Here is a 56,490-nt window from a genome sequence, read left to right as displayed (position 1 = left end):
CTGAGCTGTCAGCAACCCGAACCGCGCGGGCATTTATGTTATTGGGCCGTGTAACTGGCACATTTGACTAGACATCAAAGCCCGAAACTACCGTAAGGCAAAAAGCGAACCAAATCGCCTGGACGGACGTGTTGTGCCTCATCGCTGAGCTCAACCAACCCATCCGCCCAAGTCAGCCCCGAAATGCGACCTGACCCTTCAGATGCGAACACTTCAACGGTGCCTTCATCGGTCATACGGGCACGAAGATACTCCCGACGGCCTGCCTTTTTACGCTTTTCAAAGGCTGCAGGCACTTGAAACCCCTGTGGTGTTTTCCAAGATTTTCCCGCCAGAATTCCACAGGCTGGTACCGCAAAAACCAATGCAGTAACGAAGGCAGCCACGGGGTTTCCCGGTAAACCGAAAACCGGAACACCCTGCCAAAGCCCAAGCGCCAATGGTCGGCCGGGTTTCAAAGCGATGCGCCACATCTGCATTGCACCAGCTTCATTCAATAGCGCAGACATATGATCTTCGTCCCCGGCAGATGCGCCGCCAGATGTCAGTAAAACATCTACCTGAGTTGCCATTTCATCCAACGCAGAGCGCAACACATCACGATCATCGCCAACATGCCCAAGATCAAGCGCTTCATACCCCAATCGCGCCACCATCGAGAGTAACATTGGTCGGTTCGCATCGTAGGTTTTGGCCGGATCAAGAGTGGCACCCGGCGCAACCAACTCATCCCCTGTTGAAATCACCCCAACACGAAGTTGGCGGAAAACCTGAACTTCAGACAAACCCAATGCTGATAGTAATGCTAAATCTACGGAGCGCAGTTTCGTGCCTTTTGAAAACGCGACAGAACCAGCTTCAACATCCTCACCCGCTTTGCGGGCGTTCGCTCCGGCCCTTTTAGGTTTTTCGAAGGCCACCTCGGTATCGGACGTATTGCAGTCCTCTTCCAAGACAACTGTGTCTACCCCTTCCGGTAATACTGCCCCCGTCAAAATCCTAATTGCAGCACCCTCCGGCACCCGCCCATCATAAGGCGCGCCCGCCGCAGCGCGCCCCACGACCAAGGGAACCGCGTTCCCCCCGGATGGGATCGCCGCAAATGCAAACCCATACCCATCGACGGCTGAATTTGCGGCTGGAGGATTTGAACGTACCGCTAAGTGATCTTTGGCCAAAATCCGGCCAATGGCATCTGCGACTGCAACAGTTTCAACTGCACAGACACACTCTAAAGCAGCGCGCAAATACGCGAGTGCCTCGTCCACAGGAGTCCAATTCACACCTAGTGGCAATGAGAAGCAATCATCTTTTAACGTCGGTGCTTTTAGCTCAGTCATACTTTTTCCAGTTCGGCGTGGTTCAGCACAAAATCAGCCAGCGCATTGGTGTCGTTTAGATCGATAACCGGTACATCAATGCCCTCTAGGGCAATGTCCGATGCCACCGCGACAATGCTATCATCGGAGCGCGCGATCAAATCTTTGCCAATTTCAGCGCGATGTGCTTCGATCTTTGGATGGCGATCAGCTTTGTAACCTTCAATCAAAACCAGATCGACCGGGTTAAGCTGTTTCAGCAGTTCTTCGAGCGATAGTTCCTCCGCTTCGCGCAGTTCGGTCATCAGAGCCCACCGGTTATTGGACGACAGCATCACCTGTTGCGCTCCAGCTGCACGGTGGCGAAAACTATCCCGACCTTCTTGGTCAACATCAAAACTGTGGTGGGCGTGTTTAACCGTAGAAACCGTAAATCCGCGCGCAATGATTTCAGAAACCAACCGTTCCATCAGCCCGGTTTTTCCGTTGTTCTTCCATCCGGTGACGCCAAAGATTTTCATGTGTTACCACCCATCATCGCCGCAGCCTTTTCCAAATCTTCTGGTGTGTTCACATTAAAAAACGGATCAATTCGAAATACTGGAAAAACCGCTTCTGAAGCGTTGTGCTTTTCCGTCCAAATCACAACTTTTCGCACACCATCGTTTAAGGCTGCCCTCAGGTCATCCCGCAATGCGACAGGCCACAAACCAAACGTCGGCTGGCGCAACACTCCTTTTTTCGGATGAGGCGAAGCAGCAAGCGCAACTTCAACGCCCTTTAGCTCTGCCGCCAATCGCAACTGAGGCACCAAATCCGCCGGAAAAAAAGGCGTATCAGCTGCAACACTAACAACGTGCGATGCCCCACGCGCCGCAGCCCAATCTAAACCGGATAAAACGCCAGCCAACGGGCCAGCGAACCCGTCAATGCTATCGGAGATCACAGGAAGGCCAAATCGATCAAAACGGGTCGCATCCCCGTTTGCATTCAAAGCCAGCCCCGCAACCTGAGGTTCAATCCGATCAATAACATGCGACAAGATCGAGCGCCCGCCCAACTGCAATAGGCTTTTGTCACCGCCACCCATACGGGTTGCCAGACCGCCAGCCAATATCACACCTAGAATATCCATCAGTTGCCCTTACGCCCATGTTTGCGATTTTCATCTGGGATCTGGTTAGGGTCCGCATCCCAAACCAGACGTTCTTCTCCCGCCAAACAAACAAACCGCTTGCCCTTCATACGTCCAATCAACGTCAATCCAACTTCGCGCGCAATTTCAACACCCCAAGCCGTAAACCCCGACCGGGACACAAGCGCCGGAATGCCCATCATCGCTGTCTTAATCACCATTTCAGAGGTCAATCGACCGGTTGTATAGAGAATTTTATCATCCGCTGACACACCTTCAGACAACATCCATCCGGCAATTTTATCGACCGCATTATGACGCCCAACATCTTCCATATAAACAAGAGGAACATCCCCTTTGCACAAGACAGTTCCGTGTATAGCACCCGCTTCTAAATACAGGCTCGGGGTGCGATTAATTTGTGCTGACAATCGATACAGCCACGAAGTTTGAAGCGCTGTTTGCGGCAATTCCAACCCTTCAAGCCCTTCCATCATGTCCCCAAAAACCGTGCCAACAGCACAGCCAGAGGTGCGCGTCTTTTTCTTTAACTTCTCTTCGTAGGTCGTTTGCCCATCAGTGCGCACCACTGCGGTTTCCAATTCAGCATCGTAGTCCACCCCCAAAACGGTTTCGCCAGGCTGTAGCATCCCTTGGTTACGCAAAAAACCAAGCGCAAGGTATTCAGGATAATCGCCTATCGTCATGGCCGTTACGATCTCTTGGCCATTTAAGAAAATCGTCAACGGGCGTTCCTCGACAACAGAAAGCGGGATTTCATCTCCGTTATGGTCCCGCCCGATCACGGCGCGCGTTAGATCACCCCGTTTGGGATCTGGAGCGATCAAAAAATGATCGAGGTCATCACGGGTTGTCATTTGCATCTTCCCAACTTTAGAGGCATGGATAGTCGAGTATAGTTTAGGGACACTTCATGGCTTCCTCCACCATCAAATCCGCCTACTTACGCGGTCTACGCGACGGGGCGCCTTTTTTGCTCGTTGCGATCCCATTTGCCACGCTGTTTGGCGTTGTTGCAACCGAAGCCGGCTTAAGTATTTTGGAGACTTTTAGTTTTAGTCTGCTCGCCGTCGCGGGTGCGGCGCAATTCGCGGCAATTCAGCAAATGGTCGACAACGCGCCCACCATTATTGTTCTCGCGACAGCGCTTGCGGTGAATTTGCGTATGGCCATGTATTCAGCGGCACTTGCCCCGTATCTAGGCCCTGCTCCTCTCTGGCAACGCGCACTGGCCAGTTTTTTCTTATTCGACCAAAACTACGCTTTGGCTGTTTCCGAATTCGAAAAGAAACCAGAAATGCCGACCAATCAAAAAGTGGCGTATTTTCTTGGTGCTGCGAGCTTAATTTCACCATTCTGGTTTGGAATGACCTTAGTCGGCGCATTGGTTGGCAACGCAATACCAGACGCATTCGCACTCGACTTCGCGCTACCGATTACATTTCTCTCTTTAATCGGCCCAGCCATTCGAACCCCAGCTCATATGATCGCGGTCATAGTGTCTGTCAGTGCGGCACTGGGCTTTGCATTCTTACCTTTGAACCTAGGATTACTCATCGCAGCCGTTCTTGCCATGATGGCCGGGGCGCAAACCGAGCTTTGGCTAGAAAGGCGCGGAAAATGGAACTAAGTACCTTTGAAATATGGACCAACATCGTATTGATCGGGATTGGCACGTTTTTCATCCGGTTTTCATTCGTCGGCATCATTGGTGATCGCGACATTCCCGACTGGATTCTTCGGCATTTACGCTACACACCCGTTGCCGTTCTGCCTGGTTTGGTTGCACCACTCATTTTATGGCCTGCCGCAACGCAAGGCGAGCCTGATCCGTCACGGCTACTGGCCGCTCTTGTTGCATTTGCGGTCGGGTATTTTAGCAAAAATGTACTTGCCTCAATCGCAAGCGGAATCATTACATTATTGGTGATGATCTATTTTCTGGCATAAAAAAAGCCCCGCAACCGCGGGGCTTTTTTCAAAATCGAAACTGATTTAGGCGCCTTGCCCTGCCAAAACAGAACTATTGTCGTCGGCATCGTCATCATAAACAGTTTCACTTCTCACACCCGGTAATTCACCGAAAGCGTTCATTGTACGCTTTGGGAACCAACTGACTGAAATGCTTTCAAAACCAGGAAGCTGCGACAGAACATCTGAAATGCTGCGCGAACACTGGGCTTTAGGAACAGCGCCATAGTTCTGAACGATGCGCAGCGCCAATTCCGCAACTTCAGGCGAAACTTCAACGGTTTGGACCACTGTGCGATAAGTTTCACGCGTGTGGAAATCCATATAGAAAGAAAGCACCTGCTCATTCACACCGAAATGAACATCATTTCTTTCTGGAATTTGCTGATGATACCATGTTCCCGCCGGATCGAACAAAACCCGCTGGCTGCCATTCACCATCAAACCAGAATGCGCGCCCGCGTTGGAGCGGTTACTGATCACAGTAAAAAGGGTCAAAGAGGTCGGCCCATCATGCCGATAAACCGCCTGGGCGACCTCATCGTCTGGCGCCCATTTTGGCTCAGCTGTGGAACCACAAGCAGCCAGAAGAGCCGGCAAGAACAAACACAACAGAAAACGACGCATTGAAAATCTATCCGTTTTGATGAGGCCTGAGCCCCAAAGATCATTAGCTATTAAAAACGGCCATGATGATCAGCACGGCGATAGCGGCGCATGACACATAGATGGACCCTTTGATGAAGCCATCATAGGCTTTTTCTTGGGCAGTAGTATCCATTTTACCGTGTTCAAATTTTTCGTCAGCCATCTGTATATCCTTAGAGTTCGCTTTTTCGTCCATTTAGACGATTTCAAAGGTTCTGTCACGCCCATGCGACCAAATGCGTTAAGAGTCTTCCAAATCTTTGGCCAACCGAAACCCAATTCGATTAGGTTCAACATGTTCAACAGCCTTGGGCAATGCCCGTAACATAACATTAAGCTGAGTCACATGTTGGACAAGCTGCGTTTTTGAACCGTTTTCGTCTGTGCCGTAAAATGTGATCAGGTCTGGATCAAAATACCCCATGCCTTCGATTCGCATAACGCCCACATCGCCACCCGCAAATCCCATCGCGGCTTCTTGTTCGTTATCCAACGTTTTTTCGAAGTTTTGGATATAGAGGATGATCCGCTCATAGGCCCATTGCGCCGCGCTTTTTTGCTGAACGGGTGTTTTAGCAACCGTTTCGGGGACCTCTTCGCTACCAGCCGTGATACTGCCGTCTGGATTACAACGTACCTTGCGCGATCTCGGGAGCGCATCTGCCTCTGCAGCCTCAGCGGAGGTTTGAATTTCGTCAGCCATCGTTAGTCCCTTGCCTGCCACAACCAAGCCCCGTCATCGCGGCGCATGCGTGTGGCTTTACCAATCTGATATAGGTGCGAAACGTGGGCCATTGCTTCGACCAGTGCAAGGCCATATTCACCCGCCCCTATCGCGCGCTTGAAAAGTGGCACAAAGCAATCGCCGGCAGTCTTAGGGGTTTTGATGTGAGCCATCAGTCGATCTAAGGCCCCATGATGATTTTCAATCAATTGACGCATACGCGATGGCAAACCCGTAAACGGCAGCTTATGCCCCGCTAAAACCAGGTGATCTTCACGCGCGAGCGGGGCTAAGCGTTCACAAGCCTCCAACCAATCCCCCAATGGGTCCGCTTCGGGCTCCGTCGCATAGACCCCTACATTTGGCGAAATAGACGCGATAATTTGATCGCCCGAAATCACAAGATTGTCATCGCGCGACCACAGCGTCAGGTGCTCAGGCGCATGTCCATTGCCCATGTGAATATCCCAATCGCGCCCGCCGATTCGAACAACATCCCCCTGCTTCATACGTTTAAAACCCAGCGGCATAGGGGCCACAACATCGGCAAAGTTAAACGGACGTTCCTGTTTGCGTTGTTCTAAAATCTCAGCATCCATCCCGCAGGATTGCCAAAACTCTATGGTTTCGGCTGGCGGCGTGTCCTGCTCATCCAACATCAACATACGTGAAAACAACCAAGCAGTGCGCGTAGTCCACAGCTCTGCCCCGTGTTCAGATTGGAACCATCCAGCCATTCCAACATGATCCGGGTGATGGTGCGTCACCACCACGCGCGAAACAGGTTTTCCTTGCATCGGCCCAGCCAACAGTTGTTCCCACACACGGCGGGTCCGCTTACTGTCAAATCCCGTGTCGATAATGGTCCAACTATCGCCTTCGTCTAACGCATATACGTTTACGTGGTCCAACTTCATTGGCAGGGGCAAACGCATCCACAGCACACCCGGCGCGACCTCTGTCGCTTCGCCCTCGACGGGCGCTTCGGGGAACGGGTATCTCAAGGGTTCAAATGTCATGTTCATTGCGCCGATAAATCATCTGCGCTTAGGGCATACAAGCCCGAAGCCCCTTCGCGTGCGTGTGACATGGCAGCCAGCCCCTCAGGCAACAGCCGCTTAATATAAAAGGCGGCCAGCGCAACCCGTGGCCCATCGCCCGCAGCGACAGCGGCCTTTAAATGCGCATGCGCCCCAAGCACCCGAGCAAACGCGCGTAAAAACGGAACCGCCCCTGCGAAACGTTCGTTCAAATCGGGTTGAGCAACAAAAAGCTCAACAGTTTCGCGCATGGTTTCGGCAGCGGACCACAAAGGTTCAGCCAAATCAGGATGATCCAGACGCGCGGCTTCGGCGGTTTCTTCAACCTCTTCAAGCAATCTGAACGCCGCTTCGCCCCCGTCCATCAATTTACGTGCCACCAAATCCATCGCCTGAATGCCATTGGTGCCCTCGTATATCGCAGTTACACGAACATCCCGACAATATTGGGCGGCTCCGGTTTCTTCAATGAAGCCCATACCCCCATGTACCTGCACGCCCATATAAGACACTTCGTTCCCAATATCGGTGCCATGCGCCTTTGCGATTGGTGTTAAAAACGCAGCGCGTGCAGCCCAGTCCGGCCCTCCAGAGGCACGCCCCATGTCGATCGCAACAGCACAGGACAATGCGATGGAGCGCGCAGCAAAGATTTCAGCCTTCATTGACGTTAACATGCGACGTACATCCGCATGGTCTATAATCGCACCAGTGCCACCTTCAATAGGGCTACGTCCCTGTTTACGATCAAGCGCATAGGACACAGCATGTTGATACGCACCTTCTGCGGCACCGATCCCTTCGCCCCCGACTCCAAGGCGTGCATTGTTCATCATCGTGAACATTGCCTTCATTCCATTGTGCGGTGCGCCAATCATCCACCCGGTTGCACCATCAAATTGCATAACCGCCGTCGGGGAACCGTGCAGGCCCATCTTATCTTCAAGCGAAACAACCTTTAAACTGTTTGCAACACCTGGATTCCCTTCAGCATCAGGCATGTATTTTGGCACGAGAAACAGACTGATCCCCTTGGTTCCGTTTGGCCCATCTGGCAGCCGCGCCAACACCAAGTGACAGACATTTCCCGAAAAATCGTTATCGCCCCAGCTGATAAAAATCTTCTGCCCGGTCACCGCAAAACTACCGTCACCGTTCTCAATCGCTTTGCTCGACAGCGCGCCAACATCAGACCCCGCCTGCGCCTCGGTTAAGTTCATGGTGCCGCACCATTCACCTGATACAAGCTTTGGCAGATAAACGTCTTTGATCTCATCTGACGCATGATGTTCCAACGCTTCGATTTGGCCCTGTGTCATCAACGGGTTGAGTTGTAAGGACAGACAGGCCCCCGCCATCATTTCATTCACACTTGAAGCAACGGTCATGGGCAAACCCATTCCACCAAAATCAGGTGTTGCAGCCATGCCGACCCAGCCTCCCTCTGCGATAGCTTGGTATCCGCCAGCAAACCCCTTTGACGTGCGCACTACACCGTTTTCCAACTGTGCCGGATCGAGATCACCGTTGCGCTGTAGCGGCGCCAATACTTCATCACAAAGCTTACCTGCTTCGCCTAAGATCGCATCGGTTAGATCCGCGCTTGCCTCACCGAATTGATCCGTCGCCCGCACTTGGTCAAAACCAACCACATGGTCATAGATGAACTTATATTCTTCAACCGGTGCACGATAAGCCATGTGTTCCCTTCCCAAATGCGCCAAAGTGTGTAGAAACAGCGCAAATTCCATTCTTCACCCCTAGGGTATCTTGCCCACACCACGGGGCAACAGAGACGCAACGTCACAGGCGCGCAAATGTCGATTGAACTAAAAACGGAAACCCTTGCAACTGATAAGGCAGGCCTCGAAAAAGCCTCTGCCATTTTGCATAATGGTGGCCTTGTCGCGCTCCCGACCGAGACCGTTTACGGTCTTGGCGGTGATGCCTGCAATGGACAGGCTGTAGCAAAAATATTCGAGGCAAAAGGACGCCCGAGTTTCAATCCCCTTATTGCGCATGTCGCTGACCTGGAGATGGCGCAAAAATTCGGCGCATTTAGCGAAGACGCCTTGCGTCTTGCCGCAACATTTTGGCCCGGGCCGCTGACATTGGTCGTGCCATTACAAAAAAATTCTGACCTATCACACCTCACCAGCGCCGGATTGAACACTATCGGCTTACGCGTACCCGCACACCCGATTGCCTCCAGCCTACTGCGCGTGTTTGGCAAACCCATCGCGGCCCCTTCCGCGAACTTATCAGGGCACATCAGCGCGACCTCTGCCGAACATGTTTTGGCCGACCTAAACGGACGCATTCACGCCATTGTCGATGCGGGCCCATGCGAAGTAGGCGTTGAATCAACCATCATCGGCTTTGATCCTGAACCAACATTATTGCGCCCCGGCGGCCTTCCTGTTGAAGTCATTGAGGCTTGCATCGGGCGCACTTTACTAACGCATATTCCGGGTGCGGCACCCACGGCACCCGGGCAACTTTCGTCGCACTATGCACCGAACGCAATAATGCGCCTGAATGCGAAATCTGTTCGCGAGGATGAAATTCTTCTCGGATTTGGACCTGTCGACGGCGCCACACTTAATCTTTCACCATCCGCCGATATGGTGGAGGCCGCAGCAAATCTGTTTGATTACATGCATCAGCTCGACGGGCAGGCAAACACGATCGCCGTGTCGCCCATTCCCAATACCGGCCTTGGTCTTGCGATCAATGATCGTTTAACCCGCGCCGCAGCTCCAAGGTAATGCGCAGGGCTTAACCTGCAACAGCCGCCCGGATCGCCCGAATGTTCTCACCATATGGTGCTGGGTTCAAAACAGATCCACCTTTGAACACCGCTGATCCTGCAACCAAAACATCTGCCCCTGCTTCAACAACCAATGGCGCAGTTTCTGGCGTAACACCACCATCGATCTCGATATGAATTGGCCGATCACCAATCATCGCGCGCAAAGCCCGCACTTTTTCCACTTGCGAGTGAATGAACTTCTGACCGCCGAATCCGGGGTTCACTGTCATGACACAAACCAAATCCACCATGTCCAATAGATAATCGACGCTTTCCACAGGCGTCCCCGGGTTCAACGCAATACCCGCTTTCGCCCCGGCGCCGCGGATCGCTTGCAAAGTGCGGTGAACATGCGCGCCGGCTTCGACATGGGCGGTAATCACATCGGCCCCTGAATCTGCGAAAGCCTCGATATAAGCATCGACAGGCGAAATCATCAGATGCACATCCATAACGCCCTTAATATGAGGACGGATTGCTTTGCAGGTGGCCGGGCCAAATGTGATATTTGGCACAAAATGCCCATCCATCACGTCAACATGCACCCAATCAGCGCCCTGCGCTTCCACGGCTTCGCATTCGGCACCAAAATTAGCAAAATCAGCAGATAGAATCGACGGGGCAATTTTCACAGAACGATCAAAGGACATTTTAGCTCTCCTCGGGGGCCAGTGACGGCAAAATTGGGGTTGCGCCCCTCCTAACGGCAAATTTAACGCTTGGAAACCATAGAAATATGAAGTTTGACCATATGATCAAACTTGCAAAACGGTTGCGCGCATGGCAATTTCCGCTTTCACCTCAGCAGGGAGCCTCGGCGTGCAAACCGAACACCAAACCCTTTCGACGACAGACATGACATCAACGCAGCTGCCGCAAGTGCATGAGCCCCGTAATCCCGGTATGGCACTGGATTTAGATTGGGTCAGCTCTGTGCAAGTCAATACATCGGCGGTCGAACGCCGCTGTGCGACACTGCCCGGACGTCGTTCAGTCAAAAAAGAATATCAGGCCGCTTGGATGTTGAAAGCGATCACCATGATCGACCTTACAACCCTGTCAGGTGACGATACCGAAGGACGCGTTCGTCGTCTTTGCGCCAAGGCACGTGCACCTGTTAATCCATCTCTGATGGATGATCTGGGAATGGCACCAATCACCACCGGCGCTGTCTGTGTCTATCACGACATGATCGAAACCGCCGTTGATGCGCTCAAAGGCACAGGTATTCCAGTGGCGGCCGTCTCAACGGGATTTCCCGCAGGCCTATCCCCACTGCATCTTCGTGTTCAGGAAATCACCGAAAGCGTTGCGGCTGGTGCAGCTGAAATTGACATCGTTATTTCGCGCCGCCATGTCCTGACCGGAAATTGGCAGGCACTTTACGATGAGATGCGCCTGTTCCGCCGCGCCTGTGGCGACGCCCATGTTAAGGCAATTTTGGCCACTGGTGAACTGGGATCCCTTCGCAATGTGGCGCGCGCCTCGCTGGTTTGTATGATGGCCGGGGCCGATTTCATCAAAACATCTACCGGCAAAGAAAGCGTGAATGCTACGCTCCCCGTGAGTTTGGTGATGATCCGCGCCATTCGTGATTATTATGAACGCACTGGTTTTCGCGTTGGTTACAAACCCGCTGGTGGCATTTCAAAAGCCAAAGACGCTGTGACCTATCTGAGCCTGATCAAAGACGAATTGGGCGATCATTGGTTGCAACCTCACCTCTTCCGCTTTGGCGCGTCATCGCTTTTGGGCGATATCGAACGCCAACTCGAACACTTCACCACTGGTCGCTATTCGGCCAATCATCGCCACGCAATGGGATAAGAACATGACCGTACAAGATATTTTTGACAGCATGGATTATGGCCCAGCACCAGAAAATGCATCTGAGGCTCTCGCATGGCTTGTTGATCGCGGTGATCACTTTGGTCATTTCATTAATGGCGCGTGGACTTCTCCAACTGAGGGGTGTGACAGTAAAAACCCAGCCACGGGTGAAATCTTGGCCACCCTATCACAGGCAACACAATCTGATGTTGATGCTGCGGTTTTGGCTGCAAGCAAAGCCCAACCAAAATGGGCAAAAACCTCAGGACATGAGCGGGCAAAGTTTCTGTATGCCATCGCACGGTTGGTTCAAAAACATTCCCGCTTGTTTGCTGTTTTAGAAACGCTGGATAACGGTAAACCGATCCGTGAAAGCCGCGATATTGATATCCCGCTTGTTGCGCGTCATTTCTATTACCACGCGGGGATGGCACAGCTGCAGCACAGCGAGTTACCAGACCGCGAAGCCCTAGGCGTTTGCGGCCAGATCATCCCGTGGAATTTCCCACTGTTGATGCTAGCATGGAAAATCGCACCCGCGATTGCGATGGGCAACACCGTTGTTCTAAAACCTGCCGAATACACATCACTGACCGCGCTATTGTTTGCCGAAATCTGCCAAGAGGCAGGCCTTCCAAAAGGTGTGGTCAACATTGTCACGGGGGATGGTGCGACAGGCGAAATGATCGTATCGCACCCCGACATCGACAAAATCGCGTTCACTGGTTCAACATCAGTTGGTCGCAAAATTCGCGAAGCAACAGCAGGGTCTGGCAAAGCACTAACGCTCGAATTGGGTGGAAAATCCCCCTATATCGTTTTTGAAGACGCCGATATTGATTCAGCAATCGAAGGTCTGGTTGACGCGATTTGGTTCAATCAGGGTCAGGTCTGCTGTGCCGGGTCACGCCTTTTGGTTCAAGAGGGTATCGCTGATCGTTTCTATACCAAACTACGTGCGCGTATGGATGGGCTACGTTTGGGCAATCCTATGGACAAATGCATCGACGTTGGGGCGATTGTTGACGAAACCCAACTGTCCACCATCACGCGTTTGGTCGATGCCCATGGCAGCGAAGGCGACGTTTACCACGCCAAATGTGATTTGCCCGACAGCGGTTTTTACTACCGCCCGACTCTGATCACCGGATTGCACCCGGCGGCCACTTTGATGCAGGAAGAAATCTTTGGCCCAGTATTGGTTGGCACAACCTTCCGCACCCCAGCTGAGGCAATCGAGGTTGCCAATAACACCCGCTATGGTCTCGCCGCGTCGGTCTGGAGCGAAAACCTGAACCTCGCGCTCGAAATTGCACCGAAACTGGTGGCTGGCGTTGTTTGGGTGAATGGCACCAATATGTTTGATGCCGCTGCCGGTTTTGGCGGCACACGCGAAAGCGGCTTTGGCCGTGAAGGTGGTTGGGAAGGCCTGACCGCCTACACCAAACCTATCGACCAGGGCAAAAAACTATCACAGCTTAGCCGCGTTGCTGCGCCCAAAGACCCTAGCCCCGCAGGCACATTGGATCGCACCGCCAAAATGTATATCGGTGGCAAACAATCGCGTCCGGATAGCGGTTATTCCGATGCGATCTGGTCCCCCAAAGGGAAACTGCTGGGTCACGTTGGCCAAGGCAGTCGCAAAGACATCCGCAACGCTGTCGAAGCCGCCCACAAAGCCAAAGCATGGGGCAAAACAACTGGGCACCTGCGCGCGCAAATCCTTTACTACATCGCAGAAAACCTATCTGCACGGGCAGATGAATTTGCGGACCGTATCGATGATATGCTCGGCAAACGCTCCGGCGATAAAGAAGTCGAAGCCGCCATTTCCCGGCTGTTCACCTATGGCGCATGGGCCGACAAATATGATGGGCAAGCACACGGCGTTCCCATTCGTGGCATCGCTTTGGCGATGAAACAACCCGTAGGTGTGATTGGCACACTCTGCGCGGACGAAGCGCCGCTGCTGGGCCTCATATCAGCGATGGCCCCTGCGATTGCGATGGGCAACACCTGCGTTCTTGCGACCTCACAAGCCTATCCCTTGTCCGCGACGGATTTCTATCAGGTGTTAGACACATCAGATGTGCCCGCCGGTGTAGTGAACATCGTGACGGGTGATCATGCTGATCTTGGTAAAACCATGGCGGATCACTTGGACATTGACGCCGTCTGGAGCTTCTCTTCCAGCGATGTTTCCGCAGATATTGAACGCCGTTCAGCAGGCAGCCTGAAACGCACTTGGGTCAACAACGGTATCGCCCGAGATTGGATCAAAGACGGCGAAGGCCGCACATTCCTTGAACACGCCACTGAGATCAAAAATATCTGGATCCCCTACGGCGAATAAAGCGACCCCCGGTATGTGGAATGCCACCTACCGGGGAAATATATTGAGCCAACTCAAGATAGGCACTGGAAAGAGCGGCGCATGACTGATTATTCAACCCTTTCAAATGCGTACATTGTCGTATTGAGTATGGGCTAAGAGCCAAGCGCAAAGGGAGTAACGCCATGAACCAACTTTTGGTATTGTCCAATACTTTCGAGACCTATTCCCTTCATCATAAAGATCATAAGTCTTGGCTTGAATTTGGCGAGCATGTCGAAACCACATTAGAACACTGGTATGGTAGAGCAGTGGATATTGAAGCTCTGCATGAAATCGCGATCACAGTTGCGAAAAATTATCACGACCAATCAATCAATTATGACACTGCCGATAGGATTATGAACTGCCTTTGGCCCATTTTCTTAGCCAAAACAACAGACCTCCCACCTCCTTTTTGGGACATTTTTCAGGCATTCGACGCCGGAGAGTTTCATCGGAATGCCGACAAATCTGACGATCCAGTAAAGGAATACACTGACCCAATGATTACCCAAATCATTGCACGCATGCCCGAATGAGAACATGACGAGAACTATGGATTTGTAATGGCAACTTCGCTCGCACAGCATACTCCTCCAAAAGAAGTACTCAACACACGCATCCGCCAGACCGATTGAGAAATTATACATCCCGCGTTAAAGATTGATTATGGCCACCAAACCCCCAAAAGAAACGGATCTGTACCAGCCCATCAAGACCTTGCTTGAAGGTCAAGGATATGAGGTCAAAGCAGAAATCGGGGCTGCGGATGTTGTCGCTGTTCGTGCTGACGAACCACCGGTTATTGTAGAACTTAAAACCGGGTTTTCTTTGTCTCTATTTCACCAGGGCATTGATCGCCAATCCATCACTGATACGGTTTACATCGCAGTGCCGCGGGGCAAAGGGCGTGTGTTTCAGGGTAATCTTAAAAACAACATTGCCCTGTGCAGACGGCTTGGGCTTGGGTTGATCACTGTGCGCCTCAAGGATCAATTTGTAGAAACGCACCTTGACCCCGCCCCCTACAAGCCGATGAAATCCAAACAGCGTGCAACCCGGCTTTTGCGGGAATTTTCGCGGCGCGTGGGCGATCCAAATACCGGGGGGTCAACCCGCACCTCCCTGATCACTGCTTACCGCCAAGACGCGCTGCGCTGCATTGCTTACCTGTCAGACAACGGCCCAACCAAAGCAAGCCTTGTTGCCGCCCAAACAAACGTCAGCCGCGCACGCACTGTGATGGCCGACAATCACTACGGCTGGTTTGATCGTGTTGAACGCGGCATCTACGATCTAAGCCCCAAAGGGCAACAGGCGCTATCCGACTACGCCGCAGAACTCAAATCAATCAAAGATCAACTGCCGCGATAGGTTGAATACCCAAACGGCGAGAGCAACAATGGCACATGATAATGTGCATCAGCATCATCCACGCCAAACCGGATCGGAATGTGGTCTAGGAATTTGTTTTCACCTTCGCTCAGATTATGCTGCGCGAGATAGTCACCGGTGAAAAAAATTAATTCATACTGACCGGATTTGAATTTGCCTTCGGGCAAAATCGGGCTGTCTGTACGCCCATCCGAATTGGTCTTCATTTCGACCAATTTCTTGTGGGAGTTGCCCGAAACTCGGTAAAGTGCAATCGTGATCCCCTCGGCTGGGCATCCCCGAGCGGTATCAAGTACATGTGTCGTGAGATAACCAGACATCTATATCTTCCTCTGTTTTCGCCATTGTCGCAGGTTTGAAAATCTGGAAAACCCCATTTTTCGGAAACTCTTTCTCAGTTTTCTTGAAAGTCTATGCTATTCTTCTGCCGTAGAGTAAAATCAAAACAAGGAACATGTTCGCGTGAAAAGATACGCTCGTGATATGCGTGGCTACGGCCAAACACCACCAGACCCACAGTGGCCAAATGGTGCTAAAATAGCTGTGCAATTCGTATTGAATTATGAAGAAGGCGGTGAAAACTGCATTTTGCATGAAGATGCCGCCTCAGAGGCGTTTCTATCCGAAATTGTCGGAGCCGCCGCATGGCCCGATCAGCGCCATTGGAACATGGAAACGATCTATGAATATGGCGCACGTGCTGGATTTTGGCGTCTGCATAAGCTGTTCACTTCCTTGAATGTTCCTTTAACGGTCTATGGGGTAGCGACCGCGCTCGCCCGATCCCCAGAACAAACGGCAGCTATGCAAGAGGCCAACTGGGAAATTGCCAGCCACGGTCTAAAATGGATCGAATACAAAGATTTTGCCCCTGATCAAGAACGCGATCACATCGAACGCGCGATCAAACTGCACACCCAAGTTACCGGACAACCACCGCGAGGATGGTACACTGGGCGGGCGTCGATCAATACGGTTCAACTTGCCACCGAAACCGGCGCGTTTGACTACATCTCAGACAGCTATGCCGATGATCTGCCATACTGGCAAAGTACGAATGAGCGCGATCAATTGATCATCCCCTATACGCTCGACGCCAACGACATGCGCTTTGCCACACCGCAGGGTTTTAATTCAGGCGACCAGTTCTTTGCCTACCTCAAAGACAGCTTTGATGCGCTCTATGCCGAGGGTGAAGAGGGCCAAGCCAAAATGATGTCAATCGGGCTACATTGCCGCCTAATCGGCCGTCCGGGCCGTGTGCAAGCCTTACGCAAGTTCATTGAATACGCGCAAAGTCACGCAGATGTTTGGTTTGCACGTCGCATCGAAATCGCCGAACATTGGCACCAAAATCACCCGCCTATTAAACAACCCCGCCCTTCGCAGATGGAACGCGATGAATTTGTGGCCAGCTATGGTGGCATATTCGAACATTCGCCTTGGATTGCCGAAGGTGCACATGCGTTGGAACTTGGCGCGGGGCACGACTCTGCGATTGGGTTACACAATGCGCTTTGCCGAGTGTTCCGCGCATCCAGTGACGCCGCCCGGCTGGGTGTACTTACAGCACACCCCGATCTTGCAGGAAAATTAGCACAAGCCAAGCGCCTGACTTCTGAATCCACCTCAGAACAAGCCAGCGCCGGATTAGATGCGTTGACCGACGGCGAACGCGATTTGTTTACGACCCTCAACACCCAATACACTGACCAGTTCGGATTTCCATTCATCATCGCGGTGCGCGATCATGACAAAGCGAGTATTCTAGCCGCGTTCAAAGCGCGCATTAAAAACACACGGGACGCGGAATTTGCGCAGGCCTGCTATCAGGTAGAACGCATTGCGCTACACCGTCTCATAGACGCATTGGGGGCCTAATGGAACTTAGCCCCCTCCCCTTAACGGCAACGGCATTCTCACCCTTTGGTGATATCATCGACACCTCTGGCGAACCCGACAAGATTATCAATCAAGGTCTGTGCGGGCGGTTTCACGACCGCGCACAGCTCGATTTCAGCAACGGCGCTGCGGGGATTAGCTTGTTCAAGGCAGAGCCACGTCAACTGCCAATGAAGCTGGATTTGGTGGAACGCCATCCGGAAGGATCGCAGTGCTTTATACCCATGTCGATGGACCCGTTTTTAGTGATCGTCGCGGAAGATAATGCAGGCACGCCCGGCACCATCCACGCATTTATCACGCAACCCGGGCAAGCGATCAACTTTCACCGCAATATCTGGCACGGCGTGCTGACACCATTGTTTGCACCCGGTCTTTTTGCTGTTGTCGATCGGATCGGCAACGGCACCAACTTAGAGGAATTTTGGCTTACTGAGGAGGTAACCATTTTACCTCTTCAATAATAAGAGCTGCAAAAATGTAGCCGACTAAGGGACAGTCTTAAGGGAGGGAAACCAATGGCTGACAATTCAATCGGAACCGCAGAACAACTGCGCGATCCAAACTACACACCCCCGTTATCAAAAGCGATACCGCTGGGCATCCAGCATGTATTGGCAATGTTTGTATCCAACGTAACACCCGCGATTATCATTGCAGGGGCGGCTGGGTTTGGGTTTGGGTCAAATTCTCCAGATTTTCCTGAACTGCTCTACCTCATTCAAATGTCCATGCTGTTTGCAGGCATCGCGACCTTGCTCCAAACCCTTACTATCGGGCCAGTCGGTGCGGCACTTCCTATTGTTCAGGGTACAAGCTTTGCCTTTTTGCCAATTATGATCCCACTTGTTGCTGGGAAAGGCGTTGACGGGTTGGCCGCACTGTTTGGCGGTGTATTGGTCGGCGGTCTTTTCCACGCAGCCCTTGGATCAGTCATCGGTAAAATCAGGTTTGCTCTTCCACCGCTCGTAACGGGGCTCGTCGTGATGATGATCGGCCTAGCCTTGGTAAAAGTTGGCATCCAATACGCTGCTGGCGGTGTTCCTACGATAGGCACACCTGAATATGGATCGCTCTTGAACTGGTCTGCAGCATTGGTGGTGATCTTTGTCACTTTGGGCCTTAAATTCTATACCCGCGGCATGCTTTCCATTTCAGCCGTGCTGTTAGGCCTGCTTGCTGGATATATCTATGCTCTCATGGTTGGCATGCTATCGTTTGATGCAATCTCAGGATCCTGGTCGCGTGCTGCATCATTCGCTTTACCGCAACCTTTCAAATATGGGTTTGAATTCTCTGCGGCCGCGATCATCGGCTTTTGTCTCATGGCGTTTATCTCAGCCATTGAAACCGTTGGCGATGTTTCTGGTATCACCAAAGGTGGTGCTGGTCGCGAAGCAACAGATGATGAAATTTCCGGCGCGACCTATGCGGATGGCTTTGGTTCTGCGGTTGCTGGTATCTTTGGTGGTTTACCAAATACATCATTCAGCCAAAACGTAGGCTTGATCGCCATGACCGGGGTCATGAGCCGTCATGTCGTCACCTGCGGCGCAATTTTCCTGATCATTTGTGGTCTTGTCCCCAAAGTTGGCGCCATCATCCGCACTGTCCCTATCGAAGTTCTGGGCGGTGGCGTCATCGTGATGTTTGGTATGGTTGTTGCAGCTGGTATTTCCATGTTGTCTGACGTTGATTGGAACCGCCGCAATATGGTGATCTTTGCAATTGCACTCTCTGTGGGTCTTGGATTGCAACTGGAACCAGGTGCCGTTCAATATCTGCCAACTACGCTAAAAATCCTGATGACATCAGGCCTATTACCCGCAGCTTTTATTGCCATCATTTTGAACTTAATCCTGCCAGAACACTTGGCGGATGAAGCGACTGAAGAAGTCTCAGGCGGAATGGCAGGCCACGGGTCTGGCAGCCTACCTAAATAAAATAATTGGGCCCCTTAGCACCGCTTAGGGGCCTATTTGACCATCAACCGCGCAACGTCCAACATGCGCGCCGAAAATCCCCATTCATTGTCATACCAACCAAACACCCGCAACATCCCGCCGCCGGTTACAGTTGTTTCTGGCCCGGCCATAATGATGGATTCAGGACGCGCTCGAAGATCAGACGACACCAAAGGCTGATCGGTATATCCAAACACAACGCTTTGCTCTGCCGCCTGTTTCAGAAGGGCATTTACGGCCTCAACACTCACCGTTTCACGGGTTTGGAGCGTCAGATCAACGGCAGAAACACTTGCCACTGGAACACGTACAGCGCAACCATCCAGCCGACCTTCGAGATGTGGCAAAACCCGCGTCACCAATTTTGACGCGCTGGTCGTTGTAGGCACCATAGACAATGCTGCTGCGCGAGATCGTGCAGGTGCGCCCCGTGGTTTATCAATGGTTGGCTGACTACCGGTGTAGCAATGAATAGTTGTCATGTGCCCGGTTTCCAACCCAAAGGCGTCGTCAAGCAACCGCGCCAAAGGCGCCAACGCATTTGTTGTGCAAGATGCATTTGACACGATTGTATGATCCGCAACTTGATCTTCATTTGCGCCCAAAACAACCGTCACATCAGCAGTTTCTGAAGGTCCTGAAATCAAAACCTTGCGCGCGCCAGCGGTCAATCCCCGCGTTGCAACCGCACGCGCTGTCCCAAGCCCCGTGCATTCCATCACCAGATCAACACCCGACAAATCAAGTGTGCTAAGATCTTCGGCCGCGTGAAAAGGAATACGCTGATCACCAATAATCAACACACCGGGTTCTGAGCGCACCTCTTTGGGGAACGGACCGAAAACGGAATCATATTGAAAAAGATAGGCACAGGTGTCCAATGGTTCGATGTCATTGACTGCGACAACCTCAAAATCACGACCCGCGTCCGTAGACAGCAAAATCCGCAAAATGGTCCGCCCAATGCGGCCAAACCCGTTAATGACAATCTTAGTCGCCATTGTGTGCCCTCCTGATCAGGGGGCGAGATTTGGCCCCTGATCAATGGCTAGGAGGGTTTTAAAGAAAGCTCAACCTATTTCCGCCGTTTGCTGCGCCAAGTGTCAAGCCAAGCGCTAAACCTCCCCCAAACACCACGCGCACGTTGGCCCGCCTCTTCGGCACGCACCTCTACATCATCCCAGGCGACGCTTGCCTCATCCAAGACTGGATCAATGCGGCGTTCCTTGAACCGACGCCAAACTTTCCACACCCAAAAAATGAAAAACACGATCAAACTCAGGATAATGATATTGCCCCAAGGGATGATCCGAACATTTGGATTTTCTACAGGATAAACAGATACCGCATTTGGGAAAATCGATAGAAATTCATTGCGCCAACCATAGTGTTTAATCACCACCCATTGCGGTTCCGCGCTGGTAGATTCCAGATCACCCGCCTCAGCCTGAAGGTTCGAGCTGTCCAGTTTTAGATAGGGTGGCCATCCCCAACCGGTATCTTCATTCCGATACACCATCGGGCTACCGTTTTCATAAAACGTCTCGATAAACCGTACATCACGGTTCACCACGCCTGTCGCCTGACCGGTATCGCTAGAGGCCCAGAAAATAGAGTTTTCCCCAAAATCAACGCGCCGGATGTCGGTGTTTACGATACGCACAACATCGTGTTGCGGCAGCGTGTAATGAAAAAACCCAAAGGTCGTTAAGATCAAAATGGCAATCAAAGCCCATTTTACGTAGCGCATATCGCCCTCACATAAAGTTCGTCACATAGATCATCATGATCGCCACGATAACCGGAATGACATAAATCAGCAGTAGCAACCGATAGCGCAAGGTCTGGGTGAAGTTTTTCACGCCCTCTTTGACAAATGCGTCACGGTCACCCGGCATATTTGCATCGTCAAATTCGCGTTCCAGATTACCGCGTCGGATAGATCGCGCATACCACGCAATCATCAGATACAGCACACTGAGCGCTATAAACCCGAAAAGCATCAATCGTGCCACAGCAAAGATCATCTGCGCCCCCGTCCTATACGCCCCCAAGGGCCGACCGCTTCGATCAGATCGCCGCGTTGATCGTAATCATCATCCATTGATGCTTCAGCACCAAACAAAGCTGCGCGCGCACCGGCTTTGTCCACTTGGTATTCGCGTTCCAAAAACTCCGCGACAAAGGTCTTTTTGGCGTCTGACCACGTGCGGTACGCCGCATAAAACCGTTCCTTGTGGCAGATAAACAATTGCCGCACATCTTTGGGTGCAAGTTCAGCCAGCAACATATTCACCAGATCCCGGTCTTCATGATCCCGCGACCGCAGGCTGTAGAAATAGGCCGGATGGTCAGAGTTCATCTTAGGCCACCGCCCGCCGCCTTCGGCCCAGCGATGTAGCGCGGCAAGCCCATGGAATTCCTCGGGCAAGTCCCGCGCATAGCGACTGGCGAATTTACGAATATCACGTCGCGTGGCGCCGGCCAAATCTTCGCCTTTGTCAGCCGCCAGATCGACGACAATGAAATCCATCTTTTGCTGCAAAATCGCCGCCCCATCCACGCCGCGCGCTTTGACGATGGGTTCAACCAGATCATTATAATCTAGGAATTTGGCGATCTGGTTTCGGTCCTGCAGATCAAAGGTGTATTTAATCGGCAGATCGCGGAAACGATTTTTATCAGCCGCCGTTATTGCCGCCGGATGATCCACACCGCGAAACAGATAAAGCCCGCCAAAATGCGCAGTCCAGAAATTTTCTTGCGGAATGCTTGGCTGGCTCAGTTGCAAAGGCTGGCGCGTCACATCGCCAGTTTTCTTTGCCAAACCAATCATGTCCGCGATCAGGACATCATCCCACCAGCCATCCTTTTCCGATTTAAACCGCGCGATTTTATCCGCTAGCTTATCCGCGTCGCGCAGGTGCGCCTCTGTGGTGTCAGCCTCAATCGTGATCTTGCGAATATCAAACAGGCGCTGCGGGTCAGACACGTCATAAACCGAATTAAACAGCTCCCCCGCGACCGCATCACGTGCGGTGAGCGCGAAAAGCTGGCTTTCGTTATCATCTATAAACTGCCGCAAAATCCCCCGCGACGTGGAAAACTGCGCGTTCAACAATGGTGCGGATTTTTGTTCGGTGGTAAGCAGAATAAACTGCCGATTGCAGCCATTGGCATTGAGATAACGCTGGTCCCCCAACTCATCCCCGATTTCAGGGGAGTAGCCCGAAATATCAATATGGAAATCAACCAACGCCGTACGTTTGCCCGTCAAACTGAGCAAAGCACGATTATACCGCTCCACCAAAGCAGGCGAGGACACCTCAATCAGATTGCCAAACATCAGACCACGTTCAATGAGACGTTTCATCTATGCTTTCCCCTTGAGTTCAGCTTCTATCTGTTTCCATTCTGAATTAGCGATTTTCCTACAAATTTCAGACAAATCAGATACCGTCCCTGTTTCGTTTCCATCCTCTGGTTGACACAATTCATCTAAACACAAGCTAATAGCGTTACGAAAGTGATCAATCATACCCGTGTCCGATCTAATGCGGAGCATTATTGATTGGCTTTTAGTCAAGATATCAGAAAGCGCGGCATTACTAATTTGATATTCCTTCTCGTGTTGGAATGCCAAAACACGTTCAAAGACAACAGCCCCTATCACCGCGTCCAAAGCAGATATGTCCGTTATCAAAGCTTCAAAGTTTTTTTGCCGATATTCCGATAGCTTCGCTCTTCCCACTAGGTTTACTTCTCTGACCTTTGCTCGGTGGGATAGAAACCCTCCCCAAAGGCCAAGGAAAATCGCAAATACTGGGATGGCTGCAGAAACAACTAGTGCATTATTATCAACAATAAAACCATTGACCTCAGATACAATACTCATCGAAAACCCCACACTCCAGCATAACAAAACTGTACGCGCGCCTTACTTCATCCCGTGAGAAGAGACGCATATCCTCAACCTCACCGACATGAACGGGGATAGCGCAACATTGACCTAGTCGTGAACCAAAAAATAGCCTGGCATTTTGCCGGGCAGCGCCCGACCGCCCCCATGGGCGGGTGCTTTGCCCCCACCCGCGGTCGGGCGCTTCCCTATTATTGTGCGTTGTGGTCATGCTTTGCCATCCAGATAGCGCCGCTTGGCTTCTTCTTGACGGCCAAAATCGCGCACCATGTTTTCGACGGCGACCTCATCGGATTTATCGGCATAGCGGAATTCGCTGTCGGCGTAGCGGTTGATTTCCTGCACCACCATCTCCACGGTGATCGGCTGGCGCATGTCTTTGATCATCGTTAGTTTTTCATCGTAAGGTTTGAACAGAAACAGATCCGGGTTTTCCATCCATTCATCCGGCAGTTCAAAATCCATCGCCCGCACTTTGACCGCATCTGTGATGTTTTTAATCGCCCGTCCGGTGAACCGATCATCCGCCTCTTGGATCGCTTTTAGGTACGCCCCCAGTTTCGCGATGGTATCCAGCGCGCCAATGCGCCCCTGCACCGCGTCGAACACCTGCACCAACCCGGTTTCTTGCGGGCGGGCGTGACTGTCAAAGCTTGCCGCGACCGCCTTTTTGATTTCTTGGGCGGCAAAGAGATCATGATCCCCCACCGGGATGTCATGATTTTTGCCCATCAACAGGCTGAGAATATCAATGTAGTCGTCGCGCGTTTGCGGCCCATCAACCAAAAACCGCGCGCCCGCCCGTTGACGCAGCGCATCATCGACGTTTTCGGGATAGTTGCTGAACATGCCAAAGGTACAATTGCCGCGCACCACGGTATTGGCCCCGGCAAAGCTTTCCATCAGAACGGCTGTGATCTCAAGTTGCCCAGCACTTGATTGCCGATCCCCACGTTTGCCCGCGAGCTGGTCAATGTCATCAATCGTACCAAACCCGATCACGTTCGGGTCGATGATACTGTTGATGAAAGCCTTGGCGTTTTGGCCCGATTTCCCCTGATAGCTGTCGATATTATCGGTACTGAGGTTTTGATAACGAAACGGATAACTCGCAACCTGACAGTAATCGTTAATCAACCCTGCCATCATCTGAATAAGCGTGGTTTTCCCCGTGCCCGGTTTCCCATCCCCCATAAAGGTAAAGATAAATCCGCCCAATTCCGCAAAAGGGTTCAGCTTGCGGTCAAAGTCATAGGCCATCACCATCTTGGCCAGCTTCATCGCCTGATATTTCGCAATGTGGTTGCCGACGACCTCATTTGGTTTTTTGAACGACATGGTCAGCGCGCTGCCTTTACCTTTGCGCGCCGGGGTAAACCCGTTGATGGTGAGATCATCCGCCTCAACCCGATAAGAGGTATTGTGAAACGCCTCTAGCCGCCCCGCGTTTTGGGCGCGCAACGTGACCTTTTCCATCAATTGTTCCGCAAAAGCAGCCAACGTTGCAATCAGGCGCGTTTCGTCATCACCGGCCAACGCCAAATGCTGGTCCAACTCCCACAAGGCCCCGTGCAACGCCAAAGGCGCGTTGTCGGTCAGCACCTCTTCGACATCGCCAATTTCTGCAGACACTTCGCCCACATGCGGCGACACCAAAAAGGCCAGCGCATTGGCAAAGCTATAAAGCGTGGCCAAGGCATCTGCGGTTAGCAGTTCAGAAAACCCCTGTTTTTTGTCCGCCGCCAGCGCGCCTTCAAGATTTTCGCGTTTTAGCGATGTCAGGCCCGTTTGATCCGAAACAGCCTCGCCCACGGCCAGCGCAATCGCGACGGCGCGGCGCAAAGATTGCACAGCGGTTGCCTGCTGGGGCGACATCAACGGATCATCCTGATCCACGCTTTCCACACGTTCCAGCAACCGCACACCTTCAGGGCGCGCGGTTGATCGCGTCACCAATCCGGGTGTGGTTGACCGAAACCGGCGTCGCGTGCCAATCCCAGAGGAGCGTTCAGGCGCGGGCGCATCCACTTTGGGCTTTGCGATCCGTGGCGTGTGATCAAACCCAAGCACCATTTCAGCCGCAGCAGCGTAATGTTTGCGAATATCGTCTTCGCGCAATTCCATTTGATCAGATGACAGGCTCATGAATTACACCTCGATTTTTAAAATTTCCCCAGACACTTAGCGATAACTCAGCACGCGCCCTTTGGGGTTCACTACAAATTTGCGCACATTGCGAAACCCCGGCGGGTTCATTTCATCGAGCGCTTGATAGGGGCGTTCGGGCATAATCAGTGCACGTTCTGTTCGGGTTGCGCCCGTATCGACACCCCGCCCGGAAAATGGATCAAGCGCAAAAACTTCGCGTTCCACAGTTGAGAACCAGCCCGATTTTTCCTCAAGCACCCGTTCACTTTCAAGCTCTTCTACCGTCCACGCCAACGCCCAATCTTCGCCAACAGGCGAACGCGCCTGTTCTAGAACTTCGCGAATGGGGCCAGATTGACGGGTGAACGCGGATGAATACATCGGCCCGATATGGATACGCCGCAGCCGCTTTGGATGGAGATCATCAAAATCCACGTCAAAGCCTTTGGCGATTGTCACCAATTTCAACCCGCCAGAAGATTGCGCCATCAAATGACGTTGCGCTTCGGGCCAGCGGCGTTGATCTTTGGGCAGGGCTGTACGGCCACTGTCCACCACATCCATGAGGTAAATAACCGGCAGGTTCACCTGACTGTCGTAGACAGCCCAATGCACCAGAAAATGTTTGCGGCCATCCTCCAGATTTCCCTGCCACAGCGCCTCAGGGTCATTTTGTGCCCAGAACAAATCACCGCGCAGCAGTTCTTCGTAATAAACACGCTGGGACATGGCGAATTGCAGTTTAGTTGGGATTTGCAAATCACCCACAATCTGGCGGATCATCTGATCCTTTAGCGTGGCTGCATCGGGCATATTACGCAGATGGCGTTCGGCCTGCTGGGCATCATTCGCCATGGTCAACAACTCCGTATAAACCGGAAAACCGGATTCCCGACGATCCATGGTTAATTCACCGCCCAGCGATCCCGCACGCCCCGTCAGCAAGTATTTGTTGGCCAATGCGCTAAACGTACCTGACACGCCCCGCAAATACCGCGCCAGTACAGTGCGTTCTGCTTTGGAATATCCGCGCTCCGCTTGCATGGCCTCGGCCACTTGGGTCAAATGGCCGGTGATCCGTTCAAACTTCGCAAAATATCGCCGCGCAAGCCGCGCATCCGACAGATCCGCATGATCGCGGGTTAAATCAACATTCATCTTTGGCCCCCAACCCTGCGGTGCAAAAACATGCCATTTGGCATCGTGAGCTGAAAGACATTATGCCCCGTATTGGTTTTTGTCGTGTTTCTCAACGATCTTAGCAAAACGGCGGGCAAAGCGTTCGTCTGATTTCGCTTTTTGCTCCAACACATCGCGGGCAAAAACCATGTGATCTTCGTGCGCTTCCATCATTTCGGCCATACGTTGATTGGTTGCCGATCCAATAGCCGCCATCGCTGTTTGGGCCTCTTGGTCGGTTTCAACACCAATTTCATTAATCCGGTGCGCAACATCCTGTTGTTGTGCTGTTTTCAATGATTTCGTCAGCGCATCATAGAGAACAACCCGCTGTTTGGTGTCGGTTTGCAATTTGTTGATCAAAACCATCTGTGTGGCCGCCTGATTTTGCAAACTATCGACCCAGGTTTTACCCTTTTCGATATAGCGTTCAAGCGTTTGGGATTTGGCGATTTTGACTTGTTCGTCTTGCACCAACTCGTTGTAACGGGTGTTCAAATCCGCCAGTTCTGTTTCCAGCTTGGTCCGAGCAGACGCATCCTGTTCAACGCTGATTTTGTTCTCAAGCTCGATCAACTTCGGATCCATCGCCAGAATTTCGCCTTTCAGCGACTCCAGCTCACCTACCGTTGCTTCGCGCTCATCAAGGGTATCGGTCAAATTCGCCCCGACCCGGTCTTTTTGGGTGTTGAGTTCAGCCAACTGTCCCTCAAGCAATGTCACGATAATATCGGATTTGCTGATCAGGTCTTGCAGCTTGTCATCGACGCTTGCTTCGCGCATCCGCTCTTGACGCATTGATTCCGATTTCCCCGATGAAAAAATCCCAACAAAGCTTTCCCAGCCCGTTTTGTTGCGCATTTCATCAAAATCTTTGGAGAACCCCGCCGTCACATCATCAAGCCCCATAATCAACTCAGCGATATTGGCATTCATCGCCTCTGTGTGACTGTGCACATCCTCAAGCGATGCGTTTTCGATATCAATCGCGGCATCTTGGCCCGACGCTATTTTGCTGCGCGCCGTTTCGATACGGCTGGTCAGCTGTGAAATCTTTTCTTGGGCTTCTTGGACTTCGCTTTGGGTCTTTTGAATCTGCGCGTCGAAATTGGACATGATGCTCCCTTACAATGAATTTATGCGGTATATATAGGCAGTATTCGCCCAATTTTTAGAGGATAGTAGCCGATTTTCTCACGGCTGTGTGAATTTACGTTACTCAATGATCGCTTTGATCAACGCGCTATTTGTGTGGGCCAGATCATCAATGACATCAAAATGATGTAACCCCGGCGCGATGTGTATTTCCGCGCTTTCCCATGCGTCAGCCAACCAACGCGCCTGATCAATAAAGGATGGCCGTTCATCCCCACCAACCCAGACTGTCACCTGCGCATCGCGTGGGTTTTGTTCCAGCATTGGGCTTTCGGCCTCCGCCTCGGCCAGATCCATTTTAAACACATCGTTCATCTTTGTATTCATCAAAGGCCGCATATCCGACAGCGGTGAAATCGGCACAACCCGGTGCAGGCGCGCGGCAATATCATCGGCCAATTCAACATCCCGGCACAACATCCGCGCAACCAAATGCCCGCCCGCAGAATGCCCCGTCAATGAAATAGGCCCCTGCACCAACGACCCAACCTTATGCAATGCTTGGCGAATTTCCTCGGTAATTTCAGAAATCTTCGCGCCCGGCGACAACGTATATGACGGCATTGCAACCGCCCACCCACGTTCAACAGCGCCACGTGCAAGATGCGACCAGCTTTTGTTGTCAAAGGCCATCCAATAGCCGCCATGTACAAACATCAAAACACCTTCGGGCCGCCCCGCAGGTAAAAACAGATCAAGCTTCTGCCGCTCACCCTCCCCGTAGGCAATGTTAAGCCGCGCGCGCCCTATCGCATTTTCCAGATCCCGATAGGCAAAGGCTTCGTCTTCCCATTTCGGGGGATACTCTTCGGCCTGCGCAATGTATTTCCCATTCGCATACGCATCATCCCAATCCATGAGAATTTCCTTTCAACTGGTCCTAGACAAGGCTTAGAGGACGTGCATGCTCTGGGCAAATACAATTCCCTGCCGGAGACGAAAATGCTTGATGCTGCCACCAATCTCACGACCCTGCTGAATGACCCAAGCCTTCTGGCGACACAGGCCTATATGGCAGGCGTGTGGAGCAACGCAAAATCTGGCGCGCGCTTTGACGTGATAAACCCTGCCCGTGGGGATGTCATTGCCCAAGTCGCAGACATGTCCCGCGCCGAATGCGCCGATGTTATTGAGGCCGCCCGCATTGCGCAAAAAGAATGGGCCGCCCGCACCGCCAAAGAACGCGCCAATACCCTACGCAAATGGTATGAACTGATGGTCGAAAACGCCGATGATCTTGCTATCATCCTGACCGCAGAAATGGGCAAACCTCTGGCAGAGGCCAAAGGCGAAATCATGTATGGCGCCAGCTTTATTGAATGGTTCGCAGAAGAGGCAAAGCGCGTTTACGGCGAAACCATCCCCGGCCATCAACCCGACAAACGCATCACCGTCATCAAACAGCCGATTGGCGTTGTGGGCTCTATCACCCCTTGGAATTTCCCCAACGCGATGATCACCCGCAAAGCAGGCCCTGCCTTGGCCGCTGGCTGCGCCTTTGTCGCCCGCCCCGCTACCGAAACCCCGCTGTCCGCACTTGCGCTTGGTGTTCTCGCTGAACGCGCCGGTGTCCCTGCTGGTGTGTTTTCCGTCGTGCCCGCCTCTGATGCGTCAGGCATCGGGCTAGAGTTCTGCGAAAACCCAACCGTGCGCAAACTGACTTTCACCGGTTCAACCCAAGTCGGCCGCACCCTACTGCGCCAAGCAGCCGACCAAGTCATGAAATGCTCTATGGAGCTTGGCGGCAACGCCCCCTTTATCGTGTTTGATGACGCAGACCTTGACGCCGCGATCGAAGGCGCAATGATCTGCAAATTCCGCAACAATGGCCAAACCTGCGTCTGTGCCAATCGCATTTATGTGCAGGCTGGCGTGTACGACGCCTTCACCGAAAAGCTCACCGCCGCAATGGGGAAACTCACCCTTGGCGACGGTCTGACCGATGGCGTCACCACCGGCCCACTCATTTCCGACAAGGCGATTGCCAAAGTGGAACAACATCTCAAAGATGCCACAGACAAAGGCGCAACTCTTGCCATGGGCGGCAAACCCCATGCTCTTGGCGGCACCTACTTTGAACCCACAATCGTCACCAACGTGACCCAAGACATGATGGTCGCCCAAGACGAAACCTTCGGCCCCCTCGCCCCACTCTTTAAATTCGAAACCGTGGACGAAGTCATCGAAATGGCCAATGACACCATCTTTGGCCTTGCCTCCTACTTCTACGCCAAAGACCTCAGCCGCGTTTACAAAGTCGCCGAAGCACTGGAATACGGCATGGTCGGGATCAACACAGGCATCATTTCAACCGAAACCGCCCCCTTTGGCGGCGTCAAACAATCCGGCCTCGGCCGCGAAGGTTCCCACCACGGCATGGAGGATTACCTAGAAATGAAATACATCTGCATGTCCGTCTGATTATCTCTTAAAAACAAGGGGATTTTGAGTTTTCAAGAACCCCTTATCGTAACGAAACGAAGTATTTATCGTAACGCTTTATTGAAAATTTCGACTTGGGAATAACTTTGTCGCCTGATTTTGTGGGTGGAATGCTCGGCCTGCTGAATTAGGCCGTTTCGTACGATGCACGTCATCAACTTGAGGCAAGATCTAACCGACAGTATATCGGGTGGCCAAGTTCGGAAAAATTTGTACGACAAACATGAGTTCAAAGTGTCAATGCCTGGAAAAGGGAATTGTTACGATAACGCTGCACTGGAAACATTCTTCAAGACAATTAAGACCGAACTAATTTGAAGAAATACTTGGCGGACACGTCACCAAGCAGAGCTTGATTTCTTTGAATACATCAACGGGTTTTACAATCCACGACGCGAACACTCCACGATAGGTTAAAAAAGGTTATTAACTGCATTTCTAATAGCTGAAATTTAGACGCATTTGGAAATATTTGCAGGCCTGATAGCTGTTTTTACATGGGTATTGGGGATGCAACTGCCTTATTAATTATCGCCTCGAAGTGTCGGGCGAACTGTTTCACAATTGGGCGTTGAAGGCTAACATTCCGTATCGACAAACAGTACGGTTGATCCATTGTCAGCTTCTTTTGATCAGCAAGGATCAAATGATTTTCACGTAAATATTGCGATACAAATAGTACCTGAACTAATGCAATGCCCATTCCACATCGAGCCAATGAGACTGCGGATTGCGACGAGGAAACGGTGTGCCCAACGTTGGTATGTTCTTGCCCAAAAAAATCCGACCACGTTGGAAAACGTGCTGCATCGCCCCCCCAGTCAGTTGTAATCAGGCGACAATCAGTATCGTGCTTTAAATGTTTTGTTCCCACAAAATTATCTAAATAACTTGGGGCACACACAGCAACGCAGTGATCCTGTAGGTTAGCCACAATTTTGGCTGCAGGCTGTGGAAACGGACCATATGAAAGTCTAATATCAATGCGCTGTTCCTCAAGGTCCACAGGATCGTGATCCTCACGTATCCGCAATCCAACATTTGGGTATTGTTCAACAAATTCGCCCAATTTTTTTGGCAACCAAACCGAAGCAATGGACGGGGGCACTGAAATCACCAGCCTAGATGGGCCTACAGAACGGCGCAGTTCTTCGCTTGTTTCACGTATGTCGTAAAATGCAGCTTGTAGTCGAGGGAACGCGTCGCGGCCTGCTTCACTCAATTGAATTCCACGTTTCACGCGTTCAAAAAGTCGGCGGCCACTCTGTTCTTCCAACATTCGGATTAATTGGCTAACCGCTGATGGTGAAATTCCCAATTCTTCGGCAGCTAAAACAAAACTGCCTCGCCTTGCTGCGACTTCAAATGCTTCCAGCGCACGGAGAGAGAAAGAACCTGCCATACCAATAGGTAAGATATACTAATCAATAGATCAATTATTCTCTCTATTGAAATGAAATTTTTGCCAATATGAAATATGAAGGAGGGTTTCCAATGGATCACAAAGCGTTTCTTTCTTCACTCGGGGCGGAACAGCGCCAAAATCTTACACTTCGGAGCAACACAAAGGGTTTGATGCATCTGGCATTTCATTGGGGCTCGATTATTCTTTTTAGTATTTGGGTTTATTCCAATGCCCTTGGATGGCAGGTTGCATCAGTTTTTCTAGGTGTCCTAATCGTATTTTTATTCACGCTACTGCACGAGACAAGCCACAAAACCCCCTTTAAGAGCGCGTGGATCAACGAGGTGGTCGGGCATGTTTGTGGTTTCGCGTTATTCTTACCAGCAACATGGTTCCGTTACTTCCACTTCGCCCACCATCGTTTTACCCAAATTCCGGGCAAAGACCCCGAATTAGATACACCTAAGCCAACAACTTGGGTGCAGTACATTATTCATGTTTCAGGTATTCCGGTCTGGATTAGCCACGCAAAAACACTTGCATCGAATGCTATGGGCAACAGATTTCAAGAATTTGTTCCGGAAGCGCGCCAATCCCAAATCAAACGTGAAGCGATCCTTTATCTCGCAGGATACGTGACATTGTTAGGGGCAAGCTTCTGGTCCGGAAGCTTTATTTTGCTCGAAGTTTGGCTGTTTCCCATGTTATTGGGGCAACCTTTTCTTCGCCTATATCTGCTAGCTGAGCATGGGCGCTGCCCTGCAGTTGCAAACATGTTCGAAAACACACGCACAACATTTACCAACTCTCTGGTGCGCGCGATCGCTTGGAATATGCCCTACCATACTGAACACCACAGCTACCCATCTGTGCCCTTTCATAAGCTCCCGGATTTGCATCACCTTATTCAACCACATCTGTTGGTAACAACCGAAGGATACACAGCTTTTAACAAAGCCTACATAAATGAAGTGCTCGAATAAGCACTTTGCATCTTGGTCGATCCGAGACAGCGTAAATTGCTCGAGACCCTCCAACATTTAGCTTCACCCCAAAAGGCCTCTGAATTTCTATGAGCGACTACAAAGTTGCAGGTACAGGTGGACAAAGAATTCTTCTTCGAATGACAGACTAAGAATTTCTTAAAGAAGGTTCATTTTTAGTGGTTTGTGCAATTTCGTTAACACCTGCACATTTTTTGAAATCCGCCCAGCACCTGACATCATCATACAGATGGAACATCGACAACAAGAGGCGGAACTCATGTCTACTCAACAAGGGAATGGAAAACGCATGAAACCGATTATAAAAGACCGAAACGCACTACATCCAAATATTGAAGCGCTCGCTAATGACGCGAAGAAAGGAACTCTCGCCCGACGTGAATTCCTCGCTTTAGCAAGCACGTTGGGCGCATCATCCGCTATTGCGTATGGGATGCTTGGCTTAAGTGTTCCGAGTACGGCACAAGCAGATACGCCTTCAAAAGGAGGAGTTCTGCGCGTCGCTATGAGCGTGATGGACATCGCCGACCCACGGAAGTTTGATTGGCCAGAGAAAGGGAATAGCGCCCGACAGTTTCTGGAAGGTTTGGTTTCTTGGAACCATGACTTTACCTTTTCTGGGATATTGCTGGAGAGTTGGCAGGTCAGCGACGATACAAAAACTTATACGTTGAATCTGCGTCCGGGAGTAACTTGGACAAATGGCGACGCATTCACATCTGATCATGTTGTTTATAATGTCGAACGCTGGTGTGATTCCACTGTCGAAGGTAATGCCATGGCCACCCGCTTGGGAGCTTTGGTTGATCCAGAAAGCGGCAAAGCACGGGTTGGAGCCATTGAAAAAGTTGACGATCATACTGTTCGCTTACATCTCAATGCTGCAGATATTACATTAATTGCGACTTTTGCCGACTATACCGCGCTCCTTTCTCACCCTGACAGCGCCGCAGTTGGATCTATTGTCGATGCTCCGATTGGGACCGGCGCGTTCGAGCTGGTGTCGTATACTATTGGCGAAAAAGCTGTCTACAAACGACGTGAAAGCGGAACCTGGTGGGGCGGAGAAGCCCACCTTGATGGCATTGAAATGCTGGACTATGGAACAGATCCATCCGCAATGATTGCTGCTTTTGATGCTGATGAAATTGATGTCAACATTGGCACCAATGCCGAGTTTGCAGAAGTTGCAGAAAACATAGGTTTGGTGCCTTCCCATCAAGTGACTGCTAGCACGGTCGTGTTGCGTATGAATGTAAATCAACCTCCATTTACTGACCAACGAGTACGTCAAGCGATGCAAGCCAGTGTGGACAATGCGGTACTGCTTGAACTTGGATTTGGTGGTAATGGTCAGCTTGGCGACAATTTTCATGTTGGGCCAATGCACCCTGAATACCCAGTGCTACCGGTGCAAGAACGAAATATTGAGAAAGCTCAAACATTGATGGCCGAAGCGGGTCAATTGGAAACAGAAATTGAAATCATTTCTCTGGATGAAGATTGGTTGCGTTGGACAGCTGATGCTGCTGCCGCGCAAATCAGAGATGCTGGTTTTAACGTGACCCGTACGTTGATGCCAGGCAGCACATTTTGGAACGGCTGGACCAGCTATGCGTTTTCTACAACCAGTTGGGGTGCACGCCCACTTGGCGTACAAATCTATTCTCTGGCCTATCGGAGTGATGTCGCCTGGAACGAAACTGGTCACGCCAACCCTGAATTTGATGCAAAATTAGATGAAGCACTCGCAACATTTGATACTGATGCCCGTCGCATCATCATGACAGACATGGCAACAATGTTGCGAGATAGTGGCGTGATCATTCAACCATTCTGGCGTAACATTGTCTGGCACAAGCGGGCTAACATCCAGAATTATAACGCCCACCAAGCCATTGAACTGCATCTAAACGATGTATGGATCGACGGTTAAAACCCGTGCCTGCTCTTTGCTAAGGAGCAGGCATTTCAACTGGGTGCGTTTTCAAAAGCTCTACCAAATCGCGTAAGTAGGTTTTGTATTTTCCAAGCACAGCATTATCGTCAGAAATTACCTTCGGACCGATTCCGAAATAAGGCTGAGATAACTTTATCATATGATTTGATATAATTTTTAAGCTATCCACTCGATGTTCATATCCGGCAAGACGGCGCGGCGCCAAAACGACCCCCGCATGAGCACAAGCCATAGCTACGGCGACGGCAGATCCTGCAGCGCGCAATCCTTTGGTTACGTCGGGTTGACGATCAATTCCCTGAGATGCAAACCACAGCCCCCATGTTGGGTAAGACATATAGTCTTGGCCCCAGTTAACATGAATCAACTGCTCATCAGGTATGTGAGAAAGTGTGGGATCAAGGTCAAGTTGCAATGCTAAATTTGGAGAACACATAGGAATTGCATCTTCGTGAAACAATTCAGTTTTAGGAATCTCCGCGTAATGCTGGTCGCCATAGGTTAGGCGTAAATCAATTCGTTGCTTCACTAAATCAACGGGATCAGATTCAATTTGTACTTCTATGCCTAAGTTAGGATGCTTAATTCTCATGGCTGCAACTGCAGGTGCCGCACACCTCTCTGCCAAAGATTGGATTGTGCTAACAACCAACCGAGACCGAATGTCATTATCCATGAATCTTTCGGTGAGTAGCGATATGTCAGACAAAGACTGGGTGGTCTGCGGAAATAGTAAATGGCCAGAGTCGGTCAAAACTATACTATTATTTTTCCTAAAAAACAGCGCCTTACCAAGAAACTCTTCCAACCTTTTTATCTGCATACTGACTGCTGCAGCTGACACCCCCAGCTCAACAGCGGCGGCGGTAAAGCTGCCATGCCTCACAGTTGCTTCGAACGCTTTTAGCGCATTGAGGGGCGGTAGTTTCATGAAAATGAATTTCTAGCATTAGTTATTGTAGTGCAAGAGGTAGAATTGCTGATTTGAATATTCCCTCACAATTGCCCTCTATAAATCTAAATCAAATCGGGAAGGTCAGGCTATGTCGCGTATGGAAATTGAATATCTAGGTAAACCAGAAATCGATCAACTCAACCTCACAAACGATGAAATTTTGAATGCCATCGAAACAGGGCTTGTCGCTGCTGGTCAGGGTAAGACGGTTATCGAACCTCGAATGCATCTAACCCCTGATCCATCATTCAATGGTCATTTTAATGTATTGCGAGGATACGTCGAACCGCTGGGCTATGCGGGTGTAAAAATCGTAGGAGATTACTTCGAAAACTATAAACAAGGTTTACCATCTGAATTAGCCCTGCTGAATTTGTTTTGCCCTCGTACCGGAGCACCCAAAGCCGTAATAGATGCAGCCGGTATCACTGATATGCGCACAGGTGCTTTAACGGCACTTGGAGCGAAATGGTTGGGGCCGAAAAATCCGAAAATCCTAGGCCATCTTGGTGCGCGCGGAACTTCATACTGGAATGTACGGCTGTTAGATCATTTGTTCGATTTCGAAGAGATCCGCGTCCATTCGCGCCGACCTGAAAGTCGCGACGCTTTCGGCGAAAAGTTAAGCCAAGATTTGGGAAAACCTGTTATCGTGACTGAAGATTGGGAAAGCTGCCTATCCGGTGCTGACATCATGATCGAGGCTACGCGCCTGACAGAACCAACTCCGATGTTTGAGCGATCTTGGGTGAAAAAGGGGGCACTGGTGATCCCCTACGGTACCATGAGTACATTGCCCCTCAATTTTGTTGAAGGAATTGACAAATTTGTTATGGATGACTTGGGTCAAATGCGTGCAGGTCACCTTGGTGCGCTTCGCCCTCATATTGATGCAGGTCTTATCAGCGAAGATAGTTTTTACGCGGAAATTGGGGAAATTGCTGCAGGGTTAAAACCTGGCCGTGAATCTGACGATGAAACTATTTTATTTTGGCATCGCGGTATGTCCACCGGTGACATCGCATTAGGGGCAGCGATTCTTGAGAAAGCACGAGACATGAAAATTATCCAAAGCCTTGTTTATCGGGACGAATAAATGACTTCGATTAAATTGACCGGTACATCGATAAGCCTGAGTGATGTAGCCCGCGTTGCAAAGGGGCAAGGTGAAGTGCTTTTGTGTCCAAATGGCTTAACTCGCATGGAAAAATCTCGGGCTTTGGTGGATCATGTGATTGAAAATTCCATTCCTGTGTATGGAGTTACCACAGGCCTAGGGGCGCGCGCGAATGAAGCTTTAGACGCGGAAACATTGAAGAAATTTTCTTTGCAAACGTTAAGGGGTCGTGCCCATTCAATTGGCAAGAACAGCAGCCGCGAAAACGTCCGTGCAGCGATGATTGTCAGACTGAATTCAATGCTAAGCGGATACAGTGGGGCGCGGCCTGAGGTGGCTCTTCATTTTGCAGATTGTTTAAACGCAAATTTAACCCCTGTTGTAGGGGAAATCGGATCCATCGGGGCTGGGGACCTGACCTTGAATGCAATGTTGGGATTAGCCCTGGTCGGTGAGGGTGAAATGATATCGCCTGTCGGGGATATCTGCGCCAGTGGAGATTTAATGCGTGATCACGGGATCACCCCTCTTCAATTAGCGCCCCGCGATGGGTTGGCCATAGCCAACAACACCAGCGCAGTCGCTGGGGCCGCCGCGATTACACTTACAAATGCCCGTCTTGCACTGGAAGCGGCACAGACCTCGGCGGCCCTTTCGATTGAGGGCTTTCGAGCAAACTTAGGCCCGTTTAGTGAAAAAGCACTAGAGGCCAAGCCTTTGCCGGGTCAACAAAAGGCAGCGCAGGGTTTGCGAAAAATTCTAGAGGGTTCAGAATTATTCAACAATGGCCAAGCCCGTCGTTTGCAGGATCCTCTTTCAATACGCAACATCGCGCAAATTCATGGCACGATGTTCGCCGCCATGGAGATGGCAGAAACTACCGCGTTGTGTGAAGTAAACGGGGCAAGTGACAACCCTGTCGCTTTAATAGAAACCAATGAGATTATCTCTTGCGGAGGTTATTTCACTTCCGAATTGACCAATGCAATCGAATGCGTAAGCCGCGCATTCGTTCACCTTTCGATGGCACAAATTGCCCGCATCTCGAAGCTACTAAATCCAGTATTTAGCGACCTGCCTGCATTCTTGGCAAAACCAGAAAGCGGATCAAATGGATTTGCACCCATTATGAAACCCGCTGAGGCTGTATTGGCAGAGTTGCTTCATGCCGCACAGCCAGTTTCGATCTGGCCAAGTCTAAATGCAAACGGTGTAGAAGATTGCCTATCCTCTGCACCTGCAGCGGTACGGGCACTTGAAAATGTGGTTTCCTTATCTGCAAACCTTACAGCAATTGAATTCATTGTAGCAGCTCAAGCGATTGAGTTACGTGCGTGTCAAAGTTCCATGGGCGCACATCTTTCTAATTCATTGTCTCAGATACGCAATTTGTCGATGCCATTGGTCGAAGATCGCCCACTTTCGTCGGATATTCGATTGTTGTCCGACGCAATCATGCAAGGCAAGTTTTGAAACAAAGGCGCCTCTAAATCCAATGCGGCTGTAACGATGTTTGAAAGTAGGCGCTTGGTCTGTTTTTGATAACGGGTTCGGATAAAAGATCATCGATATAAAAAAGGGGCCAGTATCCGGAACCTGCGATATGCTAGGGTAGTCGCGGGTTTAGAAGTTGGACTTTCAACATTAAAAGGCTTACACGAGGGTGCGTTCTACAAAGGCAAACCACAGGCCTGATCCATTCAGGCTTAGATAAGCTCGCGACCAATTGCATCGCGGCACCCGAGAGTAAATAGTGTTACTGTCGTTCCATTTCGCCCGGTGGAAAAGTCCATAAAAGGTCATCTGCAAAAATAGCGGAAACAACCTTTGCTGCACGTGCACGGGCGGTCTTTACATTCCCTAGTCCCATATAGTTTGCTTCTATATCCATTAAATAGGATATGACCTCATTATCAGAGGCACCTCGACGTAGTTCGGCCGCAGCCTGAAGAAGATAAGTGTCATATTCATTTACATAGGGCTTATGAATTTCATCATCCCAATTCCCCTCTTGAGGCATAAGCCCGATGGGATCCCAGAACGACCAGCCAATATCTCGCAAGCGAGAAAGCTTTGTTTTGGGACGCGCAGACTTAGAGTCCCTCATTTTCTCTTCCGTGGGAGATGGAGCATCAATAAAAGCCCAATATAAGTCGCCCACAAAGACCAGACCCAGATTCCTGTTTTCCCAATAATAGATCTGTATTCAGTAAAAATTTCGGACGCGGCTACAATGATTAAAAAGAAAACGAAATGTGAGGCCCCAAAGAATAAAATGGCGCGAATAGGCCTACGTTCGATTTCTTCACTCAAATTAAAAATTAAATTTTTCATACATACTCTACCGCCACATGACCTGCTTTTCGAAATAAACCCGAACGACTGGACTAGCGCGTTTTCTTGAACTCTTAGCATTTCCACAGGGCATACAAAATCTTTAACCCAGCGAGGCTTTTTCGTAAAATTTTTTTGCCAAAGTAGAAACCTACCAATCAGAAACGATATCTTTCACTCATCGTCATCATTCTGATTATTGCTCTTTTCGTTTATTACCGCACCTATGGCAAAGGCCACAACACACATCGGAATGAATAACCAGACGAGTATTGGTGTCCAATACCCCCGATGGCTCCTCAAGTAAAATTCCCAGTAAAAATAATCCAAACAACCAATAGCGTAAACGCTGGCCAGTATACCAACAAGTTTGAGAACCGCGAACCTATCTCGTTTCTGCATTTGCTTCACGAGCTCTCTAACTGCTCTGAATGCTGTTCTCACCATCGAGGTACTGCCTGACATCTTATACTAATATTCACCACTCATAACGACATGTCGATTGTACGACAATGATGCTCTCCCATTCGCGCATCCCCCCATCATCCAAGGATTGACCTACCCCATCCGTCTTATTCATTGTGATGCGTATGACAGTTGATGACAAACACTTGGCCATGGCCGCTGCAAATGGGGACCGCGACGCGTTTTCTTCCCTTTTGGCGCGCCATTATGATCGGCTGTTTGGTCTCACCTTTCGCCTCACGGGCAGTCGCGCTGACGCTGAGGATCTGACCCAAGACATCTGCGCCGCCCTTCCGGCCAAGCTGCGTAGTTTCAAGGGCGATGCGCAGTTCACCACATGGCTTTACCGGGTGACGATCAACGCCGCCCATGATCGCCGCCGCCGCTTTGCCACCCATGCCCGTGCCGCCGATGGCTGGGGGGATTGGGAAGTCAACCGTCGCGCGGCAAATGAAGAAGCCCAAGATAAGGCGGACTGGCTCACCTCAGCCATGACCGCGCTGCCTGCGGAATTGCGCGATACCATTGCATTGACGATGGATCAGGATATGACACATGCACAGGCCGCAACTGTTTTGAACGTATCAGAAGGCACCATCAGTTGGCGCATCTCTGAGGTTAAAAAGCGCCTGCGCGCCCTACACGAAAAGGAGCTATCACAATGAGCGATCCTTTTGACGATCTCATGGACGCGATGACCGCGGCCACCCCCAAACCCGACGCCGAGACCAAAGCCGCGCATTTGCGTTTGGCCGAAGAAAATTTCGCCCGTCACCAAGAAACCGAAGATGCGGCGCGTCTTACCCTTGAACACCCCGAAAAACCGGGGCTCTTTCAAGGAGTAAAACAAATGCTACAGTCTATTTCCGCCAAAGCCGTCCTGACCGCCACCACAGGCATTGCTGCCATCGCGCTTGTGGGTGTTATCATCCTGCCCCAAGGCGGTGACATGACATTGCCCGCTCTGACAGATACCTCAGCAGCGCCCGGTGAAATCGCTGAGGCCAGCGTAGCATCCGACGTCTCAGATGCAGAAGCACTCTCCTATGAAGCCCCGGTTATGGACTCACCCGTCATTGTAGAAGAGTTCGCCGCCAGCCCCCAATTCCGCACGACGCTCACTGCGCCAGCGCCAACCCTTGGCATCATAGGGGATCACATTGCAGTTGCCCCAACCCTTCAGCCGCAATCAAACACCGAAGAATTCGCCAACGCCGACGCCAACCCGGTGCAGATTACAGCCGACACCCCGGTTTCGACCTTTTCCATCGATGTTGACACGGCCTCCTATTCCATCATGCGTTCATCCCTGATGAATGGCCGCCTGCCGTCGCCTGATCAAATCCGTGTCGAAGAGCTGATCAACTATTTTCCTTATGACTATGCTGCTCCGACCGGCGACGCCCCCTTCAGCCAAACCGTGACCGTCACACCAACCCCGTGGAATGAAGGCACCCAATTGGTGCATATCGGTATCCAAGGCGAACTGCCTGCCATCGCAGAACGCCCGCCGCTGAATTTGGTGTTCCTGATCGACACCTCTGGGTCAATGAACCAGCCAAACAAACTCCCGCTCTTGGCGCAAAGTTTCCGGCTGATGCTGTCACAACTGCGCCCCACGGATGAGGTCGCGATCGTCACCTATGCCGGTAGCGCGGGTCAGGTGCTTGCCCCGACCCCGGCCTCTGAACAGGACACCATCCTAAACGCGTTGACCTCATTGCATGCGGGCGGGTCAACCGCAGGTCAGGCCGGACTGCAACAGGCCTACGCCACAGCCGCCGCAATGGCACAGGACGGCGAAGTCAGCCGTGTTATTCTGGCCACGGATGGGGATTTCAACGTCGGTATTTCTGATCCTGACGCGCTCACTGATTACATCTCCGCCCAGCGCGACAGCGGCACATATCTGTCTGTCCTCGGATTTGGACGCGGGAACCTAAACGATGCCACCATGCAAGCCCTTGCGCAAAACGGCAACGGGCAGGCCGCCTATATCGACACGCTGTCAGAGGCACAAAAGGTGCTGGTGGATCAACTCACTGGTGCATTGTTTCCCATTGCCAATGATGTAAAAATCCAAGTTGAATTCAACCCGGCCCAAATTGCTGAATACCGCCTGATCGGCTATGAAACCCGCGCCCTAAACCGCGAAGACTTCAACAACGACGCTGTGGATGCGGGCGAAATCGGCGCAGGCCATTCTGTCACCGCGATCTATGAAGTCACCCCTGTTGGCTCTGACGCGATCCTAAACGACGCACTGCGCTATGGGGCGGAACCCGCCACCGACACCCCATCCAACGAACTCGGTTTTCTACGCTTGCGCTATAAAACACCGGGCGAGGACACAAGCCAGTTGATCGAACAACCCATCACCAGCGGAATGGGCACTGTGACCGATGATGTAAACTTTGCAACAGCGATTGCGGGGTTTGGTCAACTTCTGCGCAACGGTACATATCTGGGGGATTGGTCCTATGACAATGCCATCACGATGGCCACGGCAGCGCGCGGTGATGATCCGTTTGGCTACCGCGCCGAATCCATCACATTGATGCGTTTGGCTGACACCCTGTCCCAGTAATAAACCAGACACAAAAAGGGGCGCAAACTGCGCCCTTTTCCCAAACTGAATACCTTAATAGCGTTACGGGCTTAAGTCCGGCGCACCCGGATCACCACATCAACTTTGCTGATTTCCGCACCTTCCGGTGCATTTGGCAATTGTGAAATCATCAACTCATCCGCAGGCGCGTCCGAAAGCTCATGGGTGTCTTCCCAATAAAAATGCGGGTGATTTGATGTATTGGTGTCAAAATAGCATTTATTGCCATCTAGATTGATCTCACGCAGCAGGCCTGCGTCGCAAAAGGCGCGCAAGGTGTTATAGACCGTCGCTAGCGAAACTTTGTCACCAGCATCCTTTGAGGCGGCAAACAAACTCTCGGCGGTGACATGGCGGTCATAGCCATCCCCAACCAACAAGGTCGCCAAAGAAACGCGTTGCCGGGTTGGACGCAACCCTGCATCAGAGAGCCACTTTGTGCCTTTATCCCCTTCTACAGATGTCATTAGCTACGCCTTATGTTTGCTCTATTGGTCTATATAGTGCGCTTTTACGGGGAAATTCAAATGAAATTCACTCGCAACTGGTATGAAATTCCTAATTTTGTTGCCTTGCGCGCGGGTTTGTCGGGGTGTTAAACGAAGACTAAGCAAAACTTTGACACTATTAAGGGGCATGCCTAAATGGCCGATTATCCGAGCAGCTTTGATAAAGAAGACCTTTTGAAATGTGCGCGGGGCGAATTGTTTGGCCCTGGCAACGCGCAATTGCCTGCACCACCAATGTTGATGATGGACCGCATTACAGATGTTTCTGCTGATGGCGGCGCTCATGGCAAAGGTCACATTACCGCTGAATTCGACATCACGCCCGAACTTTGGTTCTTTGATTGCCATTTTCCCGGCAACCCAATCATGCCCGGCTGTCTTGGTCTTGATGGCCTATGGCAGCTGACCGGCTTTAACTTGGGTTGGCGCGGCTGGCAGGGACGCGGTTATGCGCTTGGTGTAGGCGAAGTCAAACTGACTGGCATGGTCCGCCCAGAACGCAAAATGCTGACCTATAAAATCGACTTTACCAAGGCGATCCAAACCCGCCGGCTCACCATGGGTGTGGCTGATGGTATTGTAGAAGCCGACGGCGAAGTTATCTATATGGTCAAAGATATGAAGGTTGCGCTTTCCGAAAGCTAAACCAAACGAATGAGGAGGACCGACATGCGTCGCGTCGTTATTACAGGTTTGGGGATTATTTCCCCGATTGGCAACTCTGCCGCAGAAGTGCTTGAATCCCTGAAAACCGGGAAATCCGGCATTCGTGCCGAAGAAGTCTATGCCGAAAACGGGTTCCGTTCCCAAGTTGCGGGTATTCCACAGATTGATCTGGCTGCGTCCATCGACAAACGCCAATTGCGCTTCATGGGCCCAACTGCGGCCTATGCCTTCCTTGCGATGGAACAGGCGATTGAGGATTCCGGCCTGACCGAAGAACAGGTCTCCAATCCACGCGCTGGTCTGGTTGCGGGTTCTGGCGGTCCGTCCACATCTAACTTTTTCTCAGCACATAACATCGTGAAAGAAAAAGGCGCACCAAAGCGCATGGGTCCATTCATGGTCACGCGCTGCATGTCGTCCACCGTGTCGGCCTGTCTTGCGACCCCGTTCAAAATCAAAGGCGTGAACTATTCGATCACCTCTGCGTGCTCAACTTCTGCGCATTGCATCGGCAATGGTGCTGAGCTTATCCAAATGGGCAAACAAGACATCGTCTTTGCCGGTGGTGGCGAAGAGGTCGATTGGACCCTGTCATGTCTCTTTGATGCGATGGGCGCAATGTCGTCCAAGTATAACGACGCGCCCGAAACCGCGTCTCGTCCCTTCGACGCAACCCGCGATGGGTTTGTCATCGGCGGCGGCGGCGGCATGGTCGTTCTCGAAGAGCTGGAACACGCTCTAGCGCGTGGTGCAAAAATCTACGCCGAAGTCACCGGCTACGGCGCAACCTCTGATGGTCACGACATGGTTGCCCCATCTGGCGAAGGCGGCGAACGCTCTATGCGTCAAGCGCTCGAAACCATCGGTGATCGCAAAGTAGACTACATCAACGCCCACGGCACATCGACCCCAGCGGGCGACGTGACCGAGGTTGAGGCCGTGCGCCGCGTCTTTGGCGAAGGCTCAACACCTCCGATTTCCTCAACAAAATCGCTGACCGGTCACTCCCTTGGTGCCACCGGCGTACACGAAGCGATCTATTCGCTTCTGATGATGGAAAACAACTTCATCGCGGCATCGGCCAATGTGACCGAACTTGATCCTTCGATCAATGAGGGCGAAATCGTCACCGAAATGCGCGAAGCTGAACTTGACACTGTTCTGTCTAATAGCTTCGGCTTTGGCGGTACCAACGCAACGCTCATCATGAGCAAATACCACGGGTAACTGCCAGATGGCTGATTTGATGAAGGGTAAGCGCGGCCTTATTATGGGCGTCGCGAATGAACGCTCAATCGCGTGGGGCATTGCAAAAGCAATGGCCGCTGAGGGGGCCGAACTTGCCTTCACATATCAAGGTGACGCATTCGGTAAGCGGGTTGAACCGCTTGCCGCTTCGCTTGGCTCTGATATTCTTGTGGATGTGGATGTCAACGATGACGCATCGCTTGATTTGGCGTTTTCTACCTTGCAGGAAAAATGGGGCAAACTCGATTTCATCGTGCATGCTATCGCGTTTTCCGACAAAAACGAACTCACCGGTCGTTTCGTGGACACCAGCCGCGCCAACTTTAAGAATTCCATGGAAATTTCCTGCTATTCTTTGATCGAAGTGGCCAGACGCGCCCACCCCCTTATGACAGAGGGCGGCACCATCCTGACCCTGACCTATCAGGGCTCAAATCGCGTGACCCCGTTCTACAACGTCATGGGCGTGGCCAAAGCGGCGCTGGAAAGCGCAGTGCGCTATCTCGCCAATGATCTGGGTCCAGAAGGCATTCGCGTTAACGCTATTTCCCCCGGCCCAATGAAAACACTGGCTGGTGCGGCAATCGGTGGCGCGCGCAAAACCTTCCGTCAAACAGAGGCCAATGCGCCCTTGCGTTCAAACGCAACGCTTGATGCCATCGGCGGCACTGCGGTGTATCTGGCGTCTGATTACGGTGCCTGCACATCGGGTGAAATCATCACCGTTGATGGCGGCTATCACGTCCTTGGCATGCCGCAACCGGACAATCTCTGATTCCGTTGCAAACGGATACCGGATATGAACGCGCGCAGATTTTTTTGCGCGCGTTCCAACAGACCAAAGGCATTTCCGCAAAATTCAACCTCTTGCGCATTGCCACGTCAAACACAGCCCCCGAACAGCGCCAAGTGTTTCGCCTCACGGCGCCCGGATTTGACTATGCCCTTAAATTTGACCTGACACCGGACGGCCCGCAGGCCATCACAGCCGATTTCGCCGCCCTGTCTGACCTCACGACACTGGCCATTCGTCCCGTGTACTGCGACCCCCAGCACCGCTTTTTTGTCACTGCCCACTATGACTGGCCGTCTGCCAATCAAATCGCCCGTGATCAAAAACGCCCCACACCACAGCCCACCCTATTTCACCGCGCCGGGCAGTGGCTTCATACCTTGCACAACACCCAACCAGCCACCCCTGCCCCATTTTGGCCAAAGCGCCATTTGGAAAATCTAAAACCGCTCATTCAGGCACTGCCCGCATCGCCCTTAAAAACCGTTGCGCGTCATCGCATCGAAACCCTGCGCGCCGAAGCCGCCCCACTGCGCGGCCTGACAAGCTCAAAAACCCGCGCACATGGTGACTTCAATGGCGGCAACCTGCTCATTGGGCCTGACCGCGTTTTAGGCTTGGATTTTTCGCTGACCTGTGAACGTCTCGCGGTCTTTGATGTGGTTGATTTTCTAACCGACCTTGATCCGCGTTTTGATCTGCCTCTTGATCAGGTTGGCCCAAGCGGCATCATCGAAAATCACCTCTCCGCATTTTGCGACATCTATGATCCTAACCTTGATCCACGGCTCCTAAGCTTTCTAATCAAACAGCGCCTCTTGGCGCATTGGCTCGCGTTGGCCGCGCGACCTGCGCCGCTCTCGCTCACCCGACAACGCAAATTTGACCGGGTTTCAGCACGGCTAGAGGTCGCGTTTGCGGATCAATAGCCGTAAAATCGTATGCATAAAAACCATATAAAAGCTGCATAACTCCTGCATAGAAACCATACGCCACTTTTCATCCCTCTGACATTATGCCACTTTCCCAAAATGGGAGAGCAAAATGACCATCACCACCTGTATCTTTGACGCGTATGGCACCCTCTTTGATGTGTCCGCCGCCGCACGCGAAGCCGCTGGTGAACCCGGCAACGAAGCCCTTCTTAATATCTGGCCCAAACTCGCCCAAGACTGGCGCCTAAAACAGCTCCAATATACATGGTTGCGCGCAGTTGCAGGTGCCCATGACGATTTTTGGGTCGTGACTCAAAACGGGCTTGATTGGGCTATTGAAAACAACGGCTTAGGCGGGAATGACACCCTTCGCAGTCGTCTTTTGCAGTTGTACTGGGAATTGTCCGCATATCCCGAAGTTCCGGCGATGCTGGCCGCCCTAAAATCTGCGGGATTGAACACAGCTATCCTTTCAAACGGCTCACCCGCAATGCTTGAGAGCGCCGTGAAATCCGCAGGCATCAGCGCTGTTTTAGATGATACATTATCAGTCGAGTCCGTGGGCGTTTTCAAACCTCACCGCACGGTTTATGACCTTGTGAACCAGCGCTTTGACACAACATCGTATCAAATTTTGTTTGTATCTTCAAATGGTTGGGATGCAGCCGGCGCATCAGGCTATGGGTTTCACACTGTCTGGGTCAACCGCGCAAATGAACCAGTTGATCGCCTGCCTTGGGTGCCACAAACCATTTTATCAGATCTCACAACAATACCAGAATTGGCCAAATCCCTGTAATGAAACATTTTACCACCTCCGACGGAATTAAACTTGCCTACAGTGACGAAGGCGAAGGAATCCCGCTGATTTGCCTCTCTGGTCTCACGCGCAACTCATCTGACTTTGATTATGTCGTTCCGCACCTGAAATCGAACCGCATTATCCGGCTGGATTATCGTGGGCGCGGCGCCTCAGAATGGGCCAATCACGCGACCTACACCATCCCAGTTGAGGCCCGCGACACACTAGAATTGATGGGCCATCTGGGCCTGCAAAAGGCCGCATTCCTCGGCACGTCCCGCGGCGGTCTGATCGCCATGGGCCTTGCTGCATTTGCCAAACAATGCCTCCTTGGTGTCTGCCTAAACGACATAGGCCCCTCCCTCGCCCCCGAGGGTCTCAAAAACATCATGACCTATCTGGGTCGTCGTCCCCCGCAAAAAACCTTTGAAGAGGTGGCGCAATCCCGCGCTAAGTTCATGATTGGGTTTGATAATATTTCTGATCAGCGCTGGCTGGAAGAGGCGCACCGCCATTATATTGAGGTCGAAAATGGCCTGAATATCAACTACGATCGCAACCTGAGAAAAGCCGTAGAAGAAGCCGCAAAACAGCCAAGTGCTGACCTATGGCCGTTCTTTGACGCGCTAGACGGTATCCCCCTTGCGCTTATCCGTGGGCAAAATTCCGATTTGCTTTCGATGGAAACCGTCGATGAAATGCAGTGCCGCCGCCCCGACCTGATGTTTGCCGATGTTCCTGATCGCGCCCATGTTCCTTTTCTGGATGAACCCCAAAGCCTTGCGGTCATCCACAGATTTTTGGATAAAATAAATGACTGATATTCAAATGATAAACGCCGCAGCGGAGCGCCTAAAAGGACATGCGCGCCGGACACCGTTTTTAACGTCACCTTTTTTGGATGACATTGCTGGGCGCAAAGTTTTTGTAAAACCAGAAGCGCTTCAGCATACAGGGTCATTCAAATTCCGTGGGGCGTGGTCAGCGATTTCAGCCCTTGATGATGAAACCCGCAAAAAGGGTGTCATTGCCTTTTCTTCCGGCAATCATGCCCAAGGCGTCGCCACGGCTGCAGCACGTCACAACACGCCTGCTGTGATCATCATGCCAGAGGATGCGCCGCGTTTAAAAATCGAAAACACCCGCGCACTTGGCGCCGAGGTCGTTCTGTATGATCGTGTGAACGAGGACCGTGACGCAATTGGTGCCAAGCTGTCAGCGGAACGTGATCTTACCCTGATCAAACCATTCGACAACGCACAGGTGATCGCGGGCCAAGGTACTACAGGGTTGGAAATCGCAGAACAAGCTGCTGAGCATGGCATCGAAAACGCTGATGTTTTGATCTGTTGCGGCGGTGGCGGATTAACCGCAGGCGTTGCGCTTGCGCTTGAGGCCAACGCCCCAACCCTTCGTGCCCGTCCGTGCGAACCTGTCGGATTTGATGATGTTGCGCGGTCTTTGGCGGCAGGTGAACACCGTTCAAACGCTAAGCCTTCAGGGTCTATCTGCGATGCCATTGTAACCCCGACACCCGGTCAGATCACCTTCCCCATTATGAAACGCCTATGTGGCCCCGGACTAGCCGTAACCGACGAAGAATGCCTGCATGCTATGGCCTTGGCGTTCTTGCGGCTCAAAATCGTACTAGAACCCGGCGGTGCAGCCTCGCTTGCTGCAGCCTTGTTTCATCAAGATCAAATCAAAGGCGACAGTGTTATTTGTCTCGCGTCGGGCGGCAACGTCGATGCCGACATGTTTGCACGTGCCCTAAATTCATATGGAACCCCAAAATGACCCAGTTTTCTATTGCCAGTTTCAATGTCAAAAACCTGATCTCAGAAAATCAGGAATACTATACCTTCCAGTCCTATACGCCGGAAGAATACGCATGGAAGGCAGATTGGCTCGCGGATCAGTTACTGACCATGGACGCGGATATTATCGGGTTTCAGGAAATCTTTGAAGAAGAGGCATTAAAAGCCGTCATCAAAGACGCAGATGAACGCGGAGCTGAGTTAAACGAGGCAACGATACCAGACCGTTCAAAGCGCTATCACCGCAAGGCGATTTTCCGCAAATTGGCCTATCAACCCTATACGGACGCGGCCTTGGCCTTTGCCCCCAACATACATGACGGCGAACCCGGTCACCGCCGCCCCGGCGTGGCGGTTCTGTCACGTTATGGGTTTGTCGGGGAGCCTGAAATCATTCAGGAACTGCCAGAGCCTTTGGACATTCCAATGCAGGATATTGGCGGCGGCGACGGTGGGCATTACCGCCTGTCGCGTTTGTCACGCCCTGTTCTCAAGGTGCGGGTTCCTGTCGGGGATCAGGTTATAACTGTGTTCAACTGTCACCTGAAATCCAAACTCGGGGAATTTGTCAAACCGGCAGGTGCTGAACACGCTCCTGAATCCGACCTGACCCAATATGATCCGGTTGCACGTGCGTTAGGCGGATTGCGCTCAGCGCTGCGCCGTATGGCCGAAGCTTGGGTATTGCGCCGGGCAATCGTCGAGGAAATCAAGCTAGGCCGTCCCGTTGTTGTTATGGGTGATTTTAACGACGGCGAACACGCTGTGAGCTCTGAAATTATCTCTGGTGAAGTACCCTTCAAAAACTATTCCTGGATGTTACGTCATGACGCCAAAACCGGGCGCGACAGATACTCTACTGACGAAAACACCCAAATCACCGAAGCAATAGACAGCGTTCGCCTGCATTCCGCTGAAAAGCTGTTTGTACGTAAATCATTGCGCGATATGGTTTACACTGCCGCCTTTGGTGGAGTGTTTGAAAGTATCGACCAAATTTATTTGTCCCGGCATTTTCACCCTGAATTTAACGGGCGGATTGGCGAAATGGAATATTTTAGTGTCTTAAATGACCACCTGACAGATGGAAGCCACCCCGAAGCCCCCTATAATAAATTGGCCTCAGACCACGGACAAATTATCGCCCATATGCGGCTAAACGACTGATCGATGCCTTACCTAGAACTGAAAGATGTAACGCTTCACTACCGTGACGAAGGCGATCCCAATGGGTCGCCTTTGGTTCTGTGTCACGCGTTGGGGACGTCACTGCATATCTGGGACGACGTTCTACCGCTATTGCCAGAAGGGTTACGTGTGGTCCGCTTTGATCTGCGCGGACACGGGCAAAGCACAGTGCCAACGCCCCCCTATTCCATGGGCGCGCTGGTTCGTGATGCAGAACAGTTGCTAGACGCACTCGCGATTCAAAACTGCATGTTTGTTGGCCTGTCAATTGGGGGAATGATCGCGCAAGGCCTCGCAATCAAGCGGCTCGACCAAATACGCGTGCTTGTTTTGTCAAACACAGCGGCAAAAATCGGACACGCCCCTCATTGGGATGCACTTATTGACCGCGTGCGCACGGGTGGTTCTGAGGCGCTCGTCGACAGCACAATGAAAGGTTGGTTTTCCGCTCAGTCCTTGAAAGACGGCATCGGCCAACCTTGGCGGCAACAGTTTCTTGCCACATCGCAAGAGGCACTAATAGGGTGTCTGCACGCAGTAAAAGGCACCGATTTTTACACTCCGACATCAGGTCTTCGATTACCAACATTGGGCATTTCTGCGCTGAGCGACACAACCATTCCTCCTGATCTCAGCCGCGAGACCATCGATCTTATTCCCGGTTCTCGGTTTGAACTGATTAGGCGCGCTGGACATCTTCCATGTGTTGAACAACCGGAGGCTTTTGCCGACTTGCTATCAGAATTTTTAAAGGAAACTGGCCATATCTAAAGGTTTTCGCAAATATGCACAGACCTAGAACATCATCCTATATTTCCTCACATAGAATTGCTGGAACCTTTTCCAAATCACAACTAGTCTCCGCCAATCGCCCCTATTTTATCGCGGTTTGAGGATATTCATATGAAATTACCCGTATTATTTATCTTGATTACCCTCATGCTGGATGCCATTGGAATCGGCCTTATTATGCCAGTGATGCCTGACCTTATTCGCGAAGTCGAAGGTGGGGATCTGGCTCAAGCGGCGGTTTGGGGTGGTATATTATCAACCGTGTTTGCCGTAATGCAATTTACCTTTGGGCCAATCATTGGCGGATTATCCGACCGATTTGGGCGCCGACCTGTATTGCTTATTTCACTCTTAGTAATGGCAGTTGATTACGTCATCATGGCCGTTGCTGGTACAATTTGGCTTCTGTTGGTTGGACGTATCGTCGGCGGCATCACGGCAGCAACACATTCTACGGCGGCTGCCTTTATGGCAGATATTTCCGAACCAGAGAAAAAGGCGCAGAACTTTGGGTTGGTCTCAGCGGCATTCGGGGTTGGGTTCGTGCTTGGCCCGATGATTGGCGGCCTTTTGTCAACATTTGGCCCTCGCGCACCCTTTATCGCGGCAGCGATCATTGCCGGGGCAAACTTTGTCCTTGGGTATTTTGTTCTTACCGAAACGGTTACGGATCGCATCCGGCGCCCATTTGAATGGAAACGCGCAAATCCATTTGGTGCTTTGGTATCAGTTGCACGGCTGCCAGGACTACGCGCTTTGCTTTTTGTATACTTTCTTTATCAGCTTGCGTTTTATGTTTATCCTGCAGTTTGGGCTTATTTTACGCAGGAAAACTTTGGTTGGAGCCCGGTTATGGTCGGGTATTCGTTGGCTGCATTCGGGATTTCAATGGCGATTTCCCAAGGGTTTCTTATCAGGTGGGTTATTCCAAAATTTGGCGAACGAAAAACAGTCCTCATTGGGTTTGTAATCGACATTGTCGCTTTTGGCCTTACAGGGATATTAACCAACGGATGGGTTGTTTTGTGCATTGCGCCCCTGTCCGCCATTGGGGCCATGGCCACCCCAGCTTTGCAGGGCATTCTTTCGCGCGCAGCCAGCGATGATCAACAAGGCGAACTGCAAGGGCTACTGACCAGTATCAACGCCCTAGCAATGATCCTATCCCCTATCGTAATGACACAGGCCTTTGCCTATTTCAGCGGAGCCAGCGCACCAATTTATCTGCCGGGCGCTCCGTTTTTGTTGTCGATGCTGCTGATGATTGCTGCGATTGGGATCTATATGTCGATATATCGTAAGGTCACCGAGGCAATTACCTGACTCTGCTCTCTTGTCAGTTGCGGTTTCCCAACGCACTCTCCTGAAAACAGGAGAACCGCATGGGAAAAATTCGCGCTGCCGTCTGTCACGACTTCGGACACCCCCTAAGCGTTGAGCAAATTGAACTTAGGGCACCAACGTTTGGCGAAGTCGAGGTCACACTAGAAGCCTGCGCAATTTGCCACTCCGACATTTCCTTTATGGATGGTGGTTGGGGTGGATCACTTCCGGCTGTGTACGGTCATGAAGCGGCAGGCCGTGTCTCAGCAGTTGGTACTGGCGTGAGAGGATATGAAATTGGCCAACCTGTTTTGGTCACGCTCATCAGAGCCTGTCGCGATTGTCCGCCATGCGCATCAGGTTCGCCTGTGTCCTGTGAAACACCCCCGATCATGGATAACGTCTTAACTTCGCATAAGGGCACCCCAATAAATCAAGCGATGGAATGTGGGGCCTTTGCTGACAAGGTGGTTGTTGATCCTAGTCAGCTCGCACCTATTCCCGAGAGTCTGCCCATGGACGTCGCCTGTTTGTTGTCGTGTGGTGTGATCACTGGCGTTGGTGCTGCTGTGAATGCGGCTAATGTTCGACCCGGACAAACTGTTGTCGTCATCGGTGCAGGTGGTGTTGGGCTGAATGCTATTCAAGGTGCGCGCATTGCAGGCGCTGCCAAAATCATCGCTGTCGACATGGTTCCCGAAAAACTAGACACCGCAAAGGAATTTGGCGCGACCCATGGCATTCTTGCCTCAGACGACAAGCCTTGGAAGCAAGTTGCGCAAATCACCGATCGGCGCATGGCCGATGCAGTCTTAGTTTCTGTAGGAGCTGTCCGCGCTTATAACGAAGCCCCTAGATACCTTGCCCCCAAAGGTAAGGTTGTGATGGTCGGGATGCCTCATTCCGGCGATATCGCAAAATACGAACCCGTCATTTTTGCAGCGTTGGGTCAGGGTATGATTGGTACAAAAATGGGCGATACTGTTCTGCGTCGAGATATTCCATGGCTGGTTGATATGTATGAACAGGGTCGCCTTAAACTTGACGAGCTAATCTCAGGGCGGTGGACATTAGATCAAATCAACGAAGCCATAGAAGACACTCGTTCCGGGGCAGCACGGCGCAATGTCATACTATTCAAATAGAGTTATTCGAAGCATTCGCATTTGGCATCCACTGCTGTCTGCAGTGGGTGGACGCATATTCACTCCGATTGACTTCCACTAACATGCCGACTCAGTTCATAGGCGTCTCGCGCTAACGGACCCCAATATCGCCCGATCGGCGGAATTTTGCAAAGCGATTTGGGCTACAGATAAGCCTGCCGTTTAAACCTCGAGGATAGATTTGATAAAGTCAGTGGCACCGTTATCAATGTAATTTCACTGTTCTCGTCCCCAAAACCAAAAATCATTTCAGCCCTTAAAAACAGCCAAGCGATCGCACTCAACCGCGTAAAAAATTCACTCTCGATATTCGCAATTATTGTATCTACTTTGGGTTCTCTAGCCTCAAAAATCGTCCATCACGTCTTAAACTGTTCCGACCAAATCTTAAGAACAAAGAAAATACACAACGGGGACAGATGCTTATATCTTCCAAACTACTTGCACCCATATGTAAGGCCAGTTTGACTAAGCTATGTTACTCAACAGATATTGAACACTGTTAACGCTCCCCGGGTCGAATTATCAGGTCTAGATGAAGAGTGTTACACACATCTTTAAAATCTTCGATCACATGAACAGTGGCGAAATCAACACCCCGATGCTGGCATCGCATTTAGTGAAATTCCCCCGGGTTTACTGTCCTACAGTCGAACTTGGCGCATACGCTCACCGAATTGCCTCTACGGCAACCTATTCGGAAAAAGTGCCGCCGCCGTCGAGGGCTGGAAGCAAAACAAAGCCTGTGTTAGCTGCACACCCTTCTGGAGATGTGAAGGAAACACCATGCGAACCGACGGTATTGCGCAAGAAATTGATCTCTGTGCGACAGAAGCCGCAAACTTTCTCAAAGCGCTATCGCACGAAGGGCGATTGAAAATTCTCTGCAACCTTTGCACCGGGGAAAAATCAGTCACAGAACTGGAAACTCTGCTTTGTGCTCGCCAAGCAGCTGTCAGCCAACAACTGTCCCGGTTGCGTGCAGATGGCATGGTCCATGCGCGTCGTGAAGGCAAAGCAGTCTATTATTCAATAGCAGATCAACGCGTCCAGAGAACTATTGATTTAATGTATGACATGTTTTGCAAAACAGAAAACAAAGAGGGTTAATATCGGGCCTGTCCAAAAGACAGAAGGCTAGAATGGCCCGCCGTGCTCAAAATAATAACGAACTCCGTCCTGAACTCGCCTAAACCGATCACCACCCAATTTCACCCCGCCATACCAACGTGTTACAACAACAATATGGTTGCGCAGTTCTTCACGTTCCAACATGCGCAAGATCACCATGCCAGCGCCACTTTCCCCATCATCATTCTTTAGCGGTGCATCATCGAGCAACACAGCCCATGTGTTATGGGTCGCTTTGGCATATTTCTTCTGCCGACACAGTTGTTTGATAAAGGCTTGGGCTTCGCCTTTGGTACGCACTACCCCGCCAGAAACCGAATATTTAGAACCCCGGTCTGTTACAATGTTTTCAAATTGTTGCATGTGCGGTTTATAATCCCGCCAAGGTTTCACGCACAACTGCAATCCTACGTGCATTTGCCGGGTGACTGCCCAAAGCCTGATTTCCTGGATCTACAATCCGATCAAAATACGCCAACCCCACCAGCGGATCATATCCTGCTTGCGCTGCTATAATGGTCCCTAGCCCATCAGCTTGTAGTTCGAAATCTTGAGAGTACCGTCGCGCGCCGATCACTGCGCCTAAATTGGCGCCTTCGCGGACATCACGCCCTAGCACAGACGCGGCAATAGCCCCGGCCATAGCCCCCGCCCGTTGATTTTGAAGGGTCAGTATGATGTGACCCAGAATATGGTGGGCGGCCTCGTGCCCCATAACGATGGCCAATTCATCCTCGTTGCGTGCGTCCTCCAGCAATGCGACTGTAAATGCAATGAGGGGACGGCCACGTTCGTCCAACGTAAAGAACGCGTTGGGAGGTTGCCCCACGCGATCATCAACAAGAATGATAAAGTCACAATCCTGCCGTTCAGTGCGTAACTCACATTCGCGCTCAGCCACAGGTTCAATTCTCTGAACTACTGCAAAAAAATTGCGGGCGGCACGGCCAGAAGGCAAAGGTACAGATTTTGCATCAACTGTGGGAACATTCCCTTTTGGGCTTGGTGTCGTTTCTGGCGTGACACAGCCAGCCAGAGCCAGACTCATTAAACCAATAATACCTGCAATCTTAGAGTTCATAAGTACCTCATTTCTCTGAGTTAAGAAGAACCCGAAATAATCAAGGATTGCAATTCACAACTTATGGGGTAGGCTAAATCTATGTTTACAATAGAACACGATTTCGACGCGACGGTTGTCACACTTGTTGACGAAGACGGGCCCAACCTTCTCGAAGATATTATTATCAATGCCTTCGACGATTGCATAACAATAGAGCAGTTTGACGCGCGTACCGACAACACAATGCGTATCACCCTGTCCATGACCCAGCTCGCGGACCTGTCCGCAGCGCTTGATCTTCCCGAAGGTGTTTATAAACTTATCCGTGACGACGCCAAGTCGCAAACCTAGCGATAGCCTGATCTGCCTACCCAAACAGGACCAACAACCAGATCACTCCAGCAGTTACAACGGTCGCAGCAACTGCGGCGCTTCCGGCATCTTTGGCCTTTTTTGACATGGGATGTGGATCAAGCGATATGCGATCCACCGTATTCTCCACAGCGGTATTCAACAGCTCGGCGACGAGAACCAACATCCCGAATCCAACAATCAAAATGCGCTCGACCGAAGACATATCAACCGCAAAAGTAAGACCTGCAGACAAAAGATTGACCAAAGTCCATTGGCGTAGTGTTTTTTCACTTTTCCAACTTGCGCACCAGCCGTCCCACGACCAAACACAGGTATTTTTGAAACGCACCCATTCTGCCGTCAATTTTGTCACGCGATATCCTCCACCCGAAACACTTTGTCGCGCGAAGTGGCCCCACGTACAAGATGCAGATTAGATTTGGCGACACCCATCGCTTTGGCCAAGAGCTTAATTACGGCTTTGTTGGCCTTGCCATCTTCGGGCACCGTGGTCACGTACACCCGTAAACCTTCATCCGTCACAATGACGGCGTTACGGGAGGCCTTTGGCGTAACACGCAGCGAAATTTCATTGCCCTTGCGCGCAAGATAGGAAAGATCGGGATCAGCCATGTTTCTCCTCTGGATCAAGCCGCGTAGCTTGCTTAGTCTTTCTAAGTAAAGCGAAAGGGGTAGACATGGCTACAGGGTTTTTCAGCGACGAAAGCTGTTTTTGGCACGGCGGCGGGAATTACGCGACAACCGTACCTGTTGGGGGCTTTGTTCAACCGCTCGCCTACGGTGGATTGCCCGAGATGCCCGAAGCAAAAAGGCGTCTGAAAAATTTGCTGGAGGTGTCAGGCCTTTACGCCGAACT

60 protein-coding genes and 1 pseudogene (2 of these 61 running past the window's edge) are annotated in these 56,490 nt (G+C 51.4%); 33 read left to right on the top strand and 28 right to left on the bottom strand.

Translation table 11 applies throughout. The annotated features are described in order from the left end of the window. Positions 1–71, top strand: partial view of a hypothetical protein gene (locus G9C99_RS11160; protein WP_166417557.1) — the final stretch only. 946 nt of this gene lie to the left of the window's left edge; only the last 71 of its 1,017 coding nucleotides appear in the window; its start codon lies off the left edge, out of view; its stop codon occupies positions 69–71. 3 nt (positions 72–74) lie between these two features. Here G9C99_RS11160 and G9C99_RS11155 read toward each other — a convergent pair whose 3' ends face one another. From G9C99_RS11155 to G9C99_RS11140, 4 genes are read right to left on the bottom strand one after another with little or no spacing between them, the layout of a single operon-like run. Continuing rightward, positions 75–1,340, bottom strand: coding sequence for a molybdopterin-binding protein (locus tag G9C99_RS11155; protein WP_166417556.1), 1,266 nt, complete (start codon positions 1,338–1,340; stop codon positions 75–77). Then, the gene (gene mobB / locus G9C99_RS11150) at positions 1,337–1,840 is read right to left on the bottom strand and encodes a molybdopterin-guanine dinucleotide biosynthesis protein B (protein ID WP_166417555.1); all 504 of its coding nucleotides are present in this window, start codon (positions 1,838–1,840) and stop codon (positions 1,337–1,339) included. The genes G9C99_RS11155 and mobB overlap by 4 nt, the downstream gene beginning before the upstream one ends. Beyond that, positions 1,837–2,457 carry a molybdenum cofactor guanylyltransferase MobA gene (mobA, locus tag G9C99_RS11145; RefSeq protein WP_166417655.1) on the bottom strand — a complete coding sequence of 207 codons (621 nt, stop codon included), beginning with the start codon at positions 2,455–2,457 and terminating at the stop codon, positions 1,837–1,839. Before mobA ends, mobB begins: the two co-directional genes overlap by 4 nt. Then, positions 2,454–3,338, bottom strand: a complete 885-nt coding sequence (locus tag G9C99_RS11140) for a formate dehydrogenase accessory sulfurtransferase FdhD (RefSeq protein WP_166417554.1) — start codon at positions 3,336–3,338, stop codon at positions 2,454–2,456. Before G9C99_RS11140 ends, mobA begins: the two co-directional genes overlap by 4 nt. 50 nt (positions 3,339–3,388) lie before the next feature. On the opposite strand from G9C99_RS11140, the gene G9C99_RS11135 reads away from it, so the two are divergent. Next, positions 3,389–4,105 (top strand): AzlC family ABC transporter permease, encoded by a 717-nt coding sequence (locus G9C99_RS11135; RefSeq protein ID WP_166417553.1) that lies wholly within the window; start codon positions 3,389–3,391, stop codon positions 4,103–4,105. Then, positions 4,096–4,425, top strand: coding sequence for an AzlD domain-containing protein (locus G9C99_RS11130; RefSeq protein ID WP_166417552.1), 330 nt, complete (start codon positions 4,096–4,098; stop codon positions 4,423–4,425). The genes G9C99_RS11135 and G9C99_RS11130 overlap by 10 nt, the downstream gene beginning before the upstream one ends. 45 nt (positions 4,426–4,470) lie before the next feature. On the opposite strand, the gene G9C99_RS11125 is transcribed toward G9C99_RS11130, so the two are convergent. The 5 genes from G9C99_RS11125 to G9C99_RS11105 form a co-directional block, all read right to left on the bottom strand. After that, positions 4,471–5,073 (bottom strand): hypothetical protein, encoded by a 603-nt coding sequence (locus tag G9C99_RS11125; protein ID WP_166417551.1) that lies wholly within the window; start codon positions 5,071–5,073, stop codon positions 4,471–4,473. A gap of 43 nt (positions 5,074–5,116) precedes the next feature. Next, positions 5,117–5,257 carry an aa3-type cytochrome c oxidase subunit IV gene (locus tag G9C99_RS11120; RefSeq protein ID WP_166417550.1) on the bottom strand — a complete coding sequence of 47 codons (141 nt, stop codon included), beginning with the start codon at positions 5,255–5,257 and terminating at the stop codon, positions 5,117–5,119. A gap of 78 nt (positions 5,258–5,335) precedes the next feature. Next, entirely contained in the window at positions 5,336–5,797 is a 462-nt protein-coding gene (locus G9C99_RS11115; protein WP_166417549.1) for a DUF6173 family protein, read from the bottom strand. 2 nt (positions 5,798–5,799) lie between these two features. Next, positions 5,800–6,837, bottom strand: coding sequence for an MBL fold metallo-hydrolase (locus G9C99_RS11110; RefSeq protein ID WP_166417548.1), 1,038 nt, complete (start codon positions 6,835–6,837; stop codon positions 5,800–5,802). A 2-nt stretch (positions 6,838–6,839) separates the two neighbouring features. Then, a complete protein-coding gene (locus G9C99_RS11105; protein ID WP_166417654.1) occupies positions 6,840–8,558 on the bottom strand; it encodes an acyl-CoA dehydrogenase in 1,719 nt (572 codons plus the stop codon). 117 nt (positions 8,559–8,675) lie between these two features. Between G9C99_RS11105 and G9C99_RS11100 the strand changes: the two genes are divergently transcribed. Further along, positions 8,676–9,626 carry an L-threonylcarbamoyladenylate synthase gene (locus G9C99_RS11100; protein WP_166417547.1) on the top strand — a complete coding sequence of 317 codons (951 nt, stop codon included), beginning with the start codon at positions 8,676–8,678 and terminating at the stop codon, positions 9,624–9,626. Between the two features lie 10 nt (positions 9,627–9,636). On the opposite strand, the gene rpe is transcribed toward G9C99_RS11100, so the two are convergent. Beyond that, entirely contained in the window at positions 9,637–10,320 is a 684-nt protein-coding gene (gene rpe, locus G9C99_RS11095) for a ribulose-phosphate 3-epimerase (RefSeq protein WP_166417546.1), read from the bottom strand. Between the two features lie 205 nt (positions 10,321–10,525). Between rpe and deoC the strand changes: the two genes are divergently transcribed. The 4 genes from deoC to G9C99_RS11075 all read left to right on the top strand — a co-directional run bounded on the left by deoC (position 10,526) and on the right by G9C99_RS11075 (position 15,248). Further along, positions 10,526–11,497 (top strand): deoxyribose-phosphate aldolase, encoded by a 972-nt coding sequence (deoC, locus tag G9C99_RS11090; RefSeq protein WP_166417653.1) that lies wholly within the window; start codon positions 10,526–10,528, stop codon positions 11,495–11,497. A gap of 4 nt (positions 11,498–11,501) precedes the next feature. Continuing rightward, on the top strand, positions 11,502–13,853 hold the full coding sequence (locus G9C99_RS11085; RefSeq protein ID WP_166417545.1) for an aldehyde dehydrogenase family protein: 2,352 nt from the start codon (positions 11,502–11,504) through the stop codon (positions 13,851–13,853). Between the two features lie 164 nt (positions 13,854–14,017). Continuing rightward, positions 14,018–14,413: a hypothetical protein gene (locus tag G9C99_RS11080; protein WP_166417544.1), complete on the top strand. Its 396-nt coding sequence runs from the start codon at positions 14,018–14,020 to the stop codon at positions 14,411–14,413. Between the two features lie 130 nt (positions 14,414–14,543). Further along, positions 14,544–15,248 carry a DUF2161 domain-containing phosphodiesterase gene (locus G9C99_RS11075; RefSeq protein ID WP_166417543.1) on the top strand — a complete coding sequence of 235 codons (705 nt, stop codon included), beginning with the start codon at positions 14,544–14,546 and terminating at the stop codon, positions 15,246–15,248. Here G9C99_RS11075 and uraH read toward each other — a convergent pair. Then, positions 15,233–15,589 carry a hydroxyisourate hydrolase gene (gene uraH, locus G9C99_RS11070; RefSeq protein ID WP_166417542.1) on the bottom strand — a complete coding sequence of 119 codons (357 nt, stop codon included), beginning with the start codon at positions 15,587–15,589 and terminating at the stop codon, positions 15,233–15,235. The genes G9C99_RS11075 and uraH overlap by 16 nt on opposite strands. A 142-nt stretch (positions 15,590–15,731) precedes the next feature. On the opposite strand from uraH, the gene puuE reads away from it, so the two are divergent. Genes puuE through G9C99_RS11055 form a run of 3 tightly spaced genes read left to right on the top strand, consistent with a single transcriptional unit; the run spans position 15,732 to position 19,114 of the window. Further along, positions 15,732–17,150, top strand: coding sequence for an allantoinase PuuE (puuE, locus tag G9C99_RS11065; RefSeq protein ID WP_331459993.1), 1,419 nt, complete (start codon positions 15,732–15,734; stop codon positions 17,148–17,150). Then, complete coding sequence (locus G9C99_RS11060) at positions 17,150–17,635, top strand: ureidoglycolate lyase (protein WP_166417541.1); 486 nt, start codon at positions 17,150–17,152, stop codon at positions 17,633–17,635. The genes puuE and G9C99_RS11060 overlap by 1 nt, the downstream gene beginning before the upstream one ends. A gap of 54 nt (positions 17,636–17,689) precedes the next feature. Further along, positions 17,690–19,114 (top strand): uracil-xanthine permease family protein, encoded by a 1,425-nt coding sequence (locus G9C99_RS11055; RefSeq protein WP_166417540.1) that lies wholly within the window; start codon positions 17,690–17,692, stop codon positions 19,112–19,114. A gap of 32 nt (positions 19,115–19,146) precedes the next feature. Here G9C99_RS11055 and G9C99_RS11050 read toward each other — a convergent pair whose 3' ends face one another. The 9 genes from G9C99_RS11050 to G9C99_RS11010 form a co-directional block, all read right to left on the bottom strand. Continuing rightward, the gene (locus G9C99_RS11050) at positions 19,147–20,136 is read right to left on the bottom strand and encodes a type I glyceraldehyde-3-phosphate dehydrogenase (RefSeq protein WP_166417539.1); all 990 of its coding nucleotides are present in this window, start codon (positions 20,134–20,136) and stop codon (positions 19,147–19,149) included. Positions 20,137–20,210: 74 nt separating this feature from the next. Continuing rightward, positions 20,211–20,885 carry a DUF1523 family protein gene (locus tag G9C99_RS11045; protein ID WP_166417538.1) on the bottom strand — a complete coding sequence of 225 codons (675 nt, stop codon included), beginning with the start codon at positions 20,883–20,885 and terminating at the stop codon, positions 20,211–20,213. 7 nt (positions 20,886–20,892) lie between these two features. After that, positions 20,893–21,162 (bottom strand): hypothetical protein, encoded by a 270-nt coding sequence (locus G9C99_RS11040; protein ID WP_168713290.1) that lies wholly within the window; start codon positions 21,160–21,162, stop codon positions 20,893–20,895. Further along, positions 21,159–22,508 (bottom strand): DUF6638 family protein, encoded by a 1,350-nt coding sequence (locus G9C99_RS11035; protein ID WP_166417537.1) that lies wholly within the window; start codon positions 22,506–22,508, stop codon positions 21,159–21,161. Before G9C99_RS11035 ends, G9C99_RS11040 begins: the two co-directional genes overlap by 4 nt. After that, positions 22,509–23,030 carry a hypothetical protein gene (locus G9C99_RS11030; RefSeq protein WP_166417536.1) on the bottom strand — a complete coding sequence of 174 codons (522 nt, stop codon included), beginning with the start codon at positions 23,028–23,030 and terminating at the stop codon, positions 22,509–22,511. It lies immediately after the preceding gene. 231 nt (positions 23,031–23,261) lie between these two features. Then, positions 23,262–25,199 (bottom strand): AAA family ATPase, encoded by a 1,938-nt coding sequence (locus G9C99_RS11025; RefSeq protein WP_166417535.1) that lies wholly within the window; start codon positions 25,197–25,199, stop codon positions 23,262–23,264. Positions 25,200–25,235: 36 nt separating this feature from the next. Beyond that, the gene (locus G9C99_RS11020) at positions 25,236–26,360 is read right to left on the bottom strand and encodes a hypothetical protein (protein ID WP_166417534.1); all 1,125 of its coding nucleotides are present in this window, start codon (positions 26,358–26,360) and stop codon (positions 25,236–25,238) included. Between the two features lie 60 nt (positions 26,361–26,420). Next, a complete protein-coding gene (locus tag G9C99_RS11015) occupies positions 26,421–27,497 on the bottom strand; it encodes a coiled-coil domain-containing protein (RefSeq protein WP_166417533.1) in 1,077 nt (358 codons plus the stop codon). Positions 27,498–27,596: 99 nt separating this feature from the next. After that, the gene (locus tag G9C99_RS11010; protein WP_166417532.1) at positions 27,597–28,394 is read right to left on the bottom strand and encodes an alpha/beta hydrolase; all 798 of its coding nucleotides are present in this window, start codon (positions 28,392–28,394) and stop codon (positions 27,597–27,599) included. Between the two features lie 84 nt (positions 28,395–28,478). Here G9C99_RS11010 and G9C99_RS11005 point away from each other — a divergent pair, with 84 nt between their 5' ends. Both G9C99_RS11005 and G9C99_RS11000 read left to right on the top strand, forming a co-directional pair. Then, positions 28,479–29,957, top strand: coding sequence for an NAD-dependent succinate-semialdehyde dehydrogenase (locus tag G9C99_RS11005; RefSeq protein ID WP_166417531.1), 1,479 nt, complete (start codon positions 28,479–28,481; stop codon positions 29,955–29,957). 249 nt (positions 29,958–30,206) lie between these two features. Then, positions 30,207–30,395, top strand: a pseudogene (locus tag G9C99_RS11000) (IS3 family transposase); the annotation flags it as partial. A 76-nt stretch (positions 30,396–30,471) separates the two neighbouring features. Here G9C99_RS11000 and G9C99_RS10995 read toward each other — a convergent pair. Beyond that, positions 30,472–31,380 carry a LysR family transcriptional regulator gene (locus G9C99_RS10995; RefSeq protein WP_166417530.1) on the bottom strand — a complete coding sequence of 303 codons (909 nt, stop codon included), beginning with the start codon at positions 31,378–31,380 and terminating at the stop codon, positions 30,472–30,474. Between the two features lie 92 nt (positions 31,381–31,472). Between G9C99_RS10995 and G9C99_RS10990 the strand changes: the two genes are divergently transcribed. Continuing rightward, the gene (locus tag G9C99_RS10990) at positions 31,473–32,366 is read left to right on the top strand and encodes a fatty acid desaturase (protein ID WP_166417529.1); all 894 of its coding nucleotides are present in this window, start codon (positions 31,473–31,475) and stop codon (positions 32,364–32,366) included. A gap of 310 nt (positions 32,367–32,676) precedes the next feature. Beyond that, on the top strand, positions 32,677–34,323 hold the full coding sequence (locus tag G9C99_RS10985; RefSeq protein WP_205859845.1) for an ABC transporter substrate-binding protein: 1,647 nt from the start codon (positions 32,677–32,679) through the stop codon (positions 34,321–34,323). 19 nt (positions 34,324–34,342) lie between these two features. On the opposite strand, the gene G9C99_RS10980 is transcribed toward G9C99_RS10985, so the two are convergent. Then, complete coding sequence (locus G9C99_RS10980) at positions 34,343–35,278, bottom strand: LysR family transcriptional regulator (protein ID WP_166417527.1); 936 nt, start codon at positions 35,276–35,278, stop codon at positions 34,343–34,345. A 112-nt stretch (positions 35,279–35,390) separates the two neighbouring features. Between G9C99_RS10980 and G9C99_RS10975 the strand changes: the two genes are divergently transcribed. Together G9C99_RS10975 and G9C99_RS10970 are read left to right on the top strand one after the other, a co-directional pair. After that, on the top strand, positions 35,391–36,398 hold the full coding sequence (locus G9C99_RS10975) for an ornithine cyclodeaminase family protein (protein WP_166417526.1): 1,008 nt from the start codon (positions 35,391–35,393) through the stop codon (positions 36,396–36,398). Continuing rightward, positions 36,399–37,892 carry an aromatic amino acid ammonia-lyase gene (locus G9C99_RS10970; RefSeq protein WP_166417525.1) on the top strand — a complete coding sequence of 498 codons (1,494 nt, stop codon included), beginning with the start codon at positions 36,399–36,401 and terminating at the stop codon, positions 37,890–37,892. It begins immediately after the preceding gene. A gap of 283 nt (positions 37,893–38,175) precedes the next feature. Here the strand turns inward: G9C99_RS10970 and G9C99_RS10965 are convergent, their stop codons facing one another. Beyond that, positions 38,176–38,526, bottom strand: a complete 351-nt coding sequence (locus tag G9C99_RS10965; protein ID WP_166417524.1) for a hypothetical protein — start codon at positions 38,524–38,526, stop codon at positions 38,176–38,178. An 817-nt stretch (positions 38,527–39,343) separates the two neighbouring features. On the opposite strand from G9C99_RS10965, the gene G9C99_RS10960 reads away from it, so the two are divergent. Together G9C99_RS10960 and G9C99_RS10955 are read left to right on the top strand one after the other, a co-directional pair. After that, a complete protein-coding gene (locus G9C99_RS10960) occupies positions 39,344–39,883 on the top strand; it encodes an RNA polymerase sigma factor (RefSeq protein ID WP_166417523.1) in 540 nt (179 codons plus the stop codon). Positions 39,884–39,912: 29 nt separating this feature from the next. After that, the gene (locus G9C99_RS10955; RefSeq protein WP_407926018.1) at positions 39,913–41,805 is read left to right on the top strand and encodes a vWA domain-containing protein; all 1,893 of its coding nucleotides are present in this window, start codon (positions 39,913–39,915) and stop codon (positions 41,803–41,805) included. A 71-nt stretch (positions 41,806–41,876) separates the two neighbouring features. Here G9C99_RS10955 and irrA read toward each other — a convergent pair whose 3' ends face one another. Continuing rightward, positions 41,877–42,293 carry an iron response transcriptional regulator IrrA gene (gene irrA, locus G9C99_RS10950; protein ID WP_166417521.1) on the bottom strand — a complete coding sequence of 139 codons (417 nt, stop codon included), beginning with the start codon at positions 42,291–42,293 and terminating at the stop codon, positions 41,877–41,879. Positions 42,294–42,470: 177 nt separating this feature from the next. Between irrA and fabA the strand changes: the two genes are divergently transcribed. The 12 genes from fabA (at position 42,471) to G9C99_RS10890 (ending at position 54,175) form a co-directional block, all read left to right on the top strand. Then, positions 42,471–42,980 (top strand): bifunctional 3-hydroxydecanoyl-ACP dehydratase/trans-2-decenoyl-ACP isomerase, encoded by a 510-nt coding sequence (gene fabA, locus G9C99_RS10945; protein WP_166417520.1) that lies wholly within the window; start codon positions 42,471–42,473, stop codon positions 42,978–42,980. A gap of 24 nt (positions 42,981–43,004) precedes the next feature. Next, positions 43,005–44,228, top strand: a complete 1,224-nt coding sequence (fabB, locus tag G9C99_RS10940; RefSeq protein ID WP_166417519.1) for a beta-ketoacyl-ACP synthase I — start codon at positions 43,005–43,007, stop codon at positions 44,226–44,228. A 7-nt stretch (positions 44,229–44,235) separates the two neighbouring features. Then, the gene (locus G9C99_RS10935) at positions 44,236–45,024 is read left to right on the top strand and encodes an enoyl-ACP reductase FabI (protein ID WP_166417518.1); all 789 of its coding nucleotides are present in this window, start codon (positions 44,236–44,238) and stop codon (positions 45,022–45,024) included. Between the two features lie 5 nt (positions 45,025–45,029). Further along, complete coding sequence (locus G9C99_RS10930) at positions 45,030–45,971, top strand: phosphotransferase (RefSeq protein WP_166417517.1); 942 nt, start codon at positions 45,030–45,032, stop codon at positions 45,969–45,971. 115 nt (positions 45,972–46,086) lie between these two features. Continuing rightward, on the top strand, positions 46,087–46,776 hold the full coding sequence (locus tag G9C99_RS10925; protein WP_166417516.1) for a haloacid dehalogenase type II: 690 nt from the start codon (positions 46,087–46,089) through the stop codon (positions 46,774–46,776). Further along, positions 46,776–47,600, top strand: a complete 825-nt coding sequence (locus tag G9C99_RS10920; protein ID WP_166417515.1) for an alpha/beta fold hydrolase — start codon at positions 46,776–46,778, stop codon at positions 47,598–47,600. The genes G9C99_RS10925 and G9C99_RS10920 overlap by 1 nt, the downstream gene beginning before the upstream one ends. After that, a complete protein-coding gene (locus G9C99_RS10915; RefSeq protein ID WP_166417514.1) occupies positions 47,593–48,576 on the top strand; it encodes a threonine ammonia-lyase in 984 nt (327 codons plus the stop codon). Before G9C99_RS10920 ends, G9C99_RS10915 begins: the two co-directional genes overlap by 8 nt. Then, positions 48,573–49,763 carry an endonuclease/exonuclease/phosphatase family protein gene (locus tag G9C99_RS10910; protein WP_166417513.1) on the top strand — a complete coding sequence of 397 codons (1,191 nt, stop codon included), beginning with the start codon at positions 48,573–48,575 and terminating at the stop codon, positions 49,761–49,763. The genes G9C99_RS10915 and G9C99_RS10910 overlap by 4 nt, the downstream gene beginning before the upstream one ends. 3 nt (positions 49,764–49,766) lie before the next feature. Further along, positions 49,767–50,555, top strand: coding sequence for an alpha/beta fold hydrolase (locus tag G9C99_RS10905; protein WP_166417512.1), 789 nt, complete (start codon positions 49,767–49,769; stop codon positions 50,553–50,555). A 132-nt stretch (positions 50,556–50,687) separates the two neighbouring features. Then, positions 50,688–51,899: a TCR/Tet family MFS transporter gene (locus tag G9C99_RS10900; protein ID WP_166417511.1), complete on the top strand. Its 1,212-nt coding sequence runs from the start codon at positions 50,688–50,690 to the stop codon at positions 51,897–51,899. Between the two features lie 59 nt (positions 51,900–51,958). Then, the gene (locus tag G9C99_RS10895; RefSeq protein WP_166417510.1) at positions 51,959–53,044 is read left to right on the top strand and encodes a Zn-dependent alcohol dehydrogenase; all 1,086 of its coding nucleotides are present in this window, start codon (positions 51,959–51,961) and stop codon (positions 53,042–53,044) included. A gap of 807 nt (positions 53,045–53,851) precedes the next feature. Beyond that, positions 53,852–54,175, top strand: coding sequence for an ArsR/SmtB family transcription factor (locus G9C99_RS10890; RefSeq protein ID WP_166417509.1), 324 nt, complete (start codon positions 53,852–53,854; stop codon positions 54,173–54,175). 27 nt (positions 54,176–54,202) lie between these two features. Here G9C99_RS10890 and G9C99_RS10885 read toward each other — a convergent pair whose 3' ends face one another. After that, entirely contained in the window at positions 54,203–54,559 is a 357-nt protein-coding gene (locus G9C99_RS10885) for a YigZ family protein (RefSeq protein WP_166417508.1), read from the bottom strand. Between the two features lie 7 nt (positions 54,560–54,566). Further along, positions 54,567–55,277, bottom strand: coding sequence for a M48 family metallopeptidase (locus tag G9C99_RS10880; protein ID WP_166417507.1), 711 nt, complete (start codon positions 55,275–55,277; stop codon positions 54,567–54,569). 81 nt (positions 55,278–55,358) lie between these two features. On the opposite strand from G9C99_RS10880, the gene G9C99_RS10875 reads away from it, so the two are divergent. Beyond that, positions 55,359–55,610, top strand: a complete 252-nt coding sequence (locus tag G9C99_RS10875; protein WP_166417506.1) for a hypothetical protein — start codon at positions 55,359–55,361, stop codon at positions 55,608–55,610. Between the two features lie 16 nt (positions 55,611–55,626). Here the strand turns inward: G9C99_RS10875 and G9C99_RS10870 are convergent, their stop codons facing one another. Together G9C99_RS10870 and G9C99_RS10865 are read right to left on the bottom strand one after the other, a co-directional pair. Further along, a complete protein-coding gene (locus tag G9C99_RS10870) occupies positions 55,627–55,986 on the bottom strand; it encodes a diacylglycerol kinase (protein WP_331459992.1) in 360 nt (119 codons plus the stop codon). Beyond that, positions 55,983–56,246, bottom strand: coding sequence for a DUF167 domain-containing protein (locus G9C99_RS10865; RefSeq protein ID WP_166417505.1), 264 nt, complete (start codon positions 56,244–56,246; stop codon positions 55,983–55,985). Before G9C99_RS10865 ends, G9C99_RS10870 begins: the two co-directional genes overlap by 4 nt. Before the next feature lie 65 nt (positions 56,247–56,311). On the opposite strand from G9C99_RS10865, the gene G9C99_RS10860 reads away from it, so the two are divergent. Beyond that, positions 56,312–56,490 carry the 5' portion of a class II histone deacetylase gene (locus G9C99_RS10860; protein WP_166417504.1) on the top strand. 934 nt of this gene lie beyond the right edge of the window, so 179 of the gene's 1,113 nt are visible here — the first part of the coding sequence; the start codon lies at positions 56,312–56,314; its stop codon lies beyond the right edge, outside the window.

Origin of the sequence: Cochlodiniinecator piscidefendens, from assembly GCF_011326755.1 — a bacterium.
GTDB classification, from domain to species: domain Bacteria; phylum Pseudomonadota; class Alphaproteobacteria; order Rhodobacterales; family Rhodobacteraceae; genus Cochlodiniinecator; species Cochlodiniinecator piscidefendens.
This window is presented reverse-complemented; position numbering and strand designations above follow the sequence as displayed.

Excerpts from the sequence above, each read along its gene's own strand:
- G9C99_RS11155 (WP_166417556.1), bottom strand. The coding sequence starts at position 1,340 with ATGACTGAGCTAAAAGCACCGACGTTAAAAGATGATTGCTTCTCATTG.
- G9C99_RS11115 (WP_166417549.1), bottom strand. The coding sequence starts at position 5,797 with ATGGCTGACGAAATTCAAACCTCCGCTGAGGCTGCAGAGGCAGATGCG.
- G9C99_RS11055 (WP_166417540.1), top strand. The coding sequence starts at position 17,690 with ATGGCTGACAATTCAATCGGAACCGCAGAACAACTGCGCGATCCAAAC.
- G9C99_RS10880 (WP_166417507.1), bottom strand. The coding sequence starts at position 55,277 with ATGAACTCTAAGATTGCAGGTATTATTGGTTTAATGAGTCTGGCTCTG.
- G9C99_RS11105 (WP_166417654.1), bottom strand. The coding sequence starts at position 8,558 with ATGGCTTATCGTGCACCGGTTGAAGAATATAAGTTCATCTATGACCAT.
- G9C99_RS11125 (WP_166417551.1), bottom strand. The coding sequence starts at position 5,073 with ATGCGTCGTTTTCTGTTGTGTTTGTTCTTGCCGGCTCTTCTGGCTGCT.
- G9C99_RS10875 (WP_166417506.1), top strand. The coding sequence starts at position 55,359 with ATGTTTACAATAGAACACGATTTCGACGCGACGGTTGTCACACTTGTT.
- G9C99_RS11075 (WP_166417543.1), top strand. The coding sequence starts at position 14,544 with ATGGCCACCAAACCCCCAAAAGAAACGGATCTGTACCAGCCCATCAAG.
- mobB (WP_166417555.1), bottom strand. The coding sequence starts at position 1,840 with ATGAAAATCTTTGGCGTCACCGGATGGAAGAACAACGGAAAAACCGGG.
- G9C99_RS10915 (WP_166417514.1), top strand. The coding sequence starts at position 47,593 with ATGACTGATATTCAAATGATAAACGCCGCAGCGGAGCGCCTAAAAGGA.
- G9C99_RS10890 (WP_166417509.1), top strand. The coding sequence starts at position 53,852 with ATGCGAACCGACGGTATTGCGCAAGAAATTGATCTCTGTGCGACAGAA.
- G9C99_RS10955 (WP_407926018.1), top strand. The coding sequence starts at position 39,913 with ATGACCGCGGCCACCCCCAAACCCGACGCCGAGACCAAAGCCGCGCAT.
- G9C99_RS11020 (WP_166417534.1), bottom strand. The coding sequence starts at position 26,360 with ATGAATGTTGATTTAACCCGCGATCATGCGGATCTGTCGGATGCGCGG.
- G9C99_RS10990 (WP_166417529.1), top strand. The coding sequence starts at position 31,473 with ATGGATCACAAAGCGTTTCTTTCTTCACTCGGGGCGGAACAGCGCCAA.
- G9C99_RS10960 (WP_166417523.1), top strand. The coding sequence starts at position 39,344 with ATGACAGTTGATGACAAACACTTGGCCATGGCCGCTGCAAATGGGGAC.
- deoC (WP_166417653.1), top strand. The coding sequence starts at position 10,526 with ATGACATCAACGCAGCTGCCGCAAGTGCATGAGCCCCGTAATCCCGGT.
- G9C99_RS11100 (WP_166417547.1), top strand. The coding sequence starts at position 8,676 with ATGTCGATTGAACTAAAAACGGAAACCCTTGCAACTGATAAGGCAGGC.
- G9C99_RS10935 (WP_166417518.1), top strand. The coding sequence starts at position 44,236 with ATGGCTGATTTGATGAAGGGTAAGCGCGGCCTTATTATGGGCGTCGCG.
- G9C99_RS10965 (WP_166417524.1), bottom strand. The coding sequence starts at position 38,526 with ATGAGGGACTCTAAGTCTGCGCGTCCCAAAACAAAGCTTTCTCGCTTG.
- G9C99_RS11060 (WP_166417541.1), top strand. The coding sequence starts at position 17,150 with ATGGAACTTAGCCCCCTCCCCTTAACGGCAACGGCATTCTCACCCTTT.
- G9C99_RS10910 (WP_166417513.1), top strand. The coding sequence starts at position 48,573 with ATGACCCAGTTTTCTATTGCCAGTTTCAATGTCAAAAACCTGATCTCA.
- G9C99_RS11010 (WP_166417532.1), bottom strand. The coding sequence starts at position 28,394 with ATGGATTGGGATGATGCGTATGCGAATGGGAAATACATTGCGCAGGCC.
- G9C99_RS11135 (WP_166417553.1), top strand. The coding sequence starts at position 3,389 with ATGGCTTCCTCCACCATCAAATCCGCCTACTTACGCGGTCTACGCGAC.
- uraH (WP_166417542.1), bottom strand. The coding sequence starts at position 15,589 with ATGTCTGGTTATCTCACGACACATGTACTTGATACCGCTCGGGGATGC.
- irrA (WP_166417521.1), bottom strand. The coding sequence starts at position 42,293 with ATGACATCTGTAGAAGGGGATAAAGGCACAAAGTGGCTCTCTGATGCA.
- G9C99_RS10980 (WP_166417527.1), bottom strand. The coding sequence starts at position 35,278 with ATGAAACTACCGCCCCTCAATGCGCTAAAAGCGTTCGAAGCAACTGTG.
- G9C99_RS10920 (WP_166417515.1), top strand. The coding sequence starts at position 46,776 with ATGAAACATTTTACCACCTCCGACGGAATTAAACTTGCCTACAGTGAC.
- G9C99_RS10900 (WP_166417511.1), top strand. The coding sequence starts at position 50,688 with ATGAAATTACCCGTATTATTTATCTTGATTACCCTCATGCTGGATGCC.
- G9C99_RS11080 (WP_166417544.1), top strand. The coding sequence starts at position 14,018 with ATGAACCAACTTTTGGTATTGTCCAATACTTTCGAGACCTATTCCCTT.
- G9C99_RS11040 (WP_168713290.1), bottom strand. The coding sequence starts at position 21,162 with ATGATCTTTGCTGTGGCACGATTGATGCTTTTCGGGTTTATAGCGCTC.
- rpe (WP_166417546.1), bottom strand. The coding sequence starts at position 10,320 with ATGTCCTTTGATCGTTCTGTGAAAATTGCCCCGTCGATTCTATCTGCT.
- G9C99_RS11035 (WP_166417537.1), bottom strand. The coding sequence starts at position 22,508 with ATGAAACGTCTCATTGAACGTGGTCTGATGTTTGGCAATCTGATTGAG.
- G9C99_RS10905 (WP_166417512.1), top strand. The coding sequence starts at position 49,767 with ATGCCTTACCTAGAACTGAAAGATGTAACGCTTCACTACCGTGACGAA.
- G9C99_RS10865 (WP_166417505.1), bottom strand. The coding sequence starts at position 56,246 with ATGGCTGATCCCGATCTTTCCTATCTTGCGCGCAAGGGCAATGAAATT.
- G9C99_RS11085 (WP_166417545.1), top strand. The coding sequence starts at position 11,502 with ATGACCGTACAAGATATTTTTGACAGCATGGATTATGGCCCAGCACCA.
- G9C99_RS10975 (WP_166417526.1), top strand. The coding sequence starts at position 35,391 with ATGTCGCGTATGGAAATTGAATATCTAGGTAAACCAGAAATCGATCAA.
- G9C99_RS11050 (WP_166417539.1), bottom strand. The coding sequence starts at position 20,136 with ATGGCGACTAAGATTGTCATTAACGGGTTTGGCCGCATTGGGCGGACC.
- G9C99_RS11120 (WP_166417550.1), bottom strand. The coding sequence starts at position 5,257 with ATGGCTGACGAAAAATTTGAACACGGTAAAATGGATACTACTGCCCAA.
- G9C99_RS11025 (WP_166417535.1), bottom strand. The coding sequence starts at position 25,199 with ATGAGCCTGTCATCTGATCAAATGGAATTGCGCGAAGACGATATTCGC.
- G9C99_RS11015 (WP_166417533.1), bottom strand. The coding sequence starts at position 27,497 with ATGTCCAATTTCGACGCGCAGATTCAAAAGACCCAAAGCGAAGTCCAA.
- G9C99_RS10970 (WP_166417525.1), top strand. The coding sequence starts at position 36,399 with ATGACTTCGATTAAATTGACCGGTACATCGATAAGCCTGAGTGATGTA.
- G9C99_RS10995 (WP_166417530.1), bottom strand. The coding sequence starts at position 31,380 with ATGGCAGGTTCTTTCTCTCTCCGTGCGCTGGAAGCATTTGAAGTCGCA.
- fabA (WP_166417520.1), top strand. The coding sequence starts at position 42,471 with ATGGCCGATTATCCGAGCAGCTTTGATAAAGAAGACCTTTTGAAATGT.
- fabB (WP_166417519.1), top strand. The coding sequence starts at position 43,005 with ATGCGTCGCGTCGTTATTACAGGTTTGGGGATTATTTCCCCGATTGGC.
- G9C99_RS11030 (WP_166417536.1), bottom strand. The coding sequence starts at position 23,030 with ATGAGTATTGTATCTGAGGTCAATGGTTTTATTGTTGATAATAATGCA.
- G9C99_RS11130 (WP_166417552.1), top strand. The coding sequence starts at position 4,096 with ATGGAACTAAGTACCTTTGAAATATGGACCAACATCGTATTGATCGGG.
- G9C99_RS11140 (WP_166417554.1), bottom strand. The coding sequence starts at position 3,338 with ATGCAAATGACAACCCGTGATGACCTCGATCATTTTTTGATCGCTCCA.
- G9C99_RS11005 (WP_166417531.1), top strand. The coding sequence starts at position 28,479 with ATGCTTGATGCTGCCACCAATCTCACGACCCTGCTGAATGACCCAAGC.
- G9C99_RS10985 (WP_205859845.1), top strand. The coding sequence starts at position 32,677 with ATGAAACCGATTATAAAAGACCGAAACGCACTACATCCAAATATTGAA.
- G9C99_RS10885 (WP_166417508.1), bottom strand. The coding sequence starts at position 54,559 with ATGCAACAATTTGAAAACATTGTAACAGACCGGGGTTCTAAATATTCG.
- G9C99_RS11045 (WP_166417538.1), bottom strand. The coding sequence starts at position 20,885 with ATGCGCTACGTAAAATGGGCTTTGATTGCCATTTTGATCTTAACGACC.
- G9C99_RS10925 (WP_166417516.1), top strand. The coding sequence starts at position 46,087 with ATGACCATCACCACCTGTATCTTTGACGCGTATGGCACCCTCTTTGAT.
- G9C99_RS11110 (WP_166417548.1), bottom strand. The coding sequence starts at position 6,837 with ATGACATTTGAACCCTTGAGATACCCGTTCCCCGAAGCGCCCGTCGAG.
- G9C99_RS10895 (WP_166417510.1), top strand. The coding sequence starts at position 51,959 with ATGGGAAAAATTCGCGCTGCCGTCTGTCACGACTTCGGACACCCCCTA.